This window comes from Mesorhizobium sp. BR1-1-4 (assembly GCF_020165375.1).
Classification (GTDB): Bacteria; Pseudomonadota; Alphaproteobacteria; order Rhizobiales; family Rhizobiaceae; genus Mesorhizobium; species Mesorhizobium australicum.
Map to the genome: position 1 here is coordinate 53129 of NZ_JAIUIB010000013.1, position 56717 is coordinate 109845.

The 56717-nt window shown below is 63.1% G+C and carries 52 protein-coding genes, 1 tRNA gene and 1 riboswitch (2 of these 54 running past the window's edge); of the genes, 30 read left to right on the top strand and 23 right to left on the bottom strand.

The features are described 5' to 3' along the window. Together LB571_RS25120 and LB571_RS25125 are read left to right on the top strand one after the other, a co-directional pair. Positions 1–261, top strand: partial view of a hypothetical protein gene (locus LB571_RS25120; protein ID WP_140716710.1) — the 3' portion only. Its footprint begins 48 nt before the window's first position; the window shows 261 of its 309 coding nt (coding positions 49–309); its start codon lies off the left edge, out of view; it ends in the stop codon at positions 259–261. A 741-nt stretch (positions 262–1002) separates the two neighbouring features. After that, entirely contained in the window at positions 1003–1317 is a 315-nt protein-coding gene (locus tag LB571_RS25125; RefSeq protein WP_224598863.1) for a hypothetical protein, read from the top strand. A 100-nt stretch (positions 1318–1417) separates the two neighbouring features. Here LB571_RS25125 and LB571_RS25130 read toward each other — a convergent pair. The 3 genes from LB571_RS25130 to phaC all read right to left on the bottom strand — a co-directional run bounded on the left by LB571_RS25130 (position 1418) and on the right by phaC (position 5036). Beyond that, positions 1418–1492, bottom strand: a tRNA-Glu gene (locus tag LB571_RS25130). A 245-nt stretch (positions 1493–1737) separates the two neighbouring features. After that, positions 1738–2985 carry a YcbK family protein gene (locus tag LB571_RS25135; RefSeq protein ID WP_224598866.1) on the bottom strand — a complete coding sequence of 416 codons (1248 nt, stop codon included), beginning with the start codon at positions 2983–2985 and terminating at the stop codon, positions 1738–1740. Positions 2986–3200: 215 nt separating this feature from the next. Then, positions 3201–5036, bottom strand: a complete 1836-nt coding sequence (phaC, locus tag LB571_RS25140) for a class I poly(R)-hydroxyalkanoic acid synthase (RefSeq protein WP_015317566.1) — start codon at positions 5034–5036, stop codon at positions 3201–3203. 98 nt (positions 5037–5134) lie between these two features. Between phaC and LB571_RS25145 the strand changes: the two genes are divergently transcribed. From LB571_RS25145 to recJ, 7 genes are all read left to right on the top strand, one after another. Beyond that, on the top strand, positions 5135–5527 hold the full coding sequence (locus LB571_RS25145; RefSeq protein ID WP_015317567.1) for a hypothetical protein: 393 nt from the start codon (positions 5135–5137) through the stop codon (positions 5525–5527). A 44-nt stretch (positions 5528–5571) separates the two neighbouring features. Further along, positions 5572–6789: an LL-diaminopimelate aminotransferase gene (locus LB571_RS25150; RefSeq protein ID WP_015317568.1), complete on the top strand. Its 1218-nt coding sequence runs from the start codon at positions 5572–5574 to the stop codon at positions 6787–6789. Positions 6790–6826: 37 nt separating this feature from the next. Further along, positions 6827–8140 (top strand): homoserine dehydrogenase, encoded by a 1314-nt coding sequence (locus LB571_RS25155; protein ID WP_140661149.1) that lies wholly within the window; start codon positions 6827–6829, stop codon positions 8138–8140. Positions 8141–8269: 129 nt separating this feature from the next. Further along, entirely contained in the window at positions 8270–8626 is a 357-nt protein-coding gene (locus LB571_RS25160) for a hypothetical protein (protein ID WP_140723655.1), read from the top strand. A 69-nt stretch (positions 8627–8695) separates the two neighbouring features. Continuing rightward, entirely contained in the window at positions 8696–8863 is a 168-nt protein-coding gene (locus tag LB571_RS25165; RefSeq protein WP_015317571.1) for a Thivi_2564 family membrane protein, read from the top strand. Between the two features lie 201 nt (positions 8864–9064). Further along, positions 9065–10048, top strand: coding sequence for a class II fructose-bisphosphatase (gene glpX, locus LB571_RS25170; RefSeq protein ID WP_140791027.1), 984 nt, complete (start codon positions 9065–9067; stop codon positions 10046–10048). A 216-nt stretch (positions 10049–10264) separates the two neighbouring features. Beyond that, entirely contained in the window at positions 10265–12046 is a 1782-nt protein-coding gene (recJ, locus tag LB571_RS25175; protein ID WP_141906666.1) for a single-stranded-DNA-specific exonuclease RecJ, read from the top strand. 23 nt (positions 12047–12069) lie between these two features. Here recJ and LB571_RS25180 read toward each other — a convergent pair whose 3' ends face one another. From LB571_RS25180 to folE, 4 genes are all read right to left on the bottom strand, one after another. Further along, positions 12070–12627, bottom strand: a complete 558-nt coding sequence (locus tag LB571_RS25180) for a dihydrofolate reductase family protein (protein ID WP_015317574.1) — start codon at positions 12625–12627, stop codon at positions 12070–12072. A gap of 91 nt (positions 12628–12718) precedes the next feature. Further along, on the bottom strand, positions 12719–13693 hold the full coding sequence (locus LB571_RS25185) for a patatin family protein (protein WP_411961387.1): 975 nt from the start codon (positions 13691–13693) through the stop codon (positions 12719–12721). An 80-nt stretch (positions 13694–13773) separates the two neighbouring features. Continuing rightward, the gene (gene hisI, locus LB571_RS25190; RefSeq protein ID WP_015317576.1) at positions 13774–14235 is read right to left on the bottom strand and encodes a phosphoribosyl-AMP cyclohydrolase; all 462 of its coding nucleotides are present in this window, start codon (positions 14233–14235) and stop codon (positions 13774–13776) included. 42 nt (positions 14236–14277) lie between these two features. Then, complete coding sequence (gene folE, locus LB571_RS25195) at positions 14278–14913, bottom strand: GTP cyclohydrolase I FolE (protein ID WP_015317577.1); 636 nt, start codon at positions 14911–14913, stop codon at positions 14278–14280. A gap of 240 nt (positions 14914–15153) precedes the next feature. On the opposite strand from folE, the gene LB571_RS25200 reads away from it, so the two are divergent. Next, positions 15154–15600 (top strand): iron-sulfur cluster assembly scaffold protein, encoded by a 447-nt coding sequence (locus LB571_RS25200; RefSeq protein WP_015317578.1) that lies wholly within the window; start codon positions 15154–15156, stop codon positions 15598–15600. Positions 15601–15602: 2 nt separating this feature from the next. After that, on the top strand, positions 15603–16088 hold the full coding sequence (locus LB571_RS25205; protein ID WP_140616123.1) for a cell envelope integrity protein TolA: 486 nt from the start codon (positions 15603–15605) through the stop codon (positions 16086–16088). A gap of 22 nt (positions 16089–16110) precedes the next feature. Here LB571_RS25205 and LB571_RS25210 read toward each other — a convergent pair whose 3' ends face one another. Next, complete coding sequence (locus LB571_RS25210) at positions 16111–17028, bottom strand: LysR substrate-binding domain-containing protein (protein WP_140616125.1); 918 nt, start codon at positions 17026–17028, stop codon at positions 16111–16113. Between the two features lie 322 nt (positions 17029–17350). Here LB571_RS25210 and yidD point away from each other — a divergent pair, with 322 nt between their 5' ends. From yidD to LB571_RS25230, 4 genes are all read left to right on the top strand, one after another. Further along, on the top strand, positions 17351–17725 hold the full coding sequence (gene yidD, locus LB571_RS25215; RefSeq protein WP_140616127.1) for a membrane protein insertion efficiency factor YidD: 375 nt from the start codon (positions 17351–17353) through the stop codon (positions 17723–17725). A gap of 138 nt (positions 17726–17863) precedes the next feature. Then, a complete protein-coding gene (gene blaOXA / locus LB571_RS25220; protein ID WP_224598869.1) occupies positions 17864–18682 on the top strand; it encodes a class D beta-lactamase in 819 nt (272 codons plus the stop codon). A gap of 144 nt (positions 18683–18826) precedes the next feature. Then, positions 18827–20803 carry a threonine--tRNA ligase gene (thrS, locus tag LB571_RS25225; RefSeq protein ID WP_224598873.1) on the top strand — a complete coding sequence of 659 codons (1977 nt, stop codon included), beginning with the start codon at positions 18827–18829 and terminating at the stop codon, positions 20801–20803. Positions 20804–20887: 84 nt separating this feature from the next. Continuing rightward, positions 20888–21826: a lysophospholipid acyltransferase family protein gene (locus LB571_RS25230; RefSeq protein ID WP_140616133.1), complete on the top strand. Its 939-nt coding sequence runs from the start codon at positions 20888–20890 to the stop codon at positions 21824–21826. 3 nt (positions 21827–21829) lie between these two features. Here LB571_RS25230 and LB571_RS25235 read toward each other — a convergent pair whose 3' ends face one another. Next, positions 21830–22792, bottom strand: a complete 963-nt coding sequence (locus LB571_RS25235; RefSeq protein ID WP_140616135.1) for a hypothetical protein — start codon at positions 22790–22792, stop codon at positions 21830–21832. A gap of 155 nt (positions 22793–22947) precedes the next feature. Between LB571_RS25235 and LB571_RS25240 the strand changes: the two genes are divergently transcribed. Then, positions 22948–23532: a nitroreductase gene (locus LB571_RS25240; protein WP_140616137.1), complete on the top strand. Its 585-nt coding sequence runs from the start codon at positions 22948–22950 to the stop codon at positions 23530–23532. After that, positions 23533–24141 carry a flavin reductase family protein gene (locus LB571_RS25245; RefSeq protein ID WP_140616139.1) on the top strand — a complete coding sequence of 203 codons (609 nt, stop codon included), beginning with the start codon at positions 23533–23535 and terminating at the stop codon, positions 24139–24141. Positions 24142–24144: 3 nt separating this feature from the next. Here LB571_RS25245 and LB571_RS25250 read toward each other — a convergent pair whose 3' ends face one another. Next, the gene (locus tag LB571_RS25250; protein WP_224598876.1) at positions 24145–25026 is read right to left on the bottom strand and encodes an HpcH/HpaI aldolase/citrate lyase family protein; all 882 of its coding nucleotides are present in this window, start codon (positions 25024–25026) and stop codon (positions 24145–24147) included. Further along, complete coding sequence (locus tag LB571_RS25255; protein WP_015317588.1) at positions 25026–25478, bottom strand: MaoC family dehydratase; 453 nt, start codon at positions 25476–25478, stop codon at positions 25026–25028. Before LB571_RS25255 ends, LB571_RS25250 begins: the two co-directional genes overlap by 1 nt. Before the next feature lie 152 nt (positions 25479–25630). Between LB571_RS25255 and LB571_RS25260 the strand changes: the two genes are divergently transcribed. Continuing rightward, entirely contained in the window at positions 25631–26755 is a 1125-nt protein-coding gene (locus LB571_RS25260; RefSeq protein ID WP_140616143.1) for a DUF2336 domain-containing protein, read from the top strand. Here LB571_RS25260 and LB571_RS25265 read toward each other — a convergent pair. Both LB571_RS25265 and parE read right to left on the bottom strand, forming a co-directional pair. Continuing rightward, positions 26752–28821 (bottom strand): FUSC family protein, encoded by a 2070-nt coding sequence (locus LB571_RS25265; RefSeq protein WP_140661158.1) that lies wholly within the window; start codon positions 28819–28821, stop codon positions 26752–26754. The genes LB571_RS25260 and LB571_RS25265 overlap by 4 nt on opposite strands. A 44-nt stretch (positions 28822–28865) precedes the next feature. Beyond that, a complete protein-coding gene (parE, locus tag LB571_RS25270) occupies positions 28866–30923 on the bottom strand; it encodes a DNA topoisomerase IV subunit B (protein WP_015317591.1) in 2058 nt (685 codons plus the stop codon). Positions 30924–31160: 237 nt separating this feature from the next. Here parE and cpaB point away from each other — a divergent pair, with 237 nt between their 5' ends. The 9 genes from cpaB to LB571_RS25315 all read left to right on the top strand — a co-directional run bounded on the left by cpaB (position 31161) and on the right by LB571_RS25315 (position 40402). Beyond that, on the top strand, positions 31161–32087 hold the full coding sequence (gene cpaB / locus LB571_RS25275) for a Flp pilus assembly protein CpaB (RefSeq protein ID WP_245262879.1): 927 nt from the start codon (positions 31161–31163) through the stop codon (positions 32085–32087). A gap of 30 nt (positions 32088–32117) precedes the next feature. Beyond that, positions 32118–33563 (top strand): type II and III secretion system protein family protein, encoded by a 1446-nt coding sequence (locus LB571_RS25280; RefSeq protein ID WP_140873673.1) that lies wholly within the window; start codon positions 32118–32120, stop codon positions 33561–33563. A gap of 3 nt (positions 33564–33566) precedes the next feature. Next, entirely contained in the window at positions 33567–33836 is a 270-nt protein-coding gene (locus LB571_RS25285; RefSeq protein WP_140661160.1) for a hypothetical protein, read from the top strand. 33 nt (positions 33837–33869) lie between these two features. Beyond that, complete coding sequence (locus LB571_RS25290) at positions 33870–35078, top strand: CpaE family protein (RefSeq protein WP_140616153.1); 1209 nt, start codon at positions 33870–33872, stop codon at positions 35076–35078. After that, a complete protein-coding gene (locus LB571_RS25295; RefSeq protein ID WP_224598896.1) occupies positions 35075–36493 on the top strand; it encodes a CpaF family protein in 1419 nt (472 codons plus the stop codon). The genes LB571_RS25290 and LB571_RS25295 overlap by 4 nt, the downstream gene beginning before the upstream one ends. A 5-nt stretch (positions 36494–36498) precedes the next feature. Further along, positions 36499–37464 (top strand): type II secretion system F family protein, encoded by a 966-nt coding sequence (locus LB571_RS25300; protein WP_224598898.1) that lies wholly within the window; start codon positions 36499–36501, stop codon positions 37462–37464. A gap of 1 nt (position 37465) precedes the next feature. Next, entirely contained in the window at positions 37466–38428 is a 963-nt protein-coding gene (locus LB571_RS25305) for a type II secretion system F family protein (protein ID WP_015317598.1), read from the top strand. 151 nt (positions 38429–38579) lie between these two features. Then, positions 38580–39053, top strand: a complete 474-nt coding sequence (locus LB571_RS25310; RefSeq protein ID WP_140821871.1) for a tetratricopeptide repeat protein — start codon at positions 38580–38582, stop codon at positions 39051–39053. Between the two features lie 173 nt (positions 39054–39226). Continuing rightward, positions 39227–40402 carry a GGDEF domain-containing protein gene (locus tag LB571_RS25315; RefSeq protein WP_140723611.1) on the top strand — a complete coding sequence of 392 codons (1176 nt, stop codon included), beginning with the start codon at positions 39227–39229 and terminating at the stop codon, positions 40400–40402. On the opposite strand, the gene gcvP is transcribed toward LB571_RS25315, so the two are convergent. From gcvP to gcvT, 3 genes are read right to left on the bottom strand one after another with little or no spacing between them, the layout of a single operon-like run. Next, positions 40403–43213 (bottom strand): aminomethyl-transferring glycine dehydrogenase, encoded by a 2811-nt coding sequence (gcvP, locus tag LB571_RS25320; RefSeq protein WP_224598901.1) that lies wholly within the window; start codon positions 43211–43213, stop codon positions 40403–40405. A gap of 18 nt (positions 43214–43231) precedes the next feature. Then, a complete protein-coding gene (gene gcvH / locus LB571_RS25325) occupies positions 43232–43600 on the bottom strand; it encodes a glycine cleavage system protein GcvH (RefSeq protein ID WP_015317602.1) in 369 nt (122 codons plus the stop codon). Between the two features lie 5 nt (positions 43601–43605). Continuing rightward, a complete protein-coding gene (gene gcvT, locus LB571_RS25330; protein WP_015317603.1) occupies positions 43606–44706 on the bottom strand; it encodes a glycine cleavage system aminomethyltransferase GcvT in 1101 nt (366 codons plus the stop codon). 149 nt (positions 44707–44855) lie between these two features. Beyond that, positions 44856–44942, bottom strand: a riboswitch (glycine riboswitch). Between the two features lie 174 nt (positions 44943–45116). Here gcvT and LB571_RS25335 point away from each other — a divergent pair. Then, positions 45117–46118, top strand: a complete 1002-nt coding sequence (locus LB571_RS25335; RefSeq protein ID WP_015317604.1) for a hypothetical protein — start codon at positions 45117–45119, stop codon at positions 46116–46118. On the opposite strand, the gene LB571_RS25340 is transcribed toward LB571_RS25335, so the two are convergent. From LB571_RS25340 to LB571_RS25370, 7 genes are all read right to left on the bottom strand, one after another. Further along, a complete protein-coding gene (locus LB571_RS25340; protein ID WP_015317605.1) occupies positions 46115–46513 on the bottom strand; it encodes a GNAT family N-acetyltransferase in 399 nt (132 codons plus the stop codon). The genes LB571_RS25335 and LB571_RS25340 overlap by 4 nt on opposite strands. A gap of 38 nt (positions 46514–46551) precedes the next feature. Continuing rightward, entirely contained in the window at positions 46552–47343 is a 792-nt protein-coding gene (locus LB571_RS25345) for a molybdopterin-binding protein (RefSeq protein ID WP_224598905.1), read from the bottom strand. Position 47344: 1 nt separating this feature from the next. Then, positions 47345–48226 carry a cytochrome b/b6 domain-containing protein gene (locus LB571_RS25350; protein WP_015317607.1) on the bottom strand — a complete coding sequence of 294 codons (882 nt, stop codon included), beginning with the start codon at positions 48224–48226 and terminating at the stop codon, positions 47345–47347. Between the two features lie 97 nt (positions 48227–48323). Beyond that, complete coding sequence (locus LB571_RS25355) at positions 48324–49001, bottom strand: DUF1345 domain-containing protein (protein WP_140723599.1); 678 nt, start codon at positions 48999–49001, stop codon at positions 48324–48326. A 30-nt stretch (positions 49002–49031) separates the two neighbouring features. Further along, positions 49032–49499, bottom strand: a complete 468-nt coding sequence (locus tag LB571_RS25360) for a YaiI/YqxD family protein (protein WP_015317609.1) — start codon at positions 49497–49499, stop codon at positions 49032–49034. A gap of 64 nt (positions 49500–49563) precedes the next feature. After that, positions 49564–50133, bottom strand: coding sequence for an S-(hydroxymethyl)glutathione synthase (gfa, locus tag LB571_RS25365; protein ID WP_224598908.1), 570 nt, complete (start codon positions 50131–50133; stop codon positions 49564–49566). Between the two features lie 68 nt (positions 50134–50201). Next, complete coding sequence (locus LB571_RS25370; RefSeq protein WP_224598910.1) at positions 50202–51329, bottom strand: S-(hydroxymethyl)glutathione dehydrogenase/class III alcohol dehydrogenase; 1128 nt, start codon at positions 51327–51329, stop codon at positions 50202–50204. Positions 51330–51578: 249 nt separating this feature from the next. Here LB571_RS25370 and LB571_RS25375 point away from each other — a divergent pair, with 249 nt between their 5' ends. Both LB571_RS25375 and dnaE read left to right on the top strand, forming a co-directional pair. Further along, positions 51579–53591 carry an acetyl/propionyl/methylcrotonyl-CoA carboxylase subunit alpha gene (locus LB571_RS25375; protein ID WP_224598920.1) on the top strand — a complete coding sequence of 671 codons (2013 nt, stop codon included), beginning with the start codon at positions 51579–51581 and terminating at the stop codon, positions 53589–53591. A gap of 107 nt (positions 53592–53698) precedes the next feature. Then, positions 53699–56717, top strand: the 5' portion of a protein-coding gene (gene dnaE / locus LB571_RS25380; protein ID WP_224598931.1) for a DNA polymerase III subunit alpha. It continues 509 nt past the right edge of the window; the window shows 3019 of its 3528 coding nt (coding positions 1–3019); the start codon lies at positions 53699–53701; the stop codon falls past the right edge of the window.

The window sequence follows — 56717 nt, forward strand, 5'->3', positions numbered from 1 at the left end:
GAGGACGGCGCGGATGCCGAACCGTGGCTTGGCTGGTGTACGCTCGGCCCGCAGACCGTCAGTAGTGGCTTCCATGAGGGCAGGGGCAGCCCTTACGACGATCGCGAACTGGACAACAGCGACGACGAGGACGACGGCACGATGGAGCCGACACTAGGCGCGCCGAACCGCCACCACAATCAAGAGCATTGGGCGGCTGGAGCCCGTGGCGACCATGAGCGGGAGGTTTGCGTCGACCGCGAGCAGCCCGACCACTATTAACCAGAAGCAGGTTGATTGATTTGGCCCGGCGGCTTCGGCTTCCGGGCCTCAAGGCTCCGAGGACACCTCGTACCCGCATTCGCGGCACTTGAACAAATGGTTTTTTTCGCCGCTCACTTGATTGCTCAAAGGCTCCTTTTTTGCCCGCAATATCCAGCAGCGCGGGCATTGCGGGGATTCCTCAATGAGGGGGTGAAATCTATGAATGCGAGCAGCCGCAGAGGCAGCGTAGTCCAAGGCAGATTTAAGCTTTGCCCCCGTTTCATCGTGAAGCGCGAGCTTGCGCCGTAATGCTCCGGCCCGCCTTTCCTCGGCGAAAGCCAACTCGCCGGCCTCGTGCGTGAGCGTCTCCCTAAAATCGACCATCAACCCCTAGAGCCCGAAAGAGAACACCTGGGGACTGCTCACAATCGCCGCGCAAACGATAGCGGTTTTCATTGGAAGCCCTCTTTGTTAGCAAAAGCTAATAAGAAGTTAACGCTACGTAAGATCATCGTCAATTGTAGAATCGGCCCGCGAAGCCCCGTCATGGGTCCTACACACGAACGATTTCTGAGGAGACGTGGCCCCAGCCTAATTGCAGGGCGGCTTCTGCGACGCGTCTTATATTAGCAAGAAACGATATGTTAACGGCTGTGACGCACCCTTCCACATCACGGGACGGGAAAACCACCTCCCTCATCGACGTTACAACGCGCGCTCTGGACGCCGGAAAACGCTCGACCAATGCGGAGCAAACGCATGAGTGTCGTCGGAACAGCTCTCGAACAATTGCTGCGGTTGATTTATCGCCGAGCCCTTAAAATAGCGGCGTTTCCGGAGGATGAAAGGGATTCACACTACGATCTCATCCGTCTGTCATGTTGCGCGGCCGCCGAGCACATTGGGCAAAGCCCTGACGAGGCAGCCGTAACGGCCAACGACATGGTTCAGTTTGTTCGCGCACTGGTCGGAATCATTGAGCTGGGCGGCGGATCAGTCCAAGAGCGAAGCGGCGATCGGCCTATGCCGACGCGGCATTTTGGTAGCCGAGAGAACAGCACTAGGCGCATCTAGCATCTTCGTATGGACCTGCCGGCAAACGCGCGATTCTGGATGAATATTGGCCAAATCTTGGACAAGAGCCGAAAGAAAACAGCTAAGTGCTTGAAAAACCTGGTACGCCCAAGGGGAATCGAACCCCTGTTACCGCCGTGAAAGGGCGGTGTCCTAACCGCTAGACGATGGGCGCGCTCAGACGAAGCGGCTTATACTGGCGTTGCGCGCAACCGGCAACCCGTTAGGTGCCGCCTTGGACAACTTTTTTCCGACCTGCCAAATCAGCGTTTTCGCGGGGGCGGAAGAGCTTGCAATTTGCGGTGACGTCAGGCGCCCCGGCATCCTCGGGTGTTCGCGACGGAGCTTCGCTCCTGCTCTGCCCGTGGATGACGAAGTCGCGGCCTTCGCCGCTGACAGGCTCCGGCCGACAAATCGCCGCTAGCCGTCGTCACCGCCGCTGCGCCGGCGGCAGCGCCAGTTCCAGTCGCGCTCGGGGCCGACGTCGACATGAACCGATTCGGTGTGGCAGTAGGTGCCGACGCCGCCGCGGCCGGGCATGGTCCTGATGTAATTCGCAAGCTCCCACTTGGAGACGCCGGGCACCTGGATGTCGGCGGCGGCGCAATACATGTGCAGCGAATTCTTGGCGCCGTTGGCGCGACGGTTGCGGGCCGGATCGCGATAGCCCGAGGTCACCATCATCTTGCGGCCGTAATGGCCTTCGATCGTCTTCAGCACGCGCACAAGGGACGGCTTCAGGCAAGCCACGTCGACGCTCTCATTCTGCTTCAAGAGGCCGTTGGGCGCGAGCCGAGCCATGCCGGCGGCGGAGGCAACCTGATAGGAGCCGCCCGAGCCTTCGTCCTCGTTGAGGTCGACGTCGCTTTCATCGTCGAGGCCGGATTTGCGCTTGATCTCGAACAGGGCCGTCTGGCGCACGCCGGGCAAGGCGTCGCTGCCGGTGATGTGACCGGCATCGCCGCCAAGTGAAGCCAGTTGCAGTGGCTTCTGCGTGGAATCAGCAGAGGCCAAAGTGATGATCGGTTTTGCCGCGGGCGGAGCAGGCTTGGGCTGCACGGCAGGCTGTTCGCCCGATCGGGTGTTGACCAGCGGAGCAGGCGTGGCCGAAGCCGGGGTGGCGCCAAACATCGACGCCAGGAAGCCTTTTTTCTTCGGCGCGTCGGCTTGCGGTGCCTCGCCGGCGGTCACGTACACCGGATTGTTCATCACCGGTGCCGCGGCTGGCGTCGGCGCGGTGGCGGCGGCATCGGCGGCGGCGATCTTCTTGGCGACCGCGTCTGTCTGCCGCGCCGTCTGTACCGGCTGCTGCAAGGACTGCGGCGTCTGTCCCGCGATCGTTTCCGCGCCGGCCGGTATGGTGAGCGGGAAAGTGGCCCCAGGCTTGGCAATCGGTACGTAAGCAACCTTTTCGGGGAGTGCCGTGTCGCTTTCGCTCATCACGGTCGTCTGCTCTGTCGCCACTTGCGACGACGAATCAGCGGCGAGAGGCTTGCCCGCGGAGGCGGCGTGGAGGTCCGATTCGGAAGCATTATAGCCGGGCATTCCAACCGACATTGTCGGATCGCCAGCCGATGTGCAGGAGGCCAGAAGTATGGAGCAGAGCGCTGCCACAATGGCGCGGCGTTCTCCCTTTGCGAGGCTCCATCCTGCTGATTTCAAAGTCAAATTCCCCCTCGGTGTCCGATCGGTATATACCTGGCGCCGACTGGTATGTCCGCGTCAGGTGGACCTTTGTCTCCGATCCGGAAACGAGACCTGTGTCAAATCAGCAAGCCTGTAAGTATTTTTGCAGCGATTGCCGAATTGCGGCCGCTTGATGGTTGACGACACCATTTCGCCCGCTTTTGCGGGGGCGTCAACTCACCAGACATTACAGTCCGTTACACACGCACCTTGACATAGGTCCCGGGAGCATCGCCCAAGGTTTTCATATGCTTGCCGGGTTTGCGGGCAGGCACACGGGTGTTGTCCTTGGCCTCTATCCAGCCTTGCCAGTGCGGCCACCAGGATCCCGGATGGCCGGTGGCGGAGGCTATCCACTGGTCGAAGTCGCCCTTCGGCGGACCGCCGGTCCAGTACTGATATTTGTTGGATGCGGGCGGATTGACGACGCCAGCTATATGGCCCGATCCCGCCATCACGTACTCGACCGGGCCGCCGAAATATTTCGAGCCGAGGAAGACGGACAGAGCCGGCGCGATGTGATCTTCCCGGGAGGCGAGATTGTAGACCGGAATGGTGACATCGCCGAGCGAGATCGTGTGGCCCGCCAGTTGCATCGTGCCGCGCGAGAGGTTGTTCTCGAGATAGCAGTTGCGCAGGTAGAAGGAGTGGTTGGCCGCCGCCATGCGGGTCGAATCGGCGTTCCAGTAGAGCAGGTCGAAGGGCAGGGGGTCCTTGCCGCGCATGTAGTTGTTGACGACATAGGGCCAGATCAGGTCACCCGAGCGCAGCATGTTGAAGGCGGTCGCCATCTTGGTGCCGTCGAGATAGCCCTTTTCGTTCATCGACTTTTCCACCGCCGCGACCTGTTCCTCGTCGACGAACACTTTCAGATCGCCGGCATGGGTGAAGTCGACCTGTGTGGTGAAGAAGGTCGCCGACTTGATGCGGTCGTCGCCTTCCCCAGCCATCAGCGCCAAGGCCGCCGCCAGCAACGTGCCACCGACGCAGTAGCCTATAGCATTGACGTCGCGCTCGCCGGTCGCTTTCTCGATCGTGTCGAGGCCGTATTGCAGGCCTTCCCTGATATAGGCTTCCCAGTTCTTGGCGCCGTGGCGTTCATCCGGATTGATCCAGGAGATGACGAAAACGGTGTGGCCTTGCTCGATCGCCCAGCGGATGAAGGATTTCTGCGGGTTGAGGTCGAGTATGTAGAACTTGTTGATCCAAGGCGGGCAGATCAGCAGCGGGCGCTTCAGCACCGTCTCGGTCGCCGCATCATACTGGATGATCTCGGCGACATCGCTGCGGCCGACCACCTTGCCGGGCGTGGTGGCGATGTTCCTGCCGATCTCGAAGGGTGAATAGTCGGCCTGACGCAGTTTGAGGTCGCCTTTGCCGGCGGCAATGTCCTCAGCCAGCATCTTCATGCCGCGCACCAGGTTTTCGCCGTTGGAGGCGACGGTTTCGCGAAACAGTTCGGGATTGGTCAGGATGAAATTGGACGGCGAGATGGCGTTGGATACTTGCTTGACGTAGAAGCTCGCCTTGTGGCGGGTATGCTCGTCCAGGCCTTCGGCATGGTCGACCAGTTCGGACGCCCAGCGCGAGGTGACCAGATAGGCCTGTTTCAAGAAGTCGAAGAAGGCGTTGCGGCCCCATTCCGGGTCCTGGAACCGCTTGTCGCCGCGCTCCGGCTTGACGGCATCGTCGGCGCCTTCGGCATTGGGGCTGACGCGCTGGATGGCGTTCGCCCAAACCGTCATGTAGCCAGCGAACAGCCGCGTCTGCGCTTCGAGCGCCCGCTGCGGATCGGCGAGCCAGTATTCGCTGAGCTTGGAGAAGGTCTTGACCATGTCGACGACCGGCTCGGCGACCTGGTCGCGCACCTCACCTTTTTCGCGCGGTTCGGCCCATGCGGAAGCCGCCTTGCCAGCCTGCTCGATCATCCGCGCCATGTTCAGCGCGAAGCGTTCCGGGTCCTTCACCAGATATTGCTCGACCGTCGAAGGTCCGCCATCTTCCGCTTTGCCCGAATCGGGTGTTTTGGACATGGTTCGCGGGGTTCCTCCGGAAGCGTTTTCTTGACATATTAACATGGGACATCCGACAGGGTCCAATCTCGCTCTACCCCGGCTGCCAAGGAAACAATATGACGATTAAGTTTGGCGAGACTGTTTTTTTCGGTGCCGGCCACTTTTGCCGCATCAGCGCGGCCCTCATGCTCCTGGCCGTTGCCGGATGCTCGAGCACGAATACCAGCGGTCCGGTGCCGATGGCCACCGACGCGGGCCCGAAGGACACCGGCACCTTTCCGAACCTCAACATCCCGCCGCAGGTGGCGGCGAAACAATTCACCGAGGCCGAGAAGAAAGCCAAGCTCGCCCAGTTGAAGGCCGACGAGAACGGGCAGGGCGCCAAGGGCGGCGGCGCGGCCGTCACCAACCAGGCGGCGCTGACCGATCTCGCCAAGAAACATGGTCCGCAGACCCTGAAGCAGATCGAAGGCAAATGCGACCCCGCCCTCGACCCTACCTGCAAATGAGTATATAGCGCGCGCCCAACGCTCCCTTGCTGTCTGGAACTGCCATGGAAGAATTTCACAAGGTCCGCCGGCTTCCGCCTTACGTGTTCGAGCAGGTCAACCGGCTCAAGGCGAGCGCCCGTTCGCGGGGCGCCGACATCGTCGACCTCGGCATGGGCAACCCGGACCTGCCGACGCCCAAGGCCATCGTCGACAAATTGTGCGAGGTCGTGCGCGATCCGCGCACGCACCGCTATTCCTCGTCGCGCGGGATTCCCGGTTTGCGCCGCGCCCAGGCAAACTACTATGCCCGCCGCTTCGGCGTGAAGCTCAACCCCGACACCCAGGTGGTGGCCACGCTCGGTTCGAAGGAAGGCTTCGCCAACATGGCGCAGGCGATCACCGCGCCCGGCGACGTGATCCTGTGCCCCAACCCGACCTATCCGATCCATGCCTTCGGCTTCATCATGTCGGGCGGGGTCATCCGCTCGCTGCAAGTCGAGCCCGATGACGGCTTCATTCCGGCGCTCGAGCGCGGCGTCCGCCATTCGATCCCGAAGCCGCTAGCGCTGATCCTCAACTATCCATCGAACCCGACGGCACTGGTCGCCTCGCTCGATTTCTACAAGGACGTGGTGGCCTTCGCCAAGAAGAACGACATCATCATCCTGTCCGACCTCGCCTATTCGGAAATCTACTTCGACGGCAATCCGCCGCCTTCCGTGCTGCAGGTGCCGGGCGCCATCGACGTCTGCGTCGAGTTCACCTCGATGTCGAAGACCTTCTCCATGCCCGGCTGGCGCATGGGCTTCGCCGTCGGAAACGAACGGCTGATCTCGGCGCTGACCCGGGTCAAATCCTATCTCGACTACGGTGCCTTCACGCCGATCCAGGTGGCGGCGGCGCACGCGCTCAATGGCGACGGCGCCGATATCGCCGAGGTGCGCGACATCTATCACAAACGCCGCGACGTGATGGTCGATGCGTTCGGCCGCGCGGGATGGACCATTCCGGCCCCCGCGGCCTCGATGTTCGCCTGGGCGCCGATCCCTGAGCCGTTCCGTCATCTGGGCTCGCTCGAATTCTCCAAGCTGCTCATCGAGCACGCCGATGTGGCGGTGGCGCCCGGTGTCGGCTTCGGCGAACATGGCGACGATTTCGTGCGCGTAGCACTGGTCGAGAACGAACACCGGATTCGCCAGGCGGCACGCAACATCAAGCGCTTCCTGTCGGCCAGCGCCAAGCAGCCCAACAATGTGGTGCCGCTGTCCGCCCACCGGTAAATACAAATTCGATCTTATTTGAGGGGCGTCGCCTTCCATGGCTGAAGCACTGCGTGTTGGAATTGCTGGACTTGGCACGGTCGGTGCATCGGTGGCGCGCGTGTTGCGCGACAAGGCGGCGGAACTGACCCGCCAATGCGGGCGCGACATCATCGTGTCGGCGATTTCCGCACGCGACCGGAAACGCGAGCGTGGCATCGATCTGAGCTCCGCGAATTGGTTCGACGATCCGGTCAAGATGGCGCAGACCGCCGAGATCGACGTGTTCGTCGAGCTGATCGGCGGCGACGAGGGGCCGGCGCGCGCCTCGGTGAAGGCCGCGCTCGAAGCCGGCCGCCATGTCGTCACCGCCAACAAGGCGCTGCTTGCCAAGCATGGCGTGGCGCTTGCCGAAATCGCCGAGAAGAAGGGGGTGCTGCTCAATTACGAGGCCGCAGTGGCAGGCGGCATCCCGGTCATCAAGACGATGCGCGAGGCGATGGCCGGCAATTCCGTCACCCGCGTCTTCGGCATCCTCAACGGCACCTGCAACTATATCCTGACCCGCATGGAGGCCGAGGGCGTCTCCTTCGACGTCGTGCTGAAGGACGCGCAGCGGCTGGGTTATGCCGAAGCCGACCCGACCTTCGACATCGAGGGCCATGACACCGCGCACAAGCTGTCGATCCTGACCAGCCTTGCCTTCGGCACCAAAATCGCCGCCAACGACATCTACATGGAAGGCATTTCCAACATTACACAGGCCGACATCCGTGCCGCCGGCGATCTCGGCTACCGGATCAAGCTGCTCGGTGTCGCCCAGCGCACCGAAAGCGGCATCGAGCAGCGTGTGCACCCAACCATGGTGCCGACTGCTTCGGTCATCGCGCAGGTGCATGGTGTCACCAACGCAGTGGCGATCGAGACCGATATTCTGGGCGAGTTGCTGCTCTCGGGCCCCGGCGCCGGCGGCAATGCCACCGCCTCGGCGGTCATCGGCGACATCGCCGACATCGCCAAGAGCCGGCCCGGCTTCCAGCATGGTCCCGTCTTCGGCCGGCCGGCGAAGGAGCTGAGACCGTATAAGAAGGCGCAGATGCGCAGCCATGCCGGCGGCTACTTCATCCGGCTGACCGTGCACGACCGCATCGGCGTGTTCGCGGCGATCGCCAAGCGCATGGCCGACAACGATATTTCGCTGGAATCGATCGTCCAGCATGCGGTCAGCGGCGAGGCGGCGGCGCAGAAGACGGTGATCCTCGTTACCCACGAGACCACCGAGGCTGCCGTGCGCAAGGCTGTCGACGGCATCACCAAGGACGGCCATCTGACCGACAAGCCACAGGTCATCCGCATCGAGCGGGCAGGGTAGCAGGCAGCCTCGTTGCCGTGGGCGTAACCACCGGCGGCGTATCTCGGTTCGGTGAGGACATCCCGCTGCCGCCCGGAACGAATTGGCGTCGGTACCGTTCTCTTGGTCAGCAACCAAGGGAGCCGCTTCATGGCCGATACCAACAAATCCGACGCCCCTGACATTGGCGACATCCAGAAGACGCTGGAAAAGCAGATCGCCGACCTGCGCAAGGAGATCACCAAGATCAACAAGAGCATTTCGCAGCGCAGCGCGGAAATGCTCGATGATGCCAGTGAGCAAGCATCGGATTTCTACGATACAGCCGCTTCCCGCGCCTCGCGGACAGCGCAGCAGTTGCGCAGCCAGGCCCAGTCCGTTTCGGAAGTCGCGCGTGAAAATCCGGGCACGACCACAGCCGTGCTTGGCGTGATCGGCCTGCTCGGCTTTCTGGCCGGGATTGCCGTCGGCCAGTCGATGAACGACACGTCGCGCCGCTGGTATTGACCGCGCCGATATTGAGCCGGCAATGCCGGCTCATTTCTCCGTTTCAGCAAGTCATTTAAGGAGGGCATTATGGCTTCGTCCGTGTTAATCGGCATCCTGATTACATTTCTGGTCATCATTCTCGTTCTCTACCTGGTGCAGCGGCTGCCGCTCGACGCCAGGATGAGGCAGATCGTCCAGGTCATCGTCATCATCATCGGCATTATTTCGCTGCTCAAATACCTCGCGGTTTTCTAGGACCACGAAGACGGCAATTTCTGTTTCGTGCCGGCCCGGTTGATCCCAAACCGGGCCGGCATTGTTTTCAAAAATTCGGTTCAATCGATTGATATTGCTATCCTTTCGATAAACCATCCGGCAGGTCTTGCCGTTGTCATGGTCCTTTGACAAAACAAGCACGCCTCTGGCGGGAGGCGGCATCAAACGAGGATTTGCCGAATGAATGTGGCCCAGAACATCGTCGCCGGCCTTGACCGGATACTCACCATGGAACTGGTGCGCGTCACCGAACGGGCCGCGGTCGCGGCCGCCAGGCTGCGCGGCCGCGGCGACGAAAAGGCTGCCGACCAGGTCGCCGTCGATGCCATGCGTGAGGAGCTCAACCGCCTCGCGATCAAGGGCACGGTGGTGATCGGCGAGGGCGAGCGGGACGAGGCGCCGATGCTCTATATCGGCGAGGAGGTCGGGACCGGCAAAGGGCCCGCGGTCGATATCGCGCTTGATCCGCTCGAAGGCACGACGATCTGCGCCAAGAACCTGCCGAACGCGCTCGCCGTGATCGCGATCGCCGAGAAGGGCAGCCTGCTGTTCGCGCCCGACGTCTACATGGACAAGATCGCGGTCGGTCCCGGTTACGCCGACGGAGTCATCGATATCGACGCCTCGCCGGCCGAAAACGTCGCCAGCCTTGCGCGAGCGAAGGGCGTTGCTGTGTCCGACATCACGGCCTGCATCCTCGACCGTCCGCGCCACGCCAAGCTGATCGATGCCGTGCGCGCCACGGGCGCCGCGATTCGGCTGATCGGCGACGGCGACGTCGCCGGCGTCATCCACACCACGGACGCGGAAGAAACCGGCATCGATATCTATCTCGGCACCGGGGGTGCGCCGGAAGGCGTGCTGGCCGCGGCGGCGTTGCGCTGCACCGGCGGCCAGATGCAAGGCAGGCTGATCCTCGATACGCCGGAAAAGGTCGCACGTGCCGCAAAGATGGGCATTTCCAATCCGAAGCGGATCTATCAAGCGGAAGACATGGCGCGTGGCGACGTGCTGTTCGCGGCCACCGGTGTCACCGATGGCAATATGCTGGCTGGCGTCAAGTTTGGCCGCACATACATCACCACCCACACGATCGTGCTGCGATCGTCATCGCGGACCGTGCGCGAGATCAAGGCCAGGCACCAGGATCTGGATAAGTTCTAGACCTGCTTGCGAAGCCGGGCCGCAGTTGTTAGCCATCTGGCTGCCTCCGATGGCGGCAAGGGTTTAACGATGACACCGCCCGATCGGCATGCGGCCTCTGATGTCTCGGGCGGCCAGCGAACGGGTGCACGGCTGAAAGGCGGAAAGCGTAGTTTTTCTTGAAGTCTCCCGCGGCCTTTGGCTTATCCTGCCGCCAACCATGAGTTGGCAAAGCGCATGATGGGCGAAAGGCGCCTCTTCCTCGATGTCAGGCAGTCGGCAACCGGTCTCTCCTGGGAGCACCGGCTGACCGAACGGCAGGACATGATCGCGCTCGCCATCGCACAGGGTCATGGCGTGCCAGACATCGTCGCGCGCGTTCTTGCCGGACGCGGCGTGGCCGCCGATGAGACCGAGCGGTTTCTGGACCCGACGATCCGCGACCTGTTGCCGAACCCGGCCTCGCTGACCGATATGGACAAGGCCGCCATCCGCATCGCCGCCGCCGTCATGGCGCGGGAGAAAATTGCGATCTTCGGCGATTACGACGTCGATGGCGCGGCCTCGTCGGCCTTGCTGAAGCGGTTTCTCACGCATTTCTCGGTGCCGTCGGAAATCTATATCCCGGATCGTATTTTCGAGGGCTACGGTCCCAATCCCGATGCCATGCGCGAACTGGTATCGCGCGGCGCGACGCTGATCGTCACAGTCGATTGCGGCACCAACAGCGCCGTCTCGATCGACGCGGCCAATGCCGCCGGCGCCGATGTCGTGGTGCTCGACCACCACCAGGTCGGCGGCGTCTTGCCTGCGGCAATCGCCGTCGTCAATCCAAACCGCGACGACGACCTTTCCGGACAGGGCCATCTCTGTGCCGCCGGTGTCGTGTTCCTCGCCTTGGTACACACCGCAAAGGTGCTGCGTGGCCTGAGCGATGTCACGCCGCCCGACCTGCTTTCCCTGCTCGATCTCGTGGCGCTTGCCACCGTCTGCGACGTGGTGCCGCTCACGGGCGTCAATCGCGCCTTCGTCGTCAAGGGTTTGCAAGTGGCGCGGCAGCAGAAGAATGAAGGAATGGCCGCGCTGGCACGGGTGTCACGCGTTGGCGAGCCGATCAGCACCTTCCATCTCGCCTACCTGATCGGTCCGCGCATCAATGCCGGTGGGCGCATAGGCGATGCGGCACTCGGCAGCCGGCTGCTTGCAACGGACGATCCCGTCGAGGCGCAGACCATCGCGGAGACGCTAGACCGGCTGAACCAGGAGCGGCAGCTGATGGAGCAGGAGATGCTCGCCGCCGCGCGCGCCGAGGCCGATGCCGAACTCGCGGGCGGCAGCGGCCCGGCGATCGTCGTCACCGCCAGCAACAGCTGGCACCCTGGCATCGTAGGCCTGCTTGCCTCACGACTGAAGGATCACGCACGGCGGCCGGCCTTCGCCATCGCCTTCAACGCCAACGGCACCGGCACTGGCTCGGGCCGTTCGGTGTCGGGTTTCGACCTTGGCCGGCTGGTGCGCGAAGCCGCCAATGCCGGGCTCATCGTCAAGGGCGGCGGCCATGGCATGGCTGCCGGTATCACCGTCGAGCGAGCAAGACTGGGTGAGCTCAGGGCCTTCTTCGAGGAGCGGGCGGCCGCCGACGTTTTCAGGTTGCAGGATGAGGAAAGCCTGGCGATAGACGGCGCGCTTGCCGCCGAAGGCGCGACGCTCGGCCTGCTCGATGCGTTGGAAAAGGCGGGGCCCTTCGGTGCCGGGCATGTCGCGCCTGTTTTCGTGCTGCCGCGCCATCGGCTGGCCGACATCAGGCCGGTCGGCACCAACCATATTCGCGCCGATTTACAGTCGGAGAGCGGCGGCCGCATCCAGGCGATCGCCTTTCGCGCCGTCGATACGGTGCTTGGCGAGTTCCTGTCCAAGAACCGCGGCAAGACGGTGCATGTCGCCGGCTCGCTGTCGGGCAATTACTGGAACGGCAACCGTACGGTGCAGTTTCGCATCATCGACGCCGCGCGGGCGTAGGGCGCGCCGGAAACCCGCGCAATTCAGCCGGCCGGCGCATAACGCAGCAACGTCACGCCCTGGGGGAGACTTTGCGTGCCGAGCGGGGTCAACGCCAGCGACAGGCCGGATTCAAAATATGGCTTGCCGCCACCCAGCACCACGGGATGCATATAGAGCCGGTATTCGTCGATGAGGCCGGCTCGTGCCAGAGAAGCGGCAAGGTCGGCGCCGCCAAGGATGACGAGGCCATCGGCCTGCGCCTTGAGAGATCGTACCGCATCCTCCGCATCGCCATCCACCAGCCGGGCATTGAGCCCGACTTGCCGAAGCGTGGTCGAGAAGACGATCTTCGGCGTTTCGCGCCATGCATGGGCAAAATCCCGCTCGACCTCGGTGGCGCCGGTTTCGCGTTCAGGGCTGTCCCAGAAGCGCATGGTTTCGTACATGCGCCGTCCGGCGAGCACGGCGGAAGCCTGCCTCATCATGTCGTTGAAGTGCTGGTGCAGTTCCGCCTCGGGCACTGGCAAGCCGATGTCCCCGTTCGATCGGGCGATATAGCCGTCCAACGACGTCAGCATGGAATAGACAATCCTGGCCATCGGCACCTCCGCCTCGATCGACGCAGATCACCATAACCAATTGCGTTTTGCAATCAGTTTGTCCTGAGGCCAATACAACTTGAGGAACGGTCTAGGCGAGAACCGTCTGCAGCCGCGTCAGTTCGCCGATCTGCGCTATCGTCGCCTGGTAGCCGAGCTGGATCGCCTCGTCGGCCCGGTGGAATTCGGTAAGGCCGATATGGCTGAGCTTGGGTTGCAGCGACATGTCAGGCGGATCGCCGGCAAGTCTCGCCCGTGAAATACGGTCCTGGATGATGTTGAAGGCTTCGACCATCACGCCGGTGATGCCCAAACGCGTCTGGTGCGATTGGTGTTGGGCGTCGACCTGGCCGGGCCTTGGCGCATCCTTTTCGATAACCAGCTCGCCAGCGCTGTGCTTGATCACGGCGGCGCGGCCGAACAGGTCGTAGTGGAGGTTGACCGCCACGACGAGCGGCTGCTCGTAGGCGCGGCAGACCGAAACGGGCACCGGGTTGACCAGCGCTCCGTCCACCAGCACGCGGCCGTTGCAATCGACAGGCTCGAACACGCCAGGCAGCGCGTAGGACGCGCGCATGGCGGTGATCAGCGATCCGCTCGACAGCCAGATCTCGTGGCCGGTGCGGATTTCCGACGCGACGCAGACAAATGGCTTGGGCAGATCGTCGAAGCGGATGCCGGCCACGTGCTCGCGCAGGCGCGCGTCCAGCTTCATCCCGCCGAAGAGGCCGCTACCGCGCAGGTTGAGATCGAGCAGGCCGAAGATACGTCGTCTGGTGAGGCTGCGGGCGAACTCTTCCAGCTCATCCAGTTTGCCGGCCAGATAACAGCCACCGACCAGGGCGCCGATCGAGGTGCCGGCGATCATCGAAACTTCGATGCCGGCTTCATCGAGCGCGCGCAGCACGCCGATATGGGCCCAGCCTCTGGCGCAACCGCCGCCGAGCGCGAGCGAAATACCTGTTTTCTTGGGGGAGGTTGTTTCGGATGCGCCGCCTGCCGAGGACAGGCCGTTGGCCTCCCTGACATCTGGTCTGTTACGCAATGACGCCCATTCGAGCATCATGATCTCCCTTGTCCCAGGCTAGTATACGGACGGGCCGTATCGAAATGATGAATCTATGTGGTCGGTGTCAGGCAGAAGGTTCAAGCTGATGGCTTCCGATACGTGTTTTCCGCATCGAACAGCGGCTTGCTGCCGTCGTCGGCAAGCGTCCCCTTGCCGTCGATCAGCCCCACCGTCCGATAAAAGCATGAACGCCGGCCGGTGTGACAGGTTGCGTCGTGGCCCAACACTTTCACGCGAAGCCACACCGCATCCTGGTCACAATCCGTGAGCATCTCGACGACATGCTGGAAATTGCCCGAGGTTTCGCCCTTCTTCCAGAGCGTGTTGCGCGAGCGCGACCAGTAATGGGCAATGCCTGTTTCCAGCGTCAGAGCCAGCGCCCGTGCATTCATATGCGCGACCATCAGCAGCATGCCGTCGGCGGCATCGGTGACGACGACGGTGACAAGACCGGCGGCATCGAAGCGCGGCGAAAACACCGCGCCTTCCTCCAAGGCTTTCTTGTCCGAGGGAGCTTCCGGAAATTCCAGTGCCGACATTGCCGGTCTATCTTCCTATTGACCGCGACGTCGGCAAAGGGCTTACGCCCTGCCGCCGCGCACCATGGTGACAAAACGAACCTGCTCTTCGGGCGTATCCTTGAAGACGCCTGTGAAGGTGGAGGTCAGCGTGGTGGAACCTTGCTTGCGGATGCCGCGCATGGCCATGCACATGTGCTCCGCCTCGATCATGACGGCAACGCCGCGCGGGTTGAGCACGTCCTGGATGACGCCGGCAATCTGGGCGGTCAGGGCTTCCTGCGTCTGCAGCCGATGGGCAAAGATATCGACGACGCGCGCGATCTTGGACAGGCCGACGACCTTGCCGTCGGGCAGGTAGCCGACATGCGCCTTGCCGATGATCGGCACCATGTGATGTTCGCAATGCGAATGGAACTGGATGTCCTTGACGATGACCAGGTCGTCGTAGCCGGCGACCTCCTCGAAAGTACGGCCAAGCTCCTCGGCCGGGCACATGTCGTAGCCGCCGAACATTTCGCGATAGGCCTTGGTCACGCGCTTGGGCGTGTCGATCAAACCCTCGCGATCCGGATTGTCGCCGGTCCAGCGCAGCAAGGTGCGTACGGCGGCCTCGACTTCGGCCTCGCTCGGGCGGTCGGTGACCGGCTTTTCCATATAGGCGGACTGGGGCATTAGTTTCTTGATGACGGCATCCATAAAAGGCGTCTCCCGTAGTTCCTCTCTGAGGAGGAACGAGTTGAACGGACCACGACCTTTCGGTGTCGGAAACTCGCCCCGTTTCCAGCCCCGTAAGCGGCGTGAACTTCCCGGCAAGGACAGTGGCGTTCGCCGCCTTGTCGATACCGGACTGCCAGCATTATATATGGTCGTGCCGAGCGAATGAAAGACGCAACAACGGCAATCGCTGTTCGCTTGGCGGCGACGGATTGGAAAATAATGATCAACGACGTCTACAACGCGAAAATTCTCGGTTTTGCCGGGAATATCGCCCGCATCGGCCGGCTCGATCATCCCGACGCGACCGCGAAGGCGCATTCCAAGCTGTGCGGGTCGACCGTTACCGTCGACCTCAAGATGGAGGACGGCGTGGTCACCGACTTCGCCCACGACGTGAAGGCCTGCGCGCTCGGCCAGGCATCGTCCTCGATCATGGCGCAACATGTCGTCGGCGCCAGCGCCGAGGAATTGCGCGCGGTGCGCGAGACCATGCTGAAGATGCTGAAGGAGAACGGCGCGCCGCCGGAAGGCCGCTTCGCCGACCTCGGCTATCTGGAGCCGGTGCGCGACTACAAGGCGCGTCATGCGTCGACCATGCTGACTTTCGACGCCGTGGTCGACGCCATCGGCCAGATCGAGAAGAAGCGCGCCGACGAAGCGGCCTGAGAGTGGTCTTCGACCTTACGGTGAGCGGATCCCGCCAGAGCGGTCGTTCATGCCATGGCTTGGTGTTCGCCGGTACTCTTGCCGCTTCACTTGTGTCGGCCGGTGGCTCAAGCGGGGCGGAACCAGCAGTCCAGCGCGATATCGGCGACTATCTCATGAGGGCCGTCCAGCCCTGCTGGAACGTGCCCGCAAATGCCACAAGTACTGCACGCGTCCGGATCAGCCTGAACAAGGACGGATCGCTCGCCGGGCCGCCAAAAATCGTCGGCCCCGTGACATCGGCAAGGCATAAGGTTGCCGAAGCCGCCATTCGCGCGATCACGCGTTGCGCGCCGTTTCCCGGGCTGGCGTCCTACGGCGCCGACTATGATTTGTGGCGCGACATCGTCGTCACATTCTACCCAGCAGTCGACCCGGCGGCGGGACATCCGTCCATGGACATCAACGACCTCGATAAACTTCTCGGAAAATACAAGAAGGTAAAGTAGCCGGCTCCGGCCAGCGCATGGCTCAGGCCGGAGCTTTCAGCGCTCGCCTGCTTTCGATGAATTCGCTTCTTAGCCAGTCGGCGAAGGCCGCGGCCGGTTCGGAGAGACTGTGCAAACTCCTGGCCACCAGCCAATAGGCCCCGGATGCGACATCGATGTCGAACGGTTTGACCAGTGCTCCGGTCTCCAATTCTTCTCCAATCTGCAGGAGATCGCCCAGCGCCACGCCGTGGCCGAGCAGCGCGGCCTGCTTGGAGAGTGAGGCGTCCGCAAGCATCGGCCCGCGCGTGGGCATGGCGTTGGCGGGTACGCCCGCCGCCTCGAACCAGCGCGTCCAACCCTGGCGGTTTTCCTCGTGCAAAAGCGTGAAGCGAGCAAGATCGGCCGGCTTCCCGAGGGCTGGGCCCGATGAAAGCAGCGCCGGCGACAGAACCGGCGAATCGACTGTCGAGGCCAGCCGCTCGGCTTCGCTGCGGGGCCATGACGTCGCGTTCGAGCTGAAACGTAAGGCAAGTTCGGGCTGGTCGCTGCGGAACTCGATCAGCCTTGGGTCCACTTCGAGGGAGACGTCGATATCGGGCCGCAACTGGCGAAACCGGTTGAGCCGGGGTACCAGCCAGACGGATGCAATCGACGGCTCGACGCTGACACGAACCACGGCCTGCGCGGGAACCGCGACCAGTTCCGAGAGTAGTTTGTCGATGTCGTCGAAACTTCTGACCAGTTGAGCAAGCAGCCGACGGCCTGCATCCGTCAGTTCGACGCGGCGATGGTGCCGTTCGAAAAGCGGTTGGCGCAGGAAGGTTTCGAGTTCGCGGATCTGCCGGCTGATCGCCGCCTGCGAGACGAAAAGCTCCTCGGCGGCGTTGCTGAAGCTCAAATGCCGCCCCGCCGCCTCGAAGCTCCTCAACGCCGTCAGGGGCAAGCGTCCACGCTTCATTTCGCATAACCCAGGATTATCCGAAGCGGAAATTATACTCGTTTGAAGGCGAAGGCCAGCGGCGGTCTAATCGTCTTCAAGGAGATGCCGCCATGATGCAGTTGCTTGAGATCCTTGGCGACGTCATACGGATCGCGACGTTCCAATGGCGCGACGAAAGACGCGCTACAAGGCATCACGAAGAATGGTCTCATCCTGGCCGCTGGGCGCCGCCAGCCGACCGAGGGCCATTTCGCCGTTCCCGCCCGTGACCGCACGGCGATCGGGATTGCGTTCTCCGGTGCAAGCGCACATCTATCAGCTGGAAAACGCGGAGATCGCAGTGGGCGACCAGCACAGGCATGCGCATACAGCCGGAGCGTCGAGGCGCGGCCGCAACTGGCCCGGCCCCTGGCGCAAGACGCCGGGCCGCTTGCTCGGCACCTCGCTCGTGCGGTTTTACCAGCTGACGCTGTCCGGCTTTGTCGGCAATTCCTGCCGCCATCTGCCGACCTGTTCGGAATACGCGCATGAGGCGATCGCCCGCCATGGCCTTTGGGCCGGCGGCTGGATGGGGTTGTTCCGCGTGCTGCGCTGCGGTCCGTTCGGCACGCACGGCGTCGATCTCGTGCCGCAGGCGCTGGCATCCCGCTACGTCTGGTTCATGCCATGGCGGTACTGGCGGATTGGTCGCAAGCGCGGCGGAGCGCAGGGCTAGGGTGGCTGGTCGCGTCGCGCCGTTTACGCTCCGGTAGGGTTAACGCAAGCCTGCACAACAACTGCGCATTTGAGACAAAATCGAGACAAGAGACCTCGCTAAGCCCGCTCGCGAACCCCCTTCTGGAGCGAGCAGAAAATGCGCAATGTCGATCGTCTTCCCTTTATCATGGCTGGTGTCCTGTTCCTGCTCGCCTGGCTGCTGGGATTTCCGATGCGCGCGCAGTCCGCGCCGCTCGCGGACGTGCAGTGCACGCTGATCGCCGATGCCCAGAGCGGCAAGACGCTTTACCAGGACGGTATCTGCGACCAGCGCTTCAGCCCGGCCTCCACGTTCAAGGTGCCGCTTTCGCTGATCGGCTACGACGCAGGCATCCTTGCCGATGAACATACCCCGGCATGGGATTACAAGCCTGAGTTCAACGCGGTGAAACGCGACCAGAAAATCGTCGATCCGACGATCTGGGAACGCGATTCCATCATCTGGTTCTCGCGCGAGATCACCCGTAAGCTCGGAACTCAGAAATTTGCCGGCTACGTATCGAAGTTCAACTATGGCAATGGTGACGTTTCCGGCAATCCTGGCAAGGATGACGGGCTCACCCATTCCTGGGTCAACTCCTCGCTTAAGATCACGCCAGTCGAACAGGTTGCCTTCCTGCGGCAACTGCTCGCCGGCACAATGCCGGTGTCGGCCAGGGCGCATGAAATGACACGCGCCATCATGCCGAACTTCAAGGCTGGGGACTGGGCCGTTCAGGGCAAGACCGGCACGACCAGGCTGGGTGCGGGCGGCAAGGACAAGCGCTCGCTCGGATGGTTTGTCGGCTGGGCTGGGAAAGACGGCCGCCAGATCGTGTTCGCCCGGCTCGTCGTCGATACGAAACGCACCGACATGCCGAAGGGGTTGGCGACACGGGCCGCGTTCCTGAAGGACCTGCCAGAGCTGATTAAGTGAGCCGGGCTTTACGGCGGCGGCATCTGCTCATAAAAGACTGCCGCCGCCGGACGCATCCGGCACCCTGGCAGGTCGCAGCCCCGAACCGCTGATGATCTGCATTTACCACCCGCGCTCGTTTGCGGGACTGGATAGGAGATACATATGCTGAATTCCGTTTCCCTGACATTTCCCGATGGCTCCGTCCGCGACTACGATGCGGCGATGACCGGTGCGGGTCTCGCCGAATCGATCTCGAAGTCGCTGGCCAAGAAGGCCGTCGCCTACGCCATTGACGGCACCGTGCGCGACCTCAGCGACCCGCTCGGCAAGTCCGGCAAGGTCGAGGTCATCACCCGCGACGATGCGCGCGCTCTTGAGCTTATCCGCCACGACACCGCGCACGTGCTGGCGGAGGCCGTGCAGGAGCTGTGGCCGGGAACGCAGGTGACCATCGGACCAGTGATCGAGAACGGATTCTATTACGACTTTGCCCGCAACGAGCCGTTCACCCCAGACGATTTCCCGGTGATCGAGAAGAAAATGCGCGAGATCATCGCGCGCAACAAGCCGTTCACCAAGGAGGTCTGGTCGCGCGACAAGGCAAAAAAGGTCTTTGCCGACAAGGGCGAGCGCTACAAGCTCGAACTGATCGATGCCATTCCCGAGGACCAGGATCTCAAGATCTATGCGCAGGGCGACTGGTTCGATCTCTGCCGCGGTCCGCACATGGCCTCGACCGGCCAGATCGGCAACGCCTTCAAGCTGATGAAGGTGGCCGGCGCCTATTGGCGCGGCGATTCCAACAACCCGATGCTGACGCGCATCTACGGCACGGCCTGGGCCGACCAGGCGCAGCTCGAAGCCTACCAGACGATGCTGGAGGAGGCCGAGAAGCGCGACCACCGCAAGCTCGGCCGCGAAATGGACCTTTTCCATTTCCAGGAAGAGGGGCCGGGCGTGGTCTTCTGGCACGCCAAGGGCTGGAAGATGTTCCAGAACCTGGTGAACTACATGCGGCGCCGGCTCGACGAGCAGGGCTACCAGGAGGTCAACGCCCCGCAGGTGCTCGACAAGAGCCTGTGGGAGACGTCAGGCCACTGGGGCTGGTACCGCGACGCCATGTTCAAGGTGACGGTCGCCGGCGATGAAACCGACGATGACCGCATCTTTGCGCTGAAGCCGATGAACTGCCCGGGCCACGTGCAGATTTTCAAGCATGGGCTGAAATCCTATCGCGATCTGCCGGTGAAGCTGGCGGAATTCGGCAATGTGCATCGCTACGAGCCGTCGGGCGCGCTACACGGGCTGATGCGCGTGCGCGGCTTCACGCAAGACGATGCGCATATCTTCTGCACCGAGGAACAGCTGGCTTCCGAGTGCCTGCGCATCAACGACCTGATCCTGTCGACCTATGCCGATTTCGGTTTCGACGAAATCAGCGTCAAACTGTCGACACGGCCCGAAAAGCGTGTCGGCACGGACGAGGCCTGGGATCATGCCGAGGCTATCATGGGCGGCGTGCTGGAGACGATCAGGACAAGGTCCGGCAATCGGATCAAGACCTCGATCAATCCGGGCGAGGGCGCCTTCTACGGGCCGAAGTTCGAATATGTGTTGAAGGATGCCATCGGCCGCGAATGGCAATGCGGGACGACGCAGGTCGACTTCAACCTGCCGGAGCGTTTTGGCGCCTTCTACATCGGCTCGGATTCGGAGAAGAAGCAGCCGGTCATGGTGCACCGCGCCATCTGCGGTTCGATGGAGCGTTTCCTCGGGATCCTGATCGAGAACTATTCCGGCCACTTCCCGCTATGGTTCGCGCCGCTGCAGGTGGTGGTGGCGACGATCACGTCAGACGCCGACAGCTATGCGACCGAGGTCGTGGCAAAGCTGAAGGCCGCCGGGCTGTTGGCGGAAGCCGATCTGCGCAACGAGAAGATCAACTACAAGGTCCGTGAGCACAGCCTGGCCAAGGTGCCGGTCATCCTCGTCTGCGGCAAGCGCGAGGCGGAGGAGCAGACGGTCAACATCCGCCGGCTCGGCTCGCGCGATCAGGAATCGCTTGGTCTTGCCGAAGCAATCGAACGGCTGACCGAAGAAGCGATCACGCCTGATCGCCGACGCAAGCGCGCTGCTTGAATCGGAGTGTTTCGATCGAATGGCGGTGGAGCGATCAACCGCCATTTTCATATCCCTGTCACGGCAACGTTGTAACGAGCCCCTATGCTCAAGCTGAAATCGCGCGAACGACCGTTCCCAGAGCTTTCCTACGCCAATCCGCACCAGCCGGCGCTGGCGCGCTGGTTCATCCATTCGGTCGAAGGCCTGTCGGGTCGCGATCGCTTTGCCGCGCTTTATGATTTCTGGCGCCGCCAGGTGGTGCCGACGGGCGAGCGTGTGTTCAGCCGCATGCTGGACCTCATTGACGTGGGCGTCCGAATTCCCGACCAATGGCCGCCCGCGCAATTGCCCGACACGCCACTGGTAATCGTCGCCAACCATCCCTTCGGCATCGGCGACGGCATTGCCGTGCTATCGCTGGCAGAGCAACTCGGCCGGCCTTTCCGGGTGATGATCCACAAGGACCTGCTCAGGATCCGCGAGATGGAGCCCTATTCGCTGCCGATCGACTTTTCCGAGACCAAGGACGCGGTGAAGAACAACATGGCGGTGCGCCATGAGGCGGTCCGGCTGCTCAGGGAAGGTGTCACCATTGTGGTGTTTCCGGCCGGCGGCGTGGCCACTGCGCCCAAGGGTTTTGGCCGCGCGCGCGACCTGCCGTGGAAGATGTTTCCGGCCCGTCTCGTCCAGGAGGCCAAGGCATCGGTCATCCCCATGCATTTCTCCGGCCAGAACGGCAGGCTTTTCCATCTGGTCAGCGGGCCGATGAACATGGCCGAGCGCGACGGGCGTGTGGCCAAATTCGTCGGCAAGGCCTCGCTGACCTTGCGCACCTCGCTGCTCATTCGTGAATTCGCGCGGCTGTCCGGCAGGGCGATCGACGTGCGCGTCGGCAACGTGCTGAGCTGGAACGAACTGGAGCCGCTGCGCGACCGCAAAACGTTGCTCGACCGTCTCTATCGCGGTGTATTCGACCTGGCGCCGAGCCTGCCGCGCCGTCGCATTCCGTTCCTCCCGGCGCGAACCAAGCTCGCCGCCTGAAGGCTAATCGGCGCCTTCCTCGGGATCCATCGCCGCTGCTTCGGTGGCGAGAACCTCAATTTCCTGGTTCTGCCCGCCAACGACCGTGAAATCCTTCTGGTAGATGCGATCGCGGTTCTTGGCGATGATGGTGTAGTCGCCTTCGGCCAGCACCATCGAGGCGAAGGCGCCGACGGTTTCCTTGATCGGATCGCCGGATTCGTTGAGCAGCGACCACGAGGTGTCGGCAATCGCTTCGCCGCCCGTCTCGCGTACCAGCTTCATGGTGATTTCAGCGGCGTGATGCTCGACGGTGGCTTCCGTCAGCTTGCCCGCCTCGACGCGGATATCGGATCGGATGACGGCGTTGACCGCGCCGTAAGTCGAGACGACATGATAGATGCCGGCATTGAGCCGCACGACGCTGTTGGGTTCGACATCGGGAATGATCAGCGCGCGGTCGCCATTGGCCTCGGCGGTGCCCTCATAGATCGAAAAGCGCAGTTTCTTCGGCGGTATGCGCACGCCGCCGGACAGGACCGCGTCTAGCTTCAGGCCGCCGGCATCGAGCACGAGGCTTTCTCGCTTGGCTTCCTTGCCGACTGTGATGCGCTTGGTGGCGCCGGCGCGGCCATAGGAAGCGTGGACCAGGTAACTGCCGGGCTCGAGCTGGAAGACGGCGCTGCCGCCATGGGAGGAGGCGACCATGGGCAATTTGCCGTTCACCGCTTCTGGCTTGAAGACACGCCAGACTAGCCCACGTGTGATGTCGGTGCCCTTGTCGGTCAACTGGGCCGAGAGCGTAATGGCGCCACCGCCGCCAAGCGCCAGCGGGGTCTCGCTCTTCGGCGTTGCATAGCTCGAAATTCCGGGAAGTTTCAGGTCGCCGACGCCGTCCTTTTCCTGCGCGACAGCCATGGAGACCGGCAGCAGGAACAGCGCGGCGCAGAGCCGAACCAGGAAAAGACGCAGTCGCCCCTCAAACATGCCTTGCGTTGAAGCCCATGGCGGTGGCAATTTCAAGGCTTAAGAGTCCGATCCGGGACTCTTCAGCCCGGCGTTTGCGCGCCTTTGCCCGAGCCGCCCGAATTCCCGATGGTGCGCTTCAGCTCAAAACAGAGTGTTTCAGGAGACTTGCGCCCATGGCGTCGCCGATCATCGACTTTCTATTGACCCGAAATTCAGCGCCGATACCCGACCTCAGGGAACCGGCGCCCAGCGACGCCGATATCGCCACGATGATCGCCGCCGCCACGCGCGTGCCCGACCATGGACGGCTCGAACCGTGGCGCTTCATCCTTTATCGCGGCGAAGCCCGCATCGAGATCGGCAAAAAACTAGCGGCCTTGGCCGAACAGCGCGAGGGGCCGTTGCCGGAAGGCCGTCGCAACCAGGAACTGGCGCGGTTCTCGCGCGCGCCGCTGGTGATCGGTGTCGTATCTATTCCGAGGGAGAACCCAAAAATCCCGCAATGGGAGATGTTCCTGTCCGGAGGCATGGCGGCGATGAACCTGATGATCGCGGCCACTGCGCTGGGCTATGGCACGAACATGATCAGCAACTGGTATTCCGACGTGCCGGAGGGCAGGGCGATTCTCGGACTGGCGCCGCAGGAGCGCGTCGTCGGGTTCATCCATATCGGCTCCTACGCCGGTCCGGCGCCGGAGCGGCCACGGCCTGATCCGGCCAAGCTCTACACCGATTATGCCGGACCTTGGGCGGGCTGAATGTTCTACGAGCCGTCCAAGGGGCATGGCCTGCCGCACGATCCTTCGAAGGCGATCGTCGCGCCGCGCCCGATCGGCTGGATATCGACGCTGAACCAGGCCGGCGAGGTCAATCTGGCGCCATACTCCTTCTTCAACGCCTTTTCGACGCGACCTTTCATTGTCTGGTTTTCCTCGGAGGGTGAGAAGGACAGCGCCTCGTTTGCCCAGGAAACCGGCGAGTTCGTCGCCAATCTGGTCAGCCGCGATCTTGCGGACAAGATGAACTACACATCCGTCGACGCACCGCGTGGCGTCAACGAGTTCATCTATGCCGATCTCGCCATGGCGCCCTCGCGTCTCGTCAAGCCGCCGCGCGTGGCGGCTGCACCAGCGGCGCTCGAATGCCGGGTGACGGAAGTGTTTCGCCCGAAGGCGCTGGACGGATCACCGACGAGTGCCTTTGTCGTCGCCGGTGAGGTGATCGGCGTTCACATCGACGATGCTTTCCTGAAAGACGGCCTGTTCGACATCACCAAGTCCGGCAATGTCGCGCGTCTCGGTTATATGGATTACGCCAGCGTCGACGAGGTCTTTTCGATGCGGCGGCCACGCTGGGGCAAGGAGTAGCCGTCAGGCGGATATCCCGGCCGCTTTCGCGCGGGCCAGAAGGCGTTCGGCCAGCCGCAGATGCGGACGGTCGAACATCTTGCCGTCGATGCCGACGACGCCCGGATTTCCGGCCGCCTCGAAGGCCGCCACGATAGCCGCCGATTGTCTCACCGCCTCGGCAGAGGGCGTGAAGGCGGTGTTGATGACGGGCACCTGATCGGGGTGGATCGCCATTTTGCCGGTGAAACCGTCACGCTCGGCGTCGGCACATTCCGCGGCGAAGGCCACCATGTCGCGAAAGCCAGGAAATACGGTGTCGATCGCGGCGACTTCCGCGGCTCCGGCCGCGAGAATGGTCGTCAGGCGGGCGTGACGGAAGAGATCGGTGTAGCGGCCGTGCTCGTCGCGGGCAGAGCGTGCGCCGATCGCGGCCGAAAGGTCTTCCGCGCCCCAGGTGAGACCGGCGAGCCGTGCGCTTGTCCCCGCATAGGTGGCGGCGGCGAGCACGCCCGCCGGAGTTTCGGTGATGATCGGCAGGATTTTTATCGACCCGTCGGGCAGGCCGTTTTCGGCTTCCCAAACCCTGAGCTTGGCCGCGAGCTGCTGCACATCCTGGCCGCTGTTCGATTTAGGCAGCATGATGCCGTCCGGTCTTGCCGGAACGAGCTTGGCAAGATCATCGTCCGTCATTCCGGTCGAGAGGTCGTTGACCCTGACATAAAGCGCCGAGTTGGTTTGCCCCCTGCGTTCGAGGATAAAGCGCGCCGCGATCTCGCGCGCCCGCGCCTTGTTCCGCGGCGCCACGGAGTCCTCGAGATCGACGATAACCACGTCGGCGCCGGCGCCAAATCCCTTTTCCAGCTTCCGTTCGGAATCGCCTGGAACGAATAGCAGCGAGCGCATCAGTCTGCCTTCTTCAGCATCATCGCTTGCCTGATGCATTTGGCGACCAGATCGCCATGCTGGTTGTAGGCGCGGTGCTCGAATTCGACGATGCCGCGGTCGGGCTTCGACCTGGATTCGCGCACCGAGACGACAGATGTTTCGACGCGGATGGTGTCGCCATGGAAGACCGGGTGAGGAAACACGGTTTCCTTCATGCCGAGATTGGCAACCGTCGTGCCGACCGTGATGTCGTTGACCGAAATGCCGATCATCAGGCCGAGCGTGAACAGCGAGTTGACCAGCGGCTTGCCCCATTCGCTCCTAGCGGCGAAATCGAAGTCGATATGCAGCGGCTGCGGGTTCAGCGTCATCACCGAAAACAGCATGTTGTCGCTCTCGGTGACAGTCTTGCGCAGCGTGTGCCGGAAGACATGGCCGACAACAAACTCCTCCAGATATAGCCCGGCCATCTTCCGCCTCCTGCGCTGTCTGACGGTTGATAGGCGCTGCTTCAGGCGCTCGCAAGCCAGTTAATGAACATGGTGAACCGTTCGTAAACCATTTCTGCCTACCCTCCTCACGGGGCCGGAAACCTTCTGGCATGGGGCGTAAGCAGACGGGCATGGTAGTTGTTTCGCATTTCCTGAAATGGATCTACACGGCCAGGGTTTCGGAGCGCGCCGCCGCCGCTCATGCGCTGGCCCGAGCCTATGTCAATTGCGAATTGCCGTTCGAGGATCGCTGCGCCGCCGAGGCCGCGCTGACGCTGCTGCTCGACGACGCCTCGTCGAAAGTGCGGCTGGCGATGGCGGAAGCGTTCTCGATGAGCCATCACGCGCCGTTGCAGATCATCAGTGCGCTTGCCGCCGATCAGCCGGAGGTCGCCGGTGTCGTGCTGGCGCGCTCGCCGCTGCTCACCGACGCCGATTTGATCAATCGTGTGGCGGCGAGCCAGAAGGCAACGCAGAAGCTGATCGCCGACCGGCCTTCCGTCTCGATGGCGCTTTCGGCGGCCATCGCCGAGGTCGGCGAGGCGGAGGCCTGCGCCGTGCTTTTGGCCAATAGCGGCGCCGACATCGCGTCACTCAGCTTCAGGCGCATGGCGCAACGTCACGGGCATCTGCCTCTGGTGCGCGAGGCGTTGATATCGGATATCAGGCTGCCTGCCGATTGCCGGCATATGCTGCTCGTCAAGCTCGGCGAGACATTGAAGACATCGCCGCTGGTCATGGCATTGATGGGAGCCGCGCGTGCCGACAGGGTCATGCGCGATGCTTGCGTCAAGGCCTCGGTGACGCTGATCGAGGGCACGCGCCAAGAAGAGCACGCGGCGCTGATCGAGCATCTCAGGCTGCGCGGCGATCTGACCGCGAGCTTCCTGATCCGCACCATCGCGCACGGCAAGGTCGATTTCTTCGGCTCGGCGCTGGTGGCGCTCAGCCAACAGTCCGAACCACGGGTGAGGGCGCTGCTGGCCGGCGGGCACGACGTGGCCCTGCAGGCGCTGTTCCGCAGCGCCGGCATGGCTGCCGCCACGCATGCCGTCATCCTGCGCGCCCTGAAGATCTGGCGCGAGGTCGCCAACGGCAAGCGCGTTGCTGGCGTGCAGGAAGTCAGTTGGCTGATGCTCAAGGAATTAGGCGGGCAATCCGCCGAAGGCGATCTTGCCGCATTGATCAAATCGATCCACCTAGACGCCCTGCGTGAGAACGCACGCGGCCATGCACTGGCGATCGCCGCTGCCTAGGTTTTCTCCCTCGCGAAGAAATCCGGGAAATCTTCCATCGCCGCGGCGATGATGCGCAGGGACGCCGCGATCTGCAGCATGTCGCCGGTGGCGTTTCGCTGGGCGATGCCTGCCGCATACTGCCGGGCGACGGCAATGGTCGCTGTTTGCGGATCCCCAGGGGCTCGGAAAAGCAGCTCGCGCGCCAGTCCCCTCAGGAAGGTGGCGATTGAAAGCGTCGTTTCCGATGGGAGGGCATGGTTTTGGCTGGCCGTGCGCAGCCGCAGGATTTCCAGGCCGACCGTGACGGAAGCGACGCCGCCGCCCAGCACCGCCTCGCCCTTCCTGCCGGAATTCTGCACCAGCGGCATCAACTGATTGACCCGGTCGTAAGCGAGGCTCTCGAAGGCTGAGCGCCTCGGCACGCGCTCATGCAGGCAAAGCCGCGCCAGATCCTCCCGCATGGCCCGCACGATGCGGTCGGCCGCGAGCCATGGATCGGCCGGCAATACGACGATGAAGACGCCGATGGCCAAGAGGATGCCGACCAGGATCGATGCCGAGCCGGCGAAGAAGGGGCCGGGATCATAGGTCATCGCCTGATGTGGGCTGAGGAAGGCCAGGAAGTTGATGGCGAAGGCCGTCGCCACGCCGACATAGCGCGGATTGGCCATGGCGAGTGCCGCCGGCACCATGATCGGCACGACGAACAGCATGAACCAGCCGAAGCCGGGCAGAGCAGGGAGCGCAACCTGCCCGACGAGAAAGGCAAAAGGCAAAGCGAGCAGCGTTCCCTTGAAGAATCCCCAGGATACTTGCACGGGGTCGGGGCGAGCGGCAAACAGGCTCGACACGACGGCAACGAGGATGACGGTGCCGGCCGCCTCCGACCACTTCGTCGTCAGCCAGAAAGCCGCCACCAGCAGCGTGGCAACGGCCGCGCGGATGGCGTTGCGCGCAGCACCGGGATAGTCGCGATGCACCACCAGGGCCGGCTGCTGGCTGCCGGGACCTGGACGGCGCGTGACCGGCGCGCGCAAGGCATCGAGGCCACGCAGCACCTGTTTCAGCGCCTCGGCGAAATCGGCCGCTATGGTAAGGCGGGTAATGGTGCCGACCCTGTCCTCACCCGGCTCGATCGAGGCGTCGGGCATTTGCCTGGCCCTGATCGAGATCGCGTCGAGCCGCGCCACCCAGGATGAGGTATCGTCCAGCGCTCCCGGCTTGGCTGCCAGTTCGCTGACAAGGGCCTGCAGTTCCGAGCGTACCGGGATGAGGGCGGCGTTTTTGGGAGCGGCATGCGAATAGAGCGCGCGCGCCGCCGAAAGTGCCGAAAGCAGTTGTCCGATGGTGCGCCGCACCGGATGCGCGCGCGGCGCGAAGCTCGGCGCTTCGAGCCTGGCATAGGCGCGCATCTCGCCAAGCGTCTGGGTATCGGCGACAAGCTTCCGGTGCAGGCCGATCAGCGTTGCCCGGTCGCCGCCTGAAAACGCACCGCCGGCATAGGTGGCGAGGTCGAGAATGCAGCGTTTCAGCCGCGAGACGATGGCGTCGCTGGCCAGTTTTGGCAGGATCAGTCGGCTGGTCAGGCCGGCGCAGACGATGCCGAGCACGATCTCGGCACAACGCGCGACCGCGAGGTCTACGACCAGATGCGGTTGTCCGAAAGCGGGCAGGCCGATGATCATTGCGGTGTAGCCTGCAAGAGCCGCGCCGTAGGCTTCGGGATTGCGCAGCAGCGACGAGACGAAGGTGCAAATGCCAATCCAGACAGCAAGCACCGTCACCAGAATCCAGGGGCCGGTGCCGAATGCCGTGGTGATGCCAATTGCCGCGACACCGCCGGCCAGCGTGCCGAGCAGGCGGTAGAAGCCTTTCGCCAGCACCATGCCGGCAACCGGCTGGGCGACGATGAACACCGTCATCATCGCCCATTGCGGATGGTCGAGCTTCAGCGCGTAAGCGGCCAGCAATGCGATCATGCCGGCCGAAACGGTGCGCAGCGCGAAAATCCAGTCCGAGCGTGTCGGTTGCGTCAGCCCGGCCAGGCTCGACTCGAAATAGGTTTTCAGCCGCGCCCAGGTCACATGCTGGTCTCCATGTCAGGAACGCAAGCTAAACGCGCCAGCGGCTAGATATCCAGCACTTCCGTCTCGGCGAATTCGGCGCGTTCCTGGATGAAGCGGAAGCGGGCTTCGGGTTTGGTGCCCATCAGCTCGTCGACCCTGTCCTTGGTGGCGGAATCGACTTCGTTCACATCGACCCTGAGCAAGGTGCGCTTCCTTGGATCCATGGTGGTTTCCTTGAGCTGCGCGGCCATCATTTCGCCCAGGCCCTTGAAGCGGCCAAGCTCGACCTTGCCGCGCCCGGTGAATTCGGTGCGCAGAAGCTCGTCCTTGTGGGCGTCGTCGCGGGCATAGGCGACCTTGCCGCCTTGCCTGATCGAGTAAAGCGGCGGCACCGCCAGATAGAGATGGCCGCCGCGCACCAGCGCCGGCATCTCCTGGTAGAAGAAGGTGATCAGCAGCGAAGCGATGTGTGCGCCGTCGACGTCGGCGTCGGTCATGATGATGACGCGGTCGTAGCGCAAATCCTCGTCACGGTATTTTGACCGCGTGCCGCAGCCGAGCGCCTGGATCAGGTCCGATATCTGCTGGTTGGCGGCCAGCTTGTCATTGCCGGCGCTGGCGACGTTGAGGATTTTTCCGCGCAGCGGCAAGACGGCCTGGCTGGCACGATCGCGTGCCTGCTTGGCCGAGCCGCCGGCGGAATCGCCTTCGACGATGAAGAGTTCGGCACCCGCCGCCGCGTTCTGCGTGCAGTCGGCGAGCTTGCCCGGCAAGCGCAGCTTGCGCACTGCGCTCTTGCGCGAGACTTCCTTTTCCTGGCGGCGGCGCACCCGTTCGTCGGCGCGCGCGATCACCCAGTCGAGCAGCTTCGAGGCTTCCTGCGGATTGTCGGCCAGCCAATGGTCGAATGGGTCGCGGATCGCGGTCTCGACGATGCGTATCGCTTCGATCGTCGCCAGCCTGTCCTTGGTCTGGCCGACGAATTCCGGCTCGCGAATGAACACCGACAGCATGCCGGCGGCCGAAATCATGACGTCTTCCGAGGTGACGATCGAGGCGCGCTTGTTGCCGACGAGGTCGGCATAGGCGCGCAGACCGCGCGTCAGCACGTTTCGGAAGCCGGCTTCGTGGGTGCCGCCTTCACCGGTCGGGATGGTGTTGCAGTAGGAATTGATGAAGCCGTCGCCACCGAACCAGGTGACCGCCCATTCGAGCGAGCCATGGCCGCCTTGCTTGTCGCTCTTGCCGGCGAAGATTTCGCGCGTCACCTGGAAATCGTCGCCGAGCGACGCCTTCAGATAATCCTTGAGGCCGCCTGGGAAATGGAATTCCGCCTTGGCCGGTGTCTGATCCTTTTCCTTGATGAGGGAGGGATCGCAGGTCCAGCGGATCTCGACGCCGCCAAACAGGTACGCCTTCGAACGCGTCATGCGGTAGAGACGCGCCGGCTCGAAGGCCGCGCCCTTGCCGAAAATCTGCTCGTCGGGATGGAAGCGGATTTTTGTGCCGCGCCGGTTGTGGACTTCGCCGAGCTGCTCCAGTCCGGTCACCGGGACGCCGCGCGAAAAGCGCTGGCGATAGAGCTGGCGCCCACGTGCCACCTCGACCTCAAGATGATCCGACAGGGCGTTGACGACGGAGACGCCAACGCCGTGCAGGCCGCCTGATGTCTCGTAGACCTTGGAGTCGAACTTGCCGCCCGAATGCAGCGTCGTCATGATGACTTCGAGCGCCGGCTTCTTGAATTTTGGGTGCATGTCGACCGGAATGCCGCGGCCATTGTCGGTGACCGTGAGATGGCCGTCGGCGGAGAGTTCGACATCGATGAAGGTGGCGTGGCCGGCAACCGCTTCGTCCATCGAATTGTCGATGACCTCGGCGAACAGATGGTGCATCGCCTTGTCGTCGGTGCCGCCAATATACATGCCTGGCCGGCGGCGCACCGGCTCAAGGCCCTCAAGCACCTCGATGTCGGCGGCGCTGTAGCCCTCGCTGCCATCCTTGGTTGCGGCTGGACGCCTGGCGGCCGCCTGTACCAGCGGATCCGCCGGGCGCGCCGGCGTGCGAACCGGCTGCGGCTGTTTTTCCAGATTGCCGAAAAGATCGTTGTTGTCGTCCATGCCTGCCATAGAGTCCAAGCTGCGAATCACCCGTCGATACTGCCACGCTTTTCAGCGCCAAGCGACGGAGGTTCCTGTTACGTTCGGGGATTTAACTGCTCTTACCCTAAAACCATTCGATAACCAAGCGGGCGGAAATAGGTCAAATGCCGCCGCGCAATATTCCTGATTCTTTAACAATGCCGCCTAGCGTGAGCCCAACATAACAAGAAACGGCGGGCATCAGGGGTTTTCGGCGTGAGGGGCAAGGCCATAACGATGATCGGCATCGCCGCCGTTTTCGGCGCGATCTCGATCTTTGCCGCGGATTTCTGGGTCAAGAGCCAAGCGAAGGCCGATGCCCAGGAGAAAACGGCCTCGATCGCCGCTCCGGCCGCGCCCAGGATCGAGTTCAAGACCATCGTGGTGGCGAACGCGCCGTTGCGCTACGGCATGGAGCTCGACCGCGCCAAGCTCAGCGAAATCCCGTGGCCGCAGGATTCCCTTCCGCAGGGCGCCTTTGCCACCATCGATGGATTGCTCGGCGAAGGCGGCCGGGTCGCGCTGTCGCCGATCGAGATCAACGAGCCGGTGCTGCTCGCCAAGCTGTCGGGACCGAACGGCCGCGCGACGCTGTCCAACATGCTGACGCCCGGAATGCGGGCGGTCACCATCCGCACCGACGAGATCGCCGGCGTCGGTGGCTTCGTGACGCCGGGCGACCGGGTCGATGTCGTGCTGACGCGCGATGCCGGCGAAATCCAGGAAGTCGCCAAGAACGCGCAAGGGGCTGCCGGTTCGACCATCACCTCGGAGATCGTCGTTGCCGACGCCAAGGTGCTCAGCGTCGGGCAGGGCGCCGACGAGCGCCAGACGACGCCGCAGGTGGCCAATTCCGTGACCCTCGAGGTGACGAGCGACGGCGCACAGAAAGTGGCGCTTGCCCGCACCGTCGGAACGCTGTCGCTGTCGCTTCGCTCCGCCAGCGAAGGCGGCGATGGCAAGAACGGCGTCACCACCATCTCTTCCTTCGGCGGATCCGTCGCTTCCAAGACGCAGGCCGTGGCCGGCTCCTTGTTCGATGCCATAGCGAAGGAGCCGGAGAAGCCGAAATTCAAGACGATCATCGTGACGCGCGGCACGCAGGCCGAGGAATATCAGGTTCCAACGCGGGACCAGAAGTAAAGACCGGTGGGGACCGGGCGGGACGGGACAATGTTGATGCGTACCCTATATCGAATGACGGCTCGGTCGCGCTTGGTGCGCGCCCTGGCGATGGCGTTTACCCTGGCTGCGAGCGGCGTGCTTGCCTTGCCCGGAGCGGCGAAGGCGGACAACGACATCGTTTATGTCTCGTCGACCAAGAATGCGTCGATCAAGGTTGCCAAGGGCAAGCCCAAGACGATCATGACGAGCGCGGCCTTCTACCAGATCGTCATCGGTGATCCGGAGATCGCCAACGTCAACCCGCTGACCGACAAATCCTTCTATGTGCTGGGCAACAATCTCGGCACCACCGGCATTGCGCTGTTCGACCAGAACAAGCAGCTCGTCGGCACCGTGGACATCGAGGTGACGCTCGACACCGACCAATTGGCGAACACTATCCGTGCCAGTGTGCCGGACGCCAAGATCAAGGTCGGCTCGGCCAACGGCCGTGTCGTGCTGTCGGGTGAGGCGGATGACGCGGTTGCAGCGGATAAGGCAAGCAAGATCGCCAGCCGCTTTTCCGGCAATGAGGAAGTGATCAACTCGGTCAATATCTCTTCGTCGCAGCAGGTTCAGCTCAATGTCCGGTTCGTCGAGATCAACCGCCAGGCAGGGCAGGACCTGGGCGCGAAATACAGCGCCAATTTCGCCTACGGCTTCGGCGGTCGCGACATTTCACTGGATCCGGGCACGGTCCCAGCGGCGGGGACCGGCGAGATCATCGGCCGACTGCTGTCGAACGGCGTCTCGATCGACATTGCCATTAAGGCGCTGGAAGAGCGCGGCCTTGCCCGTCGGCTGGCTGAGCCGAACCTGATCGCGCGTTCAGGGGAGACAGCGAGCTTCCTGGCCGGCGGCGAATTTCCGATCCCGGTTTCGGAGGACAACGGCAAGATTTCGGTCAGCTACAAGAAATATGGCGTTAGCCTGGATTTCAAGCCGACCGTACTCAAGGACGGGTTGGTCAGCCTCGACATCGCGCCGGAAGTCTCCTCGATCGATGCGTCGGCGTCCTACAATATCGGCAACATTTCCGTGCCCGGCTTCATCGTGCGCCGCGCCAAGACCTCGGTCGACCTGAAGAACGGCCAGAGCTTCATGATCGCCGGGCTTTTGCAGTCCCAGAACGACATTACCACGTCTCGCATTCCCGGCCTTGGCAAGATGCCGGTGCTTGGAGCGCTGTTTTCGTCGAAATCCTATCAGCGGCGCGAGACCGACCTGGTCATCATCGTCACGCCCTATCTGGTCAAGCCGGTCGATCCGTCGAAGAAAATGGCTGAGCCGACCGATGGCACGGAGCCAGCCAGCAATGTCGACTATTTCCTCAACAACACCGAGGAGGTGAAGGCGCCGGATACGGGCCGCGCGCTGGCGCTGGCCGACGGCAGTGCCGCACGGGCCGCTCCTGCCACCAAAGTCGGTCATTTCCTCGACCTGCCGAAGGACTGAGCCATGCGTCTGATCCTGAGATCGTGCATCGGCCTGCTTCTTGCCGGCCTGGCAAGCGGCTGCACCAGCGACGACTACGTGCGCAGCGAGGGGGTGACGTCCGGCGCCGGCGAGGCGCAGGCCGCCAACACCGTCATGCAGATGGTCGACCCGTGGAAGTACGGCGTCCAGAACACGAAACTTCTCGTGCCTGCCAAGCGCGGCAGTGCCGGACCCGTCACGCCCGATCAGGCGGCCGGTGCCAAGGCAGCGCAAACGACCACCGACAACTGATCCAGACGGCGATCGACCTCACAGGCGGCGAGAATGGCAAACAGCACCAAGAAAATCCTGCTCGTATCGACAGACCGGACCTTCGCGCAGGACACGAAGACGGCCTTCGCCGCCTCCGAGATCATCCAGCTCATGACGGTGGAGAAGAACGTCACCGAGCTGCGCGGCGAGGTCCAGGAGGCTGAGTTCGGCGTTGTCATCGTCGACATGGATGCAGCGAAACTCGAGGAGATCGAGTCCCTGCAGCGCGTCATGCGCCGGCTCGAGGGCAAGGCACCGGTGGTCGTGGTCACCCAGGAGTTCAACGCCGCGGCCGTGCGCATCCTGGTGCAGCTCAAGGTCGCCGATTTCCTGGTCAAGCCGATCACCACGGCAGACCTCGTGCGTTCGGTCGTGCGGGCTCTGCAGGGACCCGGGCGCGAGGAAAACACCGAGTCGCAGATCTATACCTTCATGCCCGCCGCCGGCGGCGTCGGCACCACTACACTGGCACTGCAGACCGCGTTCCAGCTGCATCATTCGGTGACGCGCGGCGCCTCGACCTGCGTGGTCGACCTCAATTTCCAGCAAGGTGCCTGCGCCGAATATCTCGATCTCGAGCCGCGTTTCGACATCACCGAAATCGAGAACCAGCCTGAGCGCCTCGACCGGCAACTGCTCGATGTGATGCTGTCCAAGCACGCCAGCGGACTGTGTGTGCTGGCGGCGCCGACGCATCCGTCCGAAATGCGCTCATTCAAGACCGATGTCGTGGTGCGCATGCTGGACCTCGTTTCGGCCTATTTCGACAATGTCGTCATCGACATGCCGCGCACCTGGTTTCCGTGGACGGAAACTGTGCTGCTCGGTTCCAACAAGCTTTACATCGTTGCCGAAATGACGGTGCCGTGCCTGCGCCATACGCAGCGGCTGATCCAGGCCGTCTACGAGACCGCCGGCAAGGAAGTGAAGCCGAACGTGATCGTCAACCGTTTCGAGCAGAAGATGTTCGACAACGGCATCAAGCAGGCGGACGTCCAGGAAATCCTTGGCGAGCATTTTGTCGGCGGCATCGCCAACAACTACCGGCTGGTGCGCGAGGCGGTCGACCGCGGCGTGCCGCTGCACGAGATCGATCCCAACGCCAATGTCGTCAACGACCTGAAGAAGATCATCCTTCCGGAAGAGGCGGTGGCAACCGCGGGCAAGTCGAAGTCGCTGTTCGGCTTCGGCAGGGGCCTCTTGAAAAGGAAAGCTGGATGACCAGCCGTTTTTCCACCCTGCAGAACCGTGACGCGCGTCCGCGCCCTGCTGAATCGACGCCGGTCGCGCATCATGCAGTCGTCATCCCGACCAGCCGAAAGGCTTTGCCGGCGAAGGCGGAGGCGGCGCCGGCAAAGAATGCCAACAAGGTGCTCGATGCCCGCGTGCGCATCCACCGGATGCTGCTCGAGGAGATCAATCTCGTCGCGCTGGAGCGTTTGCCCAAGGAAGAGATGCGCCGGCAAGTGCACGATTTCGTATCGGAAAAGACCCGCCAGGAGCGAATGGCGATCAACACCGCCGAACTCGACGCGCTGGTTGACGACATCGTCGACGAGATGGTCGGCCTCGGCCCGCTCGAGCCGCTGCTCAAGGATCCCGATATCAACGATATCCTGATCAACGGCCATGAGAACTGCTTCGTCGAAAAGAAGGGCAAGCTGCAGCAGGTCCATATCCCGTTCAAGGACGAGGCGCATCTGCTCAGAATCGTCAACAAGATCGTGGCCGCCGTCGGTCGCCGCGTCGATGAATCGCAACCGATGGTCGACGCTCGGATGCTGGACGGCTCGCGATTCAACGCAGCCATCCGCCCGGTGGCCGTCGACGGCCCGCTGGTGTCGATCCGCAAGTTCTCCAAGAACAAGCTTGGCCTGCACAGGCTGGTCGAATTCGGCGCCATCACGCAGAACATGGCCGAAGTGCTGGCCGCGGCCGTCCACGCCCGCAAGACGACGATCATTTCGGGCGGCACCGGCACAGGCAAGACGACGATGCTCAACGCGCTGTCGGCGTTCATTCCGGAAGACGAGCGGCTGATCACCATCGAGGACGCGGCGGAACTTCAATTGCAGCAGCCGCATGTCGCACGCATGGAGACGCGTCCCGCGAACATCGAAGGCCATGGCGAGCTCAAACAGCGCGACCTAGTCAAGAACGCGCTGCGCATGCGTCCCGACCGCGTCATCCTCGGCGAGTGCCGCGGCGAGGAAGCCTTCGACATGCTGCAGGCCATGAACACCGGCCACGAAGGCTCGATGGCGACCATCCACGCCAATACGCCGCGCGACTGCATTTCGCGCCTCGAGCAGATGCTGGGCATGACCGGCATGCCGATGACGGTGCAGTCGATCCGCAGCCAGATCGCCAGCGCCATCGACATCATCGTCCAGCTGACCCGACTTTCCGACGGCAAGCGCAAGGTGACGAGCGTCGCCGAGGTGACCGGCATGGAAGGCGATGTCATCCAGATGCAGGAGATCTTCCGCTTCGTGCGCACCGGCATGGAGGCCGATGGCAAGATCCTTGGCTACTACGAGGCGACCGGCATTCGGCCGCGTTTCCTGGAAGATCTGCGCGCCATGGGCATCGACTTTCCCGGACGTTATTTCGAACCCGGCCGGCCGCAGGAGTAGCCGGCGTGTTCGACGGGTTCAGCGCGATATATGTCGTCTATGCCGGAGCCGCACTGACCGGCATCATGGTGGCCGAGGCGATCTACCTGCTCTATGCCGGACGCAGCGACAAGCGCACCGCCATCAACCGGCGCATGAAACTGCAGGAAAACAAGATCAGCCAGGAACAGGTGCTGATCCAGCTGCGCAAGGAGCGCGGTCTCGACGCGGGAACGTCGCTGTTTTCGCCCGACCGGTTCCGTGCCCTGCGCACGCAGTCGGGCATGGTGATGCCGCTTTCGAAATTCCTGACGATCACCTGCGGTGTGGCGACGGCCATTGCCCTGGCCGCGATCTGGCGCGGGCTGCCGCTGCTGATGGGGCTCATCCTGTTCGTCGTGCTGGTGCCGTTGCTGCCGGTCATGGCGATGCGCTCCATGCGCAAGCGCCGGCTGAAGCGTTTCGGCATGCAACTGCCGGAAGCGCTGGAACTGATCACGCGCGGTCTTAAGGCCGGTCATCCGGTGCCGGTGGCCATCGCCATGGTGTCGCGCGAGATGCCCGATCCGATCGGCACGGAATTCGGCGTCATTGCCGACGAAGTCACTTATGGTTCCGACCTGGTCACGGCGCTGAATGCACTGTTCGACCGGGTCGGCCACGAGGATCTGCCGCTGTTCATCACCGCCGTGTCGATCCAGACCAGTTCGGGCGGCAATCTGCGCGAAATCCTCGATGGGTTGTCGACGACGATCCGCGAACGCGGCAAGCTGCGACGCAAGGTGCGGGCCATTTCGACGGAAGGCCGCCTCTCGGCCTACATTTTGACGGCCGTACCGGCGCTGCTGTTCACCGCCATCATGGCCATGATGCCGGGATATTACAGCGACGTCTGGGGCGTGCCGAAGACATGGTACATGATCGGCGGCTCGGTCAGCTGGCTGATGCTGGGCAATCTGATCATGTTCAAAATGTCGAATTTCAAGTTCTGACATGCAAAGCGTCATTGAATTCCTCGCTTCCCTCGCGCCGACCTCGCTGATGCCGGTGGCCGTCCTCCTGCTTGCCGCGGGAGCGGCCGCTGTCGCCTGGCCGATGGTGGTGGCGAAGGGCGACCGCAACGACGTCAAGCGCCGGCTCAAGGTCGACCAGGGTCCGGTGGCCGCCAGACCCGAACCGGTGCAGAAGAAGAATAGCGGCGTCGTGCGCGAGCAAGCGGTAAAGAGGGCGCAGGAATTCTATGCCAAGAGCGACCCGGAAAATGTCGCTCGCCTGCGCCTGAAGCTCATCCAGGCGGGCTACATGGAGCCGCGCGCCGTCGGCATGTTCTTCCTCATCCGGTTCACGGCAATGATCGGCACGACGTTCGCGGTCTTCGTGCTCAACCGGTGGATGGCCAGTCCCGACGCGACCATGACCAGCCGGTGGACCTTCATCATCCTGTCGGGGGCCGCCGGCTATTTTTTGCCGGGTCTCGTGCTGACCCAGAAGGTGCGCGAGAAGATGCGCGAATACCGCAACGGCTTCCCCGATTTCATGGACCTGATGATCGTCTGTTCGGACGCCGGCATGAGCATGGAAGCCGGCGTCGAGCGCGTTTCGAAAGAACTCGCCAAGAGCTATCCGTCGCTCAGCCAGAACCTGCAGCTCGTGTGCTTGGAACTTCGGGCGGGACGCAGCCTTGACGACGCGCTGAAGGCGCTCGCCGATCGCCTCAGCCTGGACGAGGTACGCTCCTTCGCCACGCTCCTGCAGCAGTCGAAGGAACTCGGCACCAGCCTGTCGGGCGCGCTCAGGGTGTTTTCAGACGAAATGCGCCACAAGCGCATGTCGCTGGCCGAGGAGAAGGCCCATGCCTTGCCGGCCAAGATGTCCGTGCCGGTCGTGGTCTGCATCTTGCCGGTGGTGCTGATGATCGCGGTCATTCCCATCATCGTCAAAATGACGGCCCATTAGCTCTACTTTGGAGTGAGATGGCACGCCCGGTGGTTAATGATTGCTATTCCGGAAACTGAAAGTTAGCTGCATTTCGGCACCGAAGCTTAATCGCTCTTCTGTAGTCTCTTTCCCGAAGAACGACCCGGCAAATCGGGCGACGGGGCAGGGCATGCGTCAGATAAAATTTGCGGCGATGGCCATGATGGCAGCCGTCCTAATGATCAGCGGGTGTACGACGAACAATAACGTCGACACGACCAAGACCACTGCGATCAAGCCTGCAGGGAAGGATGTCGCCACATCCGACCTGGCGGAAGGCAAGGCACAGTTTCGCGATGCCAATTATGGTCTTGCCGAAGCGCATTTCCGCAAGGCCGTCGAGCTGAAGGCCGACAATGCCGAGGCCTGGATGGGGCTTGCGGCTTCCTATGACGAACTTGGCCGCTTCGACTTCGCCGACCGCGCCTACGGCCAGCTCCTGAAGGTTGCCGGCCGCAAGCCGCAGATCGTCAACAATATGGGTTATTCGCAGTTGTTGCGCGGCAACAAGAAGAAGGCCCGGGCGCTGCTGCTCGAGGCGAAGGCCGGCATGAACGATCCCACCGTTGTCGACGCCAACCTCGCCTTGCTGAACAAGGGCTGATGCCGGTTGATGGTCGCCCCGTCAAGGGGTGCGATTTTGGTACAGGTGGCATCGACGCTTTGTAAACCCTATCCGCAGCTTGGGTCGAGAGATCGCCCGAAAACCATGTCCGAGGGCTGCCGCTGACCTAGAATGCGGCGCAACCGCCGACGCTCGAGAGGCCTCCGCCTGATATGCTGGATTTCAGTTCGCTCCTGCTCGCAGCCGCGCTGTCGGGTACCTGTCTAGCCGCTACCATGGTTGCGATCTGGCTCACGGCGCCGCGGGCGGGCTTCGTGCTGACAGTGGCGTGCGGCATTATCGTGCTCGTCGCGCATGTGATCCTGTTCTGGCGCTATACCAGGGAGCCCGATCCGCTGCTTTGCCAGATCGCGCTGGCGCTACTCAGCCTGGGTTTTCTCATCATCTGCATTTCGGCCATGCAGTATCTCGGCGTGCGCGAGCACAGGCGTGCAATCGCGCCGACATTTGCCGCCATGGCTGTCTGCGCGGCCGTGACTTTCATGGGCCTTGACGGGGTCGGCTTCGTGATCACCTACGCGACGGTTACCGCGCTGCTCTCGACGATCGGGGCCATGTTCTGGATCAATGGCAGTCACGATCGCCGTATTCTCCTGGTGGTATCGGTCCTGAGCGGCACCTGTGCGCTGTCGTTTGCCCTTTGCGGCGTGGTTCTGATGGCCAAAGGCCAGTGGACGCTCGGCGTCGCGCCCGACAATTGGGCCGAACGCCTTAACTCGGTCGTGGCGGTGGCCTGTATGACCGGCCTTGGCGCGCTGACGCTTTCGCTCCACCATCTGCAGGCGCAGATCGAGCTCAAGGCCGAGACCATGACCGATCCGTTGACCGGACTGATGAACCGTCGGGGTCTGGCGTCGCTTTATGGCGAGCGCACCTTCGGCCCGTTCATGGCGATCGTCATGTTCGATCTCGATCATTTCAAGCGGACGAACGACATCTATGGACACCCGGTCGGGGACCAGGTCCTGTGCCGCTTCGCCGCCGTCATCAGGAGATATGCCAGAACCGGAGTCGACGCCTTTCGCCTGGGTGGCGAGGAGTTCGCAATCGTCATGTCGCGCGTGACGGAAGAGCGGGCCTATGACCTCGCCAGCAAGATCGGCGTCGCTTTCGGCACGGAAGTCGTGCCCACCGCGCTCGGGCCCTTGCGCAGCACGGTCAGCGGCGGGATTGGCTTCGGCGAGGCCGACGGCAGCACCCTCGATGAGGTGCTGGCCAGGGCCGACGCCATGCTCTATGCCGCCAAGCGTGCGGGGCGAAATTGCGTCATCGGCCGCAAAAGGACGGGCAAGGCCGACGCGGCCGAGCCGGCCTTGCGTTCCGCGTAGCTATTCGGCCGCGCCCAGGTAATCCGACAGCGGCGGGCAGGAGCAGACCAGATTACGGTCGCCGGCGACATTGTCGATGCGCGACACCGGCGGCCAGTACTTCGTCGCCGTGTCGGCATCGCCGGCGGGATAGGCCGCCTCCAGACGCGAATACGGATGGGTCCATTGACCGGCCAGCGCCTCGGCCGATGTGTGCGGTGCGTTGACCAGCGGATTGTCGGCAAAGGGCCATTCGCCTTTGGCCACTTTCGCCGCTTCGCCGGCAATGGCGATCATGGCCTCGCAGAAGCGATCCAACTCGCGCTTGGGTTCGGACTCGGTCGGCTCCACCATCAGCGTGCCGGCGACCGGAAACGACATCGTCGGCGCGTGGAAACCATAATCGATCAGGCGTTTGGCGATGTCCTCGACACTGATGCCGGCGCTCTCCTTGAGCACGCGGGTGTCGAGGATGCATTCGTGGGCGACGCGATCGCTCCTGCCCTTGTAAAGCAGCGGGAAATGCGGGGCGAGCCGCGTCGCCACATAGTTGGCCGAAACGATCGCTGTCTCGGTCGCCTGCTTCAGGCCGGAAGCGCCCATCATGCGGATGTACATCCAGGTGATCGGCAGGATGGAAGCGCTGCCGAAGGGAGCGGCGGCCACGGCATGAGCCGAGCCTTCGCTGACATGGCCGGGCAGATAGGGCTTCAGATGCGCCCTGACACCGATCGGACCGACACCCGGGCCACCGCCGCCATGCGGGATGCAGAAGGTCTTGTGCAGGTTCATGTGACAGACGTCGGCGCCGATGTCGCCTGGCCGAGCAAGGCCGACCAGCGCGTTGAGGTTGGCGCCATCGAAATAGACCTGGCCGCCATGCTCATGGATGAGGGCGCAGAGGTGGCGCGCGCCTTCCTCGTAGACGCCGTGGGTAGAGGGATAGGTGAACATCAGCGCCGCGAGATTCTTGGAATGCTCGTTGGCCTTGGCGCGCATATCATCCATGTCGATGTTGCCGTCTTCCAGGCAGCGCACGACGACGACGCTCATGCCGGCCATCGCGGCACTCGCCGGATTGGTGCCATGCGCGGAAGACGGGATCAGGCAGACGGTACGATGGCCCTCGCCGCGCGAACGGTGATAGGCGCGAATGGCGAGCAGCCCGGCATATTCGCCCTGGCTGCCGGCATTGGGCTGCAAGGTCAGGGCGTCGAAACCGGTGATCTCCGACAGCCAGCCTTCCAGTTCGCCGATCATGGCGCGGTAGCCGGCCGAATGGCTTGCCGGCGCGAAGGGATGCAAATTGGCGATGCTTGGCCAACTCACCGGCATCATTTCCGCCGCGGCGTTGAGCTTCATGGTGCAGGAGCCCAGCGGGATCATGGCGCGGTCGAGCGCCAGGTCCTTGTCGGCCAACCGGCGCAGAAAGCGCATCATCTCGGTTTCCGACTTGTTCTCGTGGAAGACCGGCTGGGTCAAAAACTCCTTGCCACGCGGCTTGCCGGGCACCGTGCTGTCGGCGGAAGCGGCAGCCTTGGCATCGAACAAGGCCGCGATCGCGTCGAGATCGGCGTCGGTCGAGGTCTCGTCAAAACTGATGCCGACATGGTCGGCATCGAGCACACGCAGCAGCCGGCCGGTCTTTTCGGCGGCGACCGCGATCTGGGCGGCCTTGCCGTTGGTCTCCACCGTCACCGTGTCGAAGCGGCTGGAGCCGAGCACCGATACGCCCGCCGCCTCTAGGCCGCTTGCCAGGCGGTTGGCCAGCGCGTGTATGCGCCCGGCGATCGCCTGCAGGCCCACCGGGCCGTGCCAGATGGCGTAGGCGGTGGCCATATTGGCAAGCAGGGCCTGTGCGGTGCAGATGTTGGAAGTCGCCTTGTCGCGGCGGATATGCTGCTCGCGCGTCTGCAAGGCGAGGCGGTAGCCGGGGCGGCCCTTGCTGTCGGTCGACTGACCGACCAGGCGACCGGGCATCAGCCGCGTCAGCTTGTCGGAGACCGCGCAATAGGCCGCATGCGGGCCGCCAAAGCCCATCGGCACGCCAAAGCGCTGCATCGGGCCGACCGCGATGTCGGCGCCGAGTTTCGCCGGCGCGTCGGTCAGCGTCAGACCAAGCGGGTCGGCGATGAAGACGACAATGGCGCCAGTGGCGCGCGCTTTTTCGATCGCCGCCTTGTGGTCGCCATAGACGCCAAAGGTGTCCGGCCAGGAGACGAGCAGGGCGGCGGTGTTGTCGTCGATCGTCTCGCCGTCGATCTCGATGCCGAGCGGCTCGGCGCGGGTGCGAACGACGTCCAGCGTCTGCGGGTGCGGCGTGCCCGCAAGCGCCACCTTGGTGCGCTTGTCGCGGTGGTGGCGCAGCGCAATGCCAACCGCTTCGGCGACGGCCGTCGCTTCATCGAGCAGTGAAGCCGATGCCACCGGTAGGCCGGTCAGTTCGGTGACCAGCGTCTGGAAGTTGAACAGCATTTCGAGCCGGCCCTGGCTGATCTCGGCCTGATAGGGCGTGTAGGCGGTGTACCAGGCCGGATTCTCGAACAGATTGCGCTGGATGACCGGCGGCACGTGGACGCCGTGGTAACCGGCGCCGATAAAGCTTTTCAGCACCGTATTCCTTGCCATGGTCACCGACAATTCGGCGAGAGCTTCGGCTTCGCTGGCCGGCGCGGGGAGGTCCAGCGGCTGGTCGAGGCGGATCGATCTCGGCACGGCCTGGCTGATCAGTGTCTCGACCGAGGGAACACCGATGACGGCGAGCATGGCTCTGACGTCGGCAAGGCCGGGTCCAATGTGGCGGGCCGAGAAGGGGTAGGGAGCAGCGGTCATGTCGATAAGTTCCCGATGTCAGGCGATATGGGCTTTGTAGGCGGCCTCATCCATGAGGCTGGCGAGCTGACTTTCGTCGGCGAGCTTCATCTTCCACAGCCATCCGGCCCCGGTTGCCGCCGAGTTGACCAGCGAGGGGTCGGACGACAGCGTGCCATTGGCTTCGGTGATCTCGCCATCGACCGGCGCATAAACGTCCGAGGCTGCCTTGACGGATTCGACCACGACGGCGGTGTCGCCCTTGGCGAGCTTCTTTCCCGTTTCCGGCAGTTCCACGAAGACGAGGTCGCCGAGCTGCTCCTGCGCGTAGTCGGTGATGCCGACGGTGGCGATGCCGCCCTCAACGCTGAGCCACTCGTGATCCGATGTGAAATAGGTTGTTGCCATGGAGTTCATCCTTTGCGGTAGCGATGAGGGGTGAAGGGCAGAGAACTGACATCGACTGGGATCTTCGTGCCGCGCACGTCGGCGAAAATCCGCGTTCCGGGCTTTGCCAGCGGCGTGGAGACATAACCCATGGCGACCGGATGGCCGGCGGAAGGGCCGAAGCCGCCCGATGTGACATGGCCGGCAGGATTGCCGTCGGTTTCGAACAGCGCGGCACCGGCGCGCACCGGCTGGCGACCCTCCGGTTTCAGCCCGACGCGCTTCTGCGCCGGACCACGTTCCACGGCGGCGCGCAAGGCGTCGGCGCCAATGAAGGTGCCGGAGGCACGGATTTCTTTCGGGATCGCCCACATCAGCGCCGCCGCGGCCGGGTCGGTCTCGGGCGTGATGTCCTGGCCGTGCAGGCAGAGGCCGGCCTCCAGCCGCAGGCTGTCGCGCGCGGCAAGGCCGATCCAAAGCACGCGTTCATCCTCCAGCAGCTTGGTGACAAGGTCACGCGCATCGGCTTCCGGCAGGCCGATCTCGAAACCGTCCTCGCCGGTGTAGCCGGACCGGCTCATGAACCAGTTTTTTCGCGGCTCGACCCCATGCATGAACAGCAGCGAGCCGGTCTCGATGCCGGCGCGGGAGAGTGCAGCCCAGGCTTCGGGACCCTGGATCGCCAGGAAGACGCGGTCGAGCGGCTCGACCTTCACCTCGAAATCGGTCGCCAGGGCGCGCAAATGCTTTTCGTCGGCGACGGCATTGCCGGCATTGGCGACCACCATGAACCTGGTGTCGCCGAGCCGGGTGACGATCAGGTCGTCGAGAATGCGGCCTGCTTCGTTCAGGAAAAAGGATAGCTTTGACTGCGAGATTTCGAGCGCGCCGGCGTCCAGCGGGCAGGCGCGGTTCAACAGCGCAACCGCTTCCGGGCCACTGACCTCGAACAGTTTCATATGCGAGATGTCGAACAACCCCGCATGCTCGCGGGTGTGAAGATGCTCTTTCATGACGCCGGCCGGATAGGTCAGCGGCATCGACCAGCCGGCAAAGGCGCCGAAGCGCGCTCCGGCAGCCGCATGAATATCTTCGAGGGGAAGGTGTTTGTCGTCGTCGCCCGTCATGTCGCCTCCAGAGTCGCACGCAATCGGCCGCTGATGGCGACCAGTCCGTGCCCCTCTGTCTGAAGCCTGAGAGACTCGCGCAGCCGGAACTCTGTCAGCGGCGCTTACACCTTCGGCGCGGGGGCAAGCCCCGACTTTCCAGAGTGTCTTTCCCGTCTACGGTTCTTTTGCCTGAGAGATTTCGGGCGATTTCCCCTTCGGCGGCAGCTCTCGCTGCTCTCTCCCGCAAACAGGTAGGACTCAAAACCCTGAGCCCTCGACGCGCCATCCATAGCCCGTCGACGACACCTTGTCACCTCCCAGCGACATTGTTCTGACAAGTCTTCGCTAACCACGCCGTTTGCCGGTTTTTCAAGACACTCCTGATAAAGCTGACCGATGTGACGCGTTGGGGCGGACGGGGACGACAGATGGGCGAGTTGATCATGAGTGCTCCGGTGGCGGGGCTGACTTCGAAGAACCGCATTGCTTCAGAGGACGTCGTGATGCTGCGCCGCGACGTGTTCGCCGACGGCGTGGTGAGCCGGGGCGAAGCCGAGGCCTTGTTCGCGCTCAACCAGACGGCGCGGGACAAATGCGCGGAATGGGCGCCGTTCTTCGTCGAGGCGGTCACCGACTACATCGTTCATCAGGAAAAGCCCTTGGGCTACATTTCGGGGGAGAATGCCGACTGGCTGGTCCGCACGATTTCGCGCGACGGCATGGTCGACAGCCGGACCGAACTCGAATTGCTGGTCCATGTGCTGGAAGAGGCGAAATCCTCGCCGAGCCGGCTTTGCGTCTACGCGCTGGAGCAGGTCGCCCACGCCGTCGTCGACGGTAAGGGACCGCTGATGCTCGGCGGCGCGCTGGTGCCCGGACTGGTCGCCGGGGCCGAAGTCGAGCTTTTGCGCCGCATCCTCCATGCCCATGGTGGCGACGGCAACATCGCCATCACCCAGGCCGAGGCCGAGGTGCTGTTCAGGATCAACGAGCGGACCGCCCAGGCCAATAACGATCCGTCGTGGAACGACCTGTTCGTCAAGGCGATCGCCAATTTCGTCATGTGCTCGGCCGGTTATGAGGCGCCCACCCGCGAGGTGGCGCTGCGCCAGGAAACTTTCCTCGATCATACCGATCCGGAAATCGGCGGCTTCTTCAGCCGCATGGTCTCCGGCGGTCTTGCCGGTGTCATCGAGGCCTACCGCTCTCCTGACGACATAGAGACCGAATGGGAGGCCAAGAACAGGGCCGCCGAGGCGCTGGCCCGCCGTGCCGAGACGATCGATGCCTGTGAGGCAAAGTGGCTGGTCGGACATATCGGGGTGAACCGGCCTCTTTACGAGAATGAGCGTGCGCTGCTGACCCTGATCAAGCATGCCTCGCCGGAAATTCATCCGGCGCTGAAGCCGTTGCTCGACAAGGTTGCCTAAGCCCCGCCGTCCGCTGCTATCGTTTTGCAAAGAATGATATTGGAATGGCCTTCGGGCCATCCCGAGAATTCGGCCATACGCTCGAAGCCAGCCTTTTCATAGAGATCTGGTGCCTGGAAGTCGTGGCTGGAGACCCAGATTTTCCTGACACCGCGATCGGCGGCCTCCGCGACAAAGGCGTCTAGCAACTGCCTTGCGTAGCCGCGACCTCGGTGAGCCTCGTCTATCCACATCAAGGTCAGTTCGGACGTGCCCGCCCAGGAATAGCCGGCGGCTACTCCGACCGCGTGTCCCGCACCATCGCGGATGACAAAGGTCAGCCCTCGGTCATCGTCGCGGTCGATCATACGTCGGTTATCGCGGTTGAGACGATCCTCGAGCGAACTCAATTCCATGGGGGACAAGTCGTGCTCGGCCCGTATGCGAGGGACCGTCAAATCCCGCCATACCAGTCATAGCCGTTGTCTTCCCAATAGCCGCCCCGGCCGCCGCCGATAGTGGCGAAGCCATCGACCAGTTCGATCTTGTAGAGATATTTCGGCATTTTGTAGCCGAGCTGGCGCTCGACGCGGACACGCAGCGGCGCGCCGTTTTCGACCGGCAGCGGCTTGCCGTTCAGGCCGTAGGCAAGGATCGTTTGCGGATGGCGGGCATCGATGAGGTCGATCGTGCCGTAATATTTGATGTCGCCTGACAGGCTGCGGTCGATCGTGTCGAGGCAATGGAACATGACATAGCGGGCCTGTGGCTTGACCACCGCCTGGTCGAGCAGCAGCGCCAGTGGCGTGCCGGTCCATTTGGCGATGCAACTCCAGCCTTCGACGCAATCGTGTCGGGTGATCTGGGTGCGGCTCGGCATGTTCATGAGCTGCTCGCGGGTGAGTGACAGCGGCTTTTCCACGAGGCCTGACACCTCCAGTCGCCAATCGGCGAAGTTGTTGGCGAGCAGGGCCTTGTAAGCGTCGTCGTTCGGCGCGGTCACGCCGTTCGGCCGCATTGGCTGACGGATATCAGCCTCGGTGAATTCGGGCGCCAGCGAATTGCCGCCGCCGAGCAACCGTTGTGCCTTGTGGGTCAGGCCATTGGCGTTTTCGAGGAAGCTGCGCAGGCCGCTGCCGATGCTGAGCTGGCTGTCGAAGGCGTCGCAGCCCGACAGCATGATGCCGGACGCGCCGAGGCCGGTGGCGGTGAGGAACTTTCGGCGGCTTATCTCAAATTTCGCCATCTCAGGCACTCCTCTCGGACGTTTTGTCGTCATGCACGGGAGGATCAGTGCGGTACCAGCCGGTAATGATCGAGCGCAGTTCGTTGATCGGGCCGGCGGCGAGGATCATCAGGATGTGAATGACGAAGAAGGCGACCAGCAGCACCATGACGGTGAAATGGATGGTGCGTGCCGTCTGCCGGCCACCGGTCAATTCATTGAGGAAGGGCAGCACCGAATTCATGCTCGGCGACATTGCAAGGCCGGTGATGATCATCAGTGGCAAGAGCACGAACAGCACGCCGCCATAGGCCATCTTCTGCAGCGTGTTGTATTCGCGCGTGTGGTGGAATTTCAGCCTGGCGTGGTTGGCGATGTCCCGGGGCAAGCGTTTGAGGTCATCCAGGCGAGGCGCCAGATCGCGGCGGATGTGGCCGTTGATCAGGCTGGCGACGAGCCAGACGATCAAGGTCGTCGTCAATATCCAGGCGAAGAAGAAATGGATCACGCGGGCGGTGCCGAGGTCATAGTAGGACGGGATCGTCGCCCAGGACGGGAAACCGCGCGCCGTCTCGTTACCGGTCGGGCCCGACCAGCCAAGGACGCCTGTCGTGTCGAAGCGGTGGCCGAAGATTTCGGTGTAGCCGCGCGGCCCGGCATTGGTGTTTTCGGCGCCTATGGCGAAAATGGTGTTGTTGTAGTCGAAGCCGGATTGCTTGCCGATGTAGAGCTGCGGCCGGGCATTGAAGATCTGCAGGCCGGACAGCAGCATGAAAAACAACGAGATGGCCCAGAGCCAGTGTGTCAGCCGCGTCCAGCGCGACTGCCGGTAGATCAATGTTTTCTCTTTTGACGCGGGGGCGCCCGGTCCAATTTCGGATTGGCTTCTGGCAACCGATTCCATCTTGTCTGGTCTCCCGGCCTTGCGGCTTGTCCTAAGCGTTCATTGTCCTCTTGATACGTCGCGATCCAAACCGATGTTTCATGCGATCACGGATTTATTACGGACCGCCCAGGCTGACGGCGAGATTGACGGCGGCGGCGACGATGACCGTGTTGAAGAAGAACGACAGGACCGAGTGGACAAGCACGACGCAGCGCATGTGCGTCGTCGAGATGTTTGTGTCGGCGGTCTGCGCCGTCATGCCGATGACGGTAGAGAAATAGAGGAAATCCCAGCCTTCGGGGCGTTTGTCGCCCGGGAACAGCAGGCCGCCGACCGGAATCTTCTTATTGGTGCCGGCGTCGACCGCGTCGCCGTCCATCCAGTAGACATGGGCATAGTGGAGCGCTGCCATGGCATGGATGGTGAACCAGCCGAGCGGGATCGACAGCAGTGCGAAGCCGAGTTCGATCGGGTGATCCCCATCCTTGCGATTGATCAGCAGGAACAGGGAGACAAGGGCAACGCCGACGACAACGAGCGTGACCGCGAAGATCACCAGCACCGGCTGATCGGTGGCGCGTGCATTCTTGCTCAGGTACTTGCCGGTGAATTTGGGCATCTGGCTGACGACAAGAAGGACGTAAGCGGCAAAAAATATGTTGGCGCCGATCGAATAGGCGAGTGGGGCGTGCAGCAGCAGCGCCACAAGCAGCGCAAACGCACCGATACAGGCCGACACCGCGAACAGCATGTGGCGCTGCATCGGTTTCTCGATCGGGGTTTCGGCGGCCATGGCGGTCTCCACCTGGATGGCGCTTTGTTGCTAGCCCGGTGTGGCGGATTTCAGCGCGCGCCGCAAGATGCGGTCAAGTTCACCCAGGAACCGGGAACGATCCTGCGGCGCGAAGCTGGCATTGTAGCCCTTGCTCTCGCCGGTTTCGCGCAAATGCTGCTTGAGGTCCCGCATCGCCACCGCCATGCCGATCGTCTCGGGCGTGAACGGCCGCCCGGTCGGTCCCAGCACATGCGCGCCGAGCGCCACCGTGCGGGCGGCGAGCGGAATGTCCGCCGTCACCACGATGTCGTTGGGCTTGGTGTTCTCGACGATCCAGTCGTCGGCGGCATCGGCACTCTTGGAGACCACGACATTGCGGATCATCGGGTCGCGGGAGGGGCGCAGACCGCCATTGGAAACATAGGTGACGACGACGCCATGGCGCTCGGCGACCTTTTCTACCTCCGCCTTGACCGGGCAGGCGTCGGCGTCGACGTAGATGGCGGGTGCGGGCATTGTCTCTCCGGAAACGAGCAGGGGCCGGAAACATATCCGGCCCCTGCCTGAAATCTCTCGGTCGTCAGGCCGGCAGGGCGCCGGATTTCTTCGCCGTCCAGGTGGCGATATAGTCCATCAGGCCCGGATTGAGGCAGTCATAGGGTTCCAGCCCGATCGTCCTCAGCCTGCCGCGAATGCCGTCCATGCGGCTTGGGTCGACACCCGATTCGATGATCGAGGAGACGAAGGCGGTGAAGCCCGGAGGCGACCAGCCGTCTTCCTCGAAGCGCTCGGGATGGATGAAGGACAGGCCCTTGAACGGATGGTCGCGCTCGACCGGCCCGTGCATGTGGACGCCGCATTGGGTGCAGGCATGACGCTGGATCAGCGCCGAGGGGTCGACCACCTTGAGCTTGTCGCCGTTCTCGGTGACGGTGACATCGCCGGTGCCGGCGACGGCAACCACCGAGAACACAGCACCTTCGGGCTTCCAGCATTTGGTGCAGCCGCAGGCGTGGTTGTGGGCGATCTGGCCCTTGACCTTCACCTTGACCGGCTTGCTGGTGCAGGCGCAGACCAGCGTGCCGCCGGCAAAGCTGGCGCTCTCCTTGGGCAGCCCATTGTCGATCTTTGGGTGCAGTTTCTCCGCCATTGTTTCTCTCCTCCCATGTTTCACCACAGGGGTCGCTGGCCGGATGGCCGGCGGCGTGTGGCTGTCTTTTAGTAAACCACGACACTCCGGATCGACTTGCCCTCATGCATGAGGTCGAATCCCTTGTTGATGTCCTCGAGCTTCAGCGTGTGGGTGATCATCGGGTCGATCTGGATCTTGCCGTCCATGTACCAGTCGACGATCTTCGGCACGTCGGTGCGGCCGCGCGCGCCGCCGAAGGCGGTGCCCATCCAGCTGCGCCCGGTGACCAGTTGGAACGGCCGGGTCGAAATCTCCTGGCCAGCACCGGCGACGCCGATGACGACCGACTTGCCCCAGCCGCGATGTGAGGCCTCGAGTGCCTGGCGCATGACCTTGGTGTTGCCGGTGCAGTCGAATGTGTAGTCGGCGCCGCCGATCTGGTCGGCACCGCGCTTGGTCATGTTGACGAGATAAGGCACGATGTCGCCGTCGATCTCCTTCGGATTGACGAAATGCGTCATGCCGAATCGCTCGCCCCATTCCTTCTTGTCGTTGTTCAGGTCGACACCGATGATCATGTCGGCGCCGGCAAGCTTCAGGCCCTGGATGACGTTGAGCCCGATGCCGCCGAGGCCGAAGACCGCTGCTGTCGCGCCTTGCTCGACCTTGGCGGTGTTGATGACCGCACCAATGCCGGTGGTGACGCCGCAGCCGATGTAGCAGATCTTGTCGAAGGGGGCGTCGGGGTTGACCTTGGCCACCGCGATCTCCGGCAGCACGGTGAAGTTGGAGAAGGTCGAGCAGCCCATGTAGTGGAAGATCTTGTCCTTGCCAATCGAGAAACGCGACGAGCCGTCCGGCATCAACCCTTGCCCCTGGGTGGCACGGATGGCGGTGCACAGATTGGTCTTTCGCGACAGGCAGGACGGGCACTGCCGGCATTCGGGCGTATAGAGCGGGATGACATGGTCGCCCTTCTTGACCGAGGTGACGCCCTTGCCGACATCGACAACCACGCCGGCGCCTTCATGGCCGAGAATGGCCGGGAACAGCCCTTCCGGGTCGGCGCCCGACAATGTGAATTCGTCGGTGTGGCAGATGCCGGTCGCCTTGATCTCGACCAGCACCTCGCCATCGCGCGGTCCATCAAGGTCGACCTCCATGATCTCCAGCGGCTTTCCGGCGGCGACAGCGACAGCGGCGCGGGTTTTCATCGGGCAATTCCTCCAAAGGCGATTTTGAGCCAAGGTTTCAGGTTTTGAGCTGCTCATCAACTCTCAGATGAGACGAAATCTTGGCTTTCTTGACGCAGATAGCACACCGTCGACAACCAGCCCGGCTCGGCAGGGGAGTGCGACGGAAGCATTGGGAGGGACGCCCGTCATGTCGTCCGCTGCGGCACTTGAGACCTGGCGACATAGTCCATAGAACTGAACCATCTGCCGGAGGGGAATTCTGCCCGCATGTTCACCAAGATCCTGATCGCCAATCGTGGCGAGATCGCCTGCCGCGTCATCAGGACGGCGCGCAAGATGGGCATTGCCACGGTCGCCGTCTATTCCGACGCCGATCGCGATGCCGTGCATGTCGAAATGGCCGACGAGGCGGTGCATATCGGGCCGTCGCCTGCCGCGCAGAGCTACCTCGTTCCTGAAAAGATCATCGCGGCCTGCAAGGCGACGGGCGCTCAGGCCGTGCACCCCGGCTATGGCTTCCTGTCCGAGCGAGCCGCGTTCTGCGAAGCCCTGGAAGCGGAAGGCATCGTCTTCATCGGGCCGAAACCCAGGGCAATCAAGGCGATGGGCGACAAGATCGAGTCGAAGAAATTCGCCAACGCCGCCGAGGTTTCGACGGTTCCGGGTTGGCTCGGCGTCATCGAGAATGCCGATCACGCCGAAAAGATCGCCGGCGAGATCGGCTATCCCGTGATGATCAAGGCCTCGGCCGGTGGCGGCGGCAAAGGCATGCGCATCGCCTGGGACCAGTCGGAAGTACGTGACGGATTCGACCGGGCGCGCTCGGAAGCCAAGAGTTCGTTCGGCGACGACCGTGTCTTCATCGAAAAGTTCGTGGTTGACCCGCGTCACATCGAAATCCAGGTGCTGGCCGACGGGCATGGCAACGCGCTCTATCTTGGCGAACGCGAATGCTCGATCCAGCGCCGCAACCAGAAGGTGGCGGAAGAGGCGCCATCGCCCTTCCTCGATGCCAAGACGCGCAAGGCGATGGGCGAGCAGTCGGTGGCGTTGGCCAGGGCTGTCGACTACCAGAGCGCCGGCACCGTCGAGTTCATTGTCGACAAGGACAAGAACTTCTATTTCCTTGAAATGAATACACGATTGCAGGTCGAGCATCCGGTGACCGAACTCGTCACCGGCATCGATCTGGTCGAGCAGATGATCCGCGTCGCCGCCGGCGAAAAGCTCGCCATCAAGCAGAGCGACATCAAGCTGAACGGCTGGGCGGTGGAAAGCCGGCTCTACGCCGAGGATCCCTATCGCAATTTCCTGCCGTCGATCGGCCGGCTGACACGCTACCGGCCACCCGAGGAAGGCCGCTTCGGCGAGGTCGTCATCCGCAACGACACCGGCGTCACCGAAGGCTCGGAAATCTCCATGTTCTACGATCCGATGCTGGCCAAGCTGTGCACCTGGGCGCCGACGCGGCTCGAGGCCATCGACGCCATGTCGGAAGCGCTGGACAGCTTTGTCGTCGACGGCATCGAGCACAACATACCGTTCCTGGCGGCGCTGATGCAGCATCCACGCTGGCGGGAAGGGGCGATATCGACCGGCTTCATCGCGGAGGAATATCCCGACGGTTTTGCCCCCGTCGTGCCGAACAGCGAGGAAGAAGCCGTTCTGGCATCGATCGCGACCGCGGTGGAACTGCTGCGCCGCGACCGTCTCGACCGGCTGGGCGGGCGGCTGGCGCCGCATTCGGGAGCGCTCAAGCGCGACTGGGTGGTGAAGATCGGCGAAGAGTATTTGTCGGCGTCGATCCTCGAAGGCACGATTTCCATCCCGATGGAAATGGACCTGTCCATCGATGGCGGCAAGGCGCTGACCGTTTCGTCCGATTGGCGGCCCGGCGATCTCATCTGGCGCGGCACGGTCGGCAAGCGCAGGGTTGCCGCCCAGATCCGTCCTGTCGCCAATGGCCTCCGCATCGCCTGGAAAGGCATGTCGGTGACCGCGCGCGCCATGCTGCCGCGCACCGCCGAATTGGAACGGCTGATGCCGGAGAAAATAGCGCCGGACACGTCGAAACTGCTGCTCTGCCCGATGCCGGGCCTCGTCGTGTCGATCGCCGTTGTCGAAGGCCAGGAGGTCAAGGCGGGCGAGACTCTGGCCGTGGTCGAGGCGATGAAGATGGAAAACGTTCTGCGCGCCGAGCGCGACCTCGTCGTCTCGAAACTCAACGCCAAGCCGGGCGACAGCCTGGCCGTCGACGCGGTGATCATGGAATTCGCCTGAACGGCTGGAAGCCTGTGGGTCGGTAGTCGTTTGTGCTGGACTGGTATCGCCCGGTCCCGGACAATACATCTCCATCGACTCAAGTCTTACGGACAGCGCGAGAAACCATGGCGGATGAGAGACTTCCACGCGATCCCCTGAAGCGCGAGGCCGCGATCGCAGCCGCGCGGCCGGAGGTGCCGGCGCGGCCGTTCGTCCATCTTCGCGTGCACTCGGCCTATTCGCTGCTGGAAGGCGCGCTTCAGCTTGGCAAGATCGTTGGCCATGCCGTCAAGGACGAAGCGCCGGCGATCGCGGTGACCGACACCAACAATTTGTTCGGCGCCTTGGAGTTCGCCCAGAAGGCGGTGAAGGACGGCATCCAGCCGATCATCGGCTGCCAGATCGCGCTCGCCTTTTCCGGCGAAAACAGCGACGGCCAGCGTGACCGTCGTCGGCAAGGTCCCGATATGCGGCCGGTCGTGCTGATCGCGGCCACCGAAACCGGCTATTCCAATCTGGTCCGGCTGGTCAGCCGTGTTTACCTTGAAACACCGCCCGGCGAGGCGGTGCACCTGACCACCGAAATGATGGACGGCCAATGTGACGGCCTGATTTGTCTCAGTGGCGGGCCGCGCGGCCCGATCGGCATGGCCCTGAAGGAAGATCGCCGCGATCTTGCCGAAGCGCGGCTGATAACGCTCAAGGGGATGTTCGGCGACCGGCTCTATGTCGAGCTGGACCGGGTTTCGGGCTACGACCGGATGATCGAGAAATCCTCGATCGATCTCGCTTATGCCCATGAATTGCCGCTGGTTGCCACCAACGAGGCGTTCTTCTCGTCGCGCGACGAGTATGAGGCGCATGATGCGTTGATCGCCATCGCCGAGGGGTCGGTTGTCGCCGTCGACACCCGCCGCCGGCTGTCGCCGGACAATTTCCTGCGCAGTCAGGCCGATATGGCGAAATTGTTCGCCGACCTGCCTGAAGCCATCGACAACACTGTCGAGATCGCGCTGCGCTGCTCCTACTATCCAAAAACCCGCAGTCCGATCCTGCCGCGTTTCACGGGCGGCGATGCCTCCGACAAGGACGCCGCCGAAAAGGCCGAGGCCGAGGAACTGGCCCGTCAGGCGCGCGAGGGGCTCGATGCCCGGCTCGCCTTGCACGGACCGACACCGGGCTACACGGTCGAGCAGTATCGAGAGCGGCTCGAATTCGAGCTTGGCATCATCGAGAAGATGAAATTCCCCGGCTACTTCCTGATCGTTGCCGACTTCATCAAATGGGCCAAGGCGCAAGGCATTCCGGTCGGGCCGGGGCGTGGTTCGGGCGCTGGTTCGCTGGTTGCCTATTCGACCACCATCACCGACATCGATCCGCTGCGTTTCTCGCTGCTGTTCGAACGCTTCCTCAATCCGGACCGCGTTTCGATGCCCGATTTCGACATCGATTTCTGCCAGGACCGTCGCGAAGAGGTGATCCGCTACGTCCAGCAGAAATACGGCCGCGACCAGGTCGGCCAGATCATCACTTTCGGTACGCTGCAGGCGCGCGCCGTGCTGCGCGACGTCGGCCGCGTGCTGCAGATGCCGTACGGCCAGGTCGACAAGCTGTCGAAAATGGTGCCGCAGAACCCGGCCAATCCGGTCAAGCTCGCCGACGCCATCGCCAACGAGCCGCGCTTTGCGGAGGAGGCCGAGAAAGAGCCGATCGTGCAGACGCTGCTCGACATGGCGCAGAAGCTGGAGGGCCTCTACCGCCACGCCTCGACGCACGCCGCCGGCATCGTCATTGGCGACCGACCGTTGTCGGAACTGGTGCCGATGTACCGCGATCCGCGCTCGGACATGCCTGTCACCCAGTTCAACATGAAATATGTCGAGCAGGCGGGGTTGGTGAAGTTCGACTTCCTCGGCCTGAAGACGCTGACGGTGCTGGAGACGGCCGTCAAGTTGATCCGCCGGCGCGGCATCGATATCGACCTGGCGACCATCCCGCTCGACGATCCCGAGACCTATGCGATGCTGTCGCGCGGCGAGGTGGTCGGCGTGTTCCAGGTGGAAAGTGCCGGCATGCGCAAGGCGCTGATCGGTATGCGGCCCGACTGCATCGAGGACATCATCGCGCTGGTTGCCCTCTACCGGCCGGGACCGATGGAGAACATCCCGACCTACAACGCCAGAAAGCATGGCGAGGAGGAGATGGCCTCGATCCATCCCAAGATCGACCATCTGGTGAAGGAGACGCAGGGCGTCATCGTCTACCAGGAACAGGTGATGCAGATCGCGCAGGAGTTGTCCGGCTATTCGCTTGGCGAAGCCGACCTTCTGCGGCGCGCCATGGGCAAGAAAATCCGGGCCGAGATGGACAAGCAGCGCGAGCGCTTTGTCTCCGGCGCGGTCGAGCGCGGCGTCGCAAAGCCGCAAGCCGACTTCATTTTCGACCTGCTGGCAAAGTTCGCCGACTACGGTTTCAACAAGTCTCATGCGGCCGCCTACGCTGTCGTCTCCTACCAGACCGCCTATCTCAAGGCGCATTATCCGGTCGAGTTCCTGGCAGCGTCGATGACGCTAGACATGGGTAACACCGACAAGCTCGCCGACTTCCGCCAGGATGCGCTGCGCCTTGGCATCGAAGTCCTGGCGCCGTCAGTGATGACGAGTTTCCGTGCCTTCGAGGTCGGGGAGAACCGGATCTATTATTCGATGGCCGCGCTGAAGGGCGTCGGCGATGCCGCGGTGGAGCACATCGTCGCCGTTCGCGGCGAAAAGCCGTTCAAGAGCCTGGCCGATTTCTGCGAGAGGGTCGACCCGAAGATCGTCGGCAAACGGGTTTTCGAAAGCCTGATCATGGCCGGCGCGCTCGACTGCTTCGGCCACGACCGCGCCCAGATGTTGGCCGGCGTCGAGCGGATGATGGGGCTGGCGTCGCTCGCCCAGCAGAACGCCGTTTCGGGTCAGGCCGACATCTTCGGCGCCTCGCTCGGCGCACAGTCGCAGGCGCTCAATCTGCCGGCGACCGATCCGTGGCTCGCTGCCGACCGCCTGCACCGCGAGTTCCAGGTCGTCGGCTTCTATCTCTCGGCGCATCCGCTCGACGAGTACAAGGCGGCGCTGCAGAAGATGCGGGTGCAGAACTGGGCGG

Excerpts from the sequence above, each read along its gene's own strand:
- LB571_RS25200 (WP_015317578.1), top strand. The coding sequence starts at position 15,154 with ATGATCAACGACGTCTACAACGCGAAAATTCTCGGTTTTGCCGGGAAT.
- LB571_RS25335 (WP_015317604.1), top strand. The coding sequence starts at position 45,117 with ATGGGCGAGTTGATCATGAGTGCTCCGGTGGCGGGGCTGACTTCGAAG.
- gfa (WP_224598908.1), bottom strand. The coding sequence starts at position 50,133 with ATGGCGGAGAAACTGCACCCAAAGATCGACAATGGGCTGCCCAAGGAG.
- LB571_RS25250 (WP_224598876.1), bottom strand. The coding sequence starts at position 25,026 with ATGCGCTCGCTGCTATTCGTTCCAGGCGATTCCGAACGGAAGCTGGAA.
- gcvH (WP_015317602.1), bottom strand. The coding sequence starts at position 43,600 with ATGGCAACAACCTATTTCACATCGGATCACGAGTGGCTCAGCGTTGAG.
- LB571_RS25360 (WP_015317609.1), bottom strand. The coding sequence starts at position 49,499 with ATGCCCGCACCCGCCATCTACGTCGACGCCGACGCCTGCCCGGTCAAG.
- LB571_RS25350 (WP_015317607.1), bottom strand. The coding sequence starts at position 48,226 with ATGGAATCGGTTGCCAGAAGCCAATCCGAAATTGGACCGGGCGCCCCC.
- folE (WP_015317577.1), bottom strand. The coding sequence starts at position 14,913 with ATGGATGCCGTCATCAAGAAACTAATGCCCCAGTCCGCCTATATGGAA.
- LB571_RS25285 (WP_140661160.1), top strand. The coding sequence starts at position 33,567 with ATGCGTCTGATCCTGAGATCGTGCATCGGCCTGCTTCTTGCCGGCCTG.
- blaOXA (WP_224598869.1), top strand. The coding sequence starts at position 17,864 with ATGCGCAATGTCGATCGTCTTCCCTTTATCATGGCTGGTGTCCTGTTC.
- parE (WP_015317591.1), bottom strand. The coding sequence starts at position 30,923 with ATGGACGACAACAACGATCTTTTCGGCAATCTGGAAAAACAGCCGCAG.
- LB571_RS25155 (WP_140661149.1), top strand. The coding sequence starts at position 6,827 with ATGGCTGAAGCACTGCGTGTTGGAATTGCTGGACTTGGCACGGTCGGT.
- LB571_RS25185 (WP_411961387.1), bottom strand. The coding sequence starts at position 13,693 with ATGATGCTCGAATGGGCGTCATTGCGTAACAGACCAGATGTCAGGGAG.
- phaC (WP_015317566.1), bottom strand. The coding sequence starts at position 5,036 with ATGTCCAAAACACCCGATTCGGGCAAAGCGGAAGATGGCGGACCTTCG.
- LB571_RS25340 (WP_015317605.1), bottom strand. The coding sequence starts at position 46,513 with ATGGAATTGAGTTCGCTCGAGGATCGTCTCAACCGCGATAACCGACGT.
- LB571_RS25235 (WP_140616135.1), bottom strand. The coding sequence starts at position 22,792 with ATGTTTGAGGGGCGACTGCGTCTTTTCCTGGTTCGGCTCTGCGCCGCG.
- LB571_RS25210 (WP_140616125.1), bottom strand. The coding sequence starts at position 17,028 with ATGAAGCGTGGACGCTTGCCCCTGACGGCGTTGAGGAGCTTCGAGGCG.
- gcvT (WP_015317603.1), bottom strand. The coding sequence starts at position 44,706 with ATGACGGGCGACGACGACAAACACCTTCCCCTCGAAGATATTCATGCG.
- LB571_RS25125 (WP_224598863.1), top strand. The coding sequence starts at position 1,003 with ATGAGTGTCGTCGGAACAGCTCTCGAACAATTGCTGCGGTTGATTTAT.
- thrS (WP_224598873.1), top strand. The coding sequence starts at position 18,827 with ATGCTGAATTCCGTTTCCCTGACATTTCCCGATGGCTCCGTCCGCGAC.
- LB571_RS25145 (WP_015317567.1), top strand. The coding sequence starts at position 5,135 with ATGACGATTAAGTTTGGCGAGACTGTTTTTTTCGGTGCCGGCCACTTT.
- LB571_RS25150 (WP_015317568.1), top strand. The coding sequence starts at position 5,572 with ATGGAAGAATTTCACAAGGTCCGCCGGCTTCCGCCTTACGTGTTCGAG.
- LB571_RS25370 (WP_224598910.1), bottom strand. The coding sequence starts at position 51,329 with ATGAAAACCCGCGCCGCTGTCGCTGTCGCCGCCGGAAAGCCGCTGGAG.
- LB571_RS25280 (WP_140873673.1), top strand. The coding sequence starts at position 32,118 with ATGTTGATGCGTACCCTATATCGAATGACGGCTCGGTCGCGCTTGGTG.
- LB571_RS25315 (WP_140723611.1), top strand. The coding sequence starts at position 39,227 with ATGCTGGATTTCAGTTCGCTCCTGCTCGCAGCCGCGCTGTCGGGTACC.
- LB571_RS25375 (WP_224598920.1), top strand. The coding sequence starts at position 51,579 with ATGTTCACCAAGATCCTGATCGCCAATCGTGGCGAGATCGCCTGCCGC.
- LB571_RS25230 (WP_140616133.1), top strand. The coding sequence starts at position 20,888 with ATGCTCAAGCTGAAATCGCGCGAACGACCGTTCCCAGAGCTTTCCTAC.
- LB571_RS25260 (WP_140616143.1), top strand. The coding sequence starts at position 25,631 with ATGGTAGTTGTTTCGCATTTCCTGAAATGGATCTACACGGCCAGGGTT.
- LB571_RS25160 (WP_140723655.1), top strand. The coding sequence starts at position 8,270 with ATGGCCGATACCAACAAATCCGACGCCCCTGACATTGGCGACATCCAG.
- LB571_RS25345 (WP_224598905.1), bottom strand. The coding sequence starts at position 47,343 with ATGGCGAAATTTGAGATAAGCCGCCGAAAGTTCCTCACCGCCACCGGC.
- LB571_RS25255 (WP_015317588.1), bottom strand. The coding sequence starts at position 25,478 with ATGGCCGGGCTATATCTGGAGGAGTTTGTTGTCGGCCATGTCTTCCGG.
- glpX (WP_140791027.1), top strand. The coding sequence starts at position 9,065 with ATGAATGTGGCCCAGAACATCGTCGCCGGCCTTGACCGGATACTCACC.
- LB571_RS25305 (WP_015317598.1), top strand. The coding sequence starts at position 37,466 with ATGCAAAGCGTCATTGAATTCCTCGCTTCCCTCGCGCCGACCTCGCTG.
- LB571_RS25290 (WP_140616153.1), top strand. The coding sequence starts at position 33,870 with ATGGCAAACAGCACCAAGAAAATCCTGCTCGTATCGACAGACCGGACC.
- LB571_RS25180 (WP_015317574.1), bottom strand. The coding sequence starts at position 12,627 with ATGGCCAGGATTGTCTATTCCATGCTGACGTCGTTGGACGGCTATATC.
- recJ (WP_141906666.1), top strand. The coding sequence starts at position 10,265 with ATGATGGGCGAAAGGCGCCTCTTCCTCGATGTCAGGCAGTCGGCAACC.
- LB571_RS25165 (WP_015317571.1), top strand. The coding sequence starts at position 8,696 with ATGGCTTCGTCCGTGTTAATCGGCATCCTGATTACATTTCTGGTCATC.
- LB571_RS25240 (WP_140616137.1), top strand. The coding sequence starts at position 22,948 with ATGGCGTCGCCGATCATCGACTTTCTATTGACCCGAAATTCAGCGCCG.
- LB571_RS25310 (WP_140821871.1), top strand. The coding sequence starts at position 38,580 with ATGCGTCAGATAAAATTTGCGGCGATGGCCATGATGGCAGCCGTCCTA.
- hisI (WP_015317576.1), bottom strand. The coding sequence starts at position 14,235 with ATGTCGGCACTGGAATTTCCGGAAGCTCCCTCGGACAAGAAAGCCTTG.
- LB571_RS25295 (WP_224598896.1), top strand. The coding sequence starts at position 35,075 with ATGACCAGCCGTTTTTCCACCCTGCAGAACCGTGACGCGCGTCCGCGC.
- LB571_RS25245 (WP_140616139.1), top strand. The coding sequence starts at position 23,533 with ATGTTCTACGAGCCGTCCAAGGGGCATGGCCTGCCGCACGATCCTTCG.
- gcvP (WP_224598901.1), bottom strand. The coding sequence starts at position 43,213 with ATGACCGCTGCTCCCTACCCCTTCTCGGCCCGCCACATTGGACCCGGC.
- LB571_RS25355 (WP_140723599.1), bottom strand. The coding sequence starts at position 49,001 with ATGGCCGCCGAAACCCCGATCGAGAAACCGATGCAGCGCCACATGCTG.